Origin of the sequence: Cryobacterium sp. CAN_C2, assembly GCF_015751745.1 — a bacterium.
Taxonomy (GTDB): Bacteria; Actinomycetota; Actinomycetes; order Actinomycetales; family Microbacteriaceae; genus Cryobacterium.
On sequence record NZ_JADOUX010000019.1, the window covers coordinates 1 to 57,671 of the forward strand.

A 57,671-nucleotide genomic window follows, 5' to 3' on the forward strand; every position below is an offset into this window, starting at 1 on the left:
TCGGCCCCCTCCTCTGGGACCCCACCCAAACCTGGCGACCCGCCCACAGCCACCGCGCGAATACGCCCAGCCCAAAACCCCACTGGCGCACCTAGGCCAAAGTTGCCTGGAGTGGGTGGGATCGAACGCAGGGGTGCATCATCCGCTTACGGCATGGGCGCGACGCGCACACCCTGTCGCCAGACGGCGCCGGTCAGCGGAACCCCGACTCGGTAGGCCAAGTGCGAAATCGACGGAGCGTTCAGAACCTGCAAGTCGGCGCGGCCGCCGACAAACAGGGAGCCGATGGCATCCGTTCCCCGGTCGCGGCCGAGCGACCGGGCCGCACCGCGCGTGGCGGCCCAGACGGCCTCGCCGACGGTCAGGCCCATTTGCAACACGGCGGTGGCCACACAGTATGGCATCGAGGTCGTGTACGAGGTGCCCGGATTGCAATTGGTCGCCAGGGCGATGGTCACACCGGCGTCGAGCAGCCGTCGGGCGGGAGGAAACGGTTGTCGGGTCGACAGATCGCAGGCCGGCAGCAGAGTGACGACCGTCGCCCCGGCGGCCAGCGCGTCGATGTCGGCCGGTTCCAGATAATTGCAGTGGTCAACACTGAGGGCGCCGAGCTCGGCGGCCAGCCGCACGCCACCGCTGAAACCGAGCTGATTACCGTGCACGCGCAACCCCAGGCCGGCGGCACGGCCGGCCAACAGCACCTCACGGGTTTCCTCCACGTCGAACGCGCCCCGCTCACAGAACGCGTCGATGAACTGCACATACGGCAGCACGGCCTGCAGCATCGGCCCGGTGACGAGGTCGAGGTAAGTGCGACGACCCATGCCGGCGGGCACAATGTGGGCACCAAGAAAGGTCACGACATCGGCGACACTCGCGGCAGCGCGTGCCGAACGTGCTTCGCTCGCCACGTCGAGACCGTACCCGGTCTTCGTTTCGAGAAAAGTGGTGCCCTGCCCTTCCGCCTCGTGGCGCAGCCGCTGAGCCGTGGCCACGAGCTGGTCTTCGGTGGCGGCGCGGGTGGCGGCGACGGTCGTGTTGATGCCGCCGGCGGCGTAGGCCTGGCCAGCCATGCGGGCTTCGAACTCCGCTGAACGGTCCCCGCCGAACACGAGATGGGTGTGCGTGTCAACCCAGCCGGGCAGAACCGCGCGCCCGTCAACATCCGTTCGATGATCGGCCGCGGGTGCCCGGGCGGCCGGGCCGATCCACAGAATGCGGCCGTCGCCGACCACAAGGGCTGCGTCGTGCAGCCGCTCGCGAGGCGACGTAGATTCGACCTGCGTGGTCAGTTCGCCGATGCCCGTGATCAGTTCGGTGCTATTCATGCGCCGAGCCTAGCCAGAGCCTCTGTCATCAGCGCCGCCGGGTGGGCGCCGCCGGCCAGATCACCGCACTCGGCCACGAGGCGTCCGCCGACGATAACGCGCAGCACGTCAGACGCCGTCGCGGTCAACGGCAGCTGCCCGGGAACCGACCCGGCCGTGCGCACGCCCGTCGTGCTGATCTCGACGAGATCACAGGGGTCGCCGGGCTGCAGCCGATGTCGTCCGAGCCCGAGGGCGGCGTAGCCAGCAACAGTGGCGGCGCCCAGCAACGCGGCGGGGGCGAAACGTCCGCGCTTCAAGGACGCGAGCCGTTCACCCATTTCGAGACCGCGCATCTCCAGAAAAGGGTCGATGACCGCGTTCTGATCGGAGCCGAGAGCGATCGACGAGCCCGCCGCGGCCAGCGCGAGTGCCGGGCCGATGCCGTCGCCGAGGTCCGCCTCGGTGGTCGGACACATCACGACGCTCACTCCGGCGTCACCGAGCAGTTTTCGGTCATCGTCGCTCAGGTGCGTCGCGTGCACCACACTCAGCCGCGGTGCAAGAGCGCCCAGCGAATCGAGCAGGCCGGCCGGTGTCAGACCGTAAGCCGCCAGACAATCTGCGTTCTCCTGCGGCTGCTCCGACAGGTGAATGTGCAGGGGAATCTCCGGCGGCAGTCCGTCGAGCACCTCGCGCATCGCGTCGGGTGTCACAGCCCGAACCGAGTGCAGGGCCGCGCCGAGCGTCACGAGATCCTCGCCGGCGAGCTGCGAGCGCAGTGACTGCCACCGGGCCAGCCAACCGGCAGCACTCGAGTCGCCGAACGCGCGCTGCTCGGGCGCGAGCTCCCGCCCAATGCCGCCCTGCAAATACACCGTATCGAGCAGTACCAAACGGATGCCGACAGTTCGTGCCGCCGCGGCGAGAGCCAGTTCCATGGCATGCACAGGCTCATACGGCTCGCCATCACTGCGGTGGTGCAGGTAGTGGAACTCGCCGACGGCGGTGTAGCCGCTCACGAGCATTTCGGCGAATACCGCCGTCGCCAGTGACTGGTATGTCGAAGGGTCGAGCCGCGCGGCGACCCGGAACATGCGCTCGCGCCAGAGCCAGAAATCGCCGCCCTCCCCGTGCGTCTGGCCGCGCAACGCCCGGTGAAAAGCGTGCGAGTGCGCATTGCCAAAGCCCGGCATAACCGTTCCCAAACGGATGTCGGCGGCCTCGCACGCAGTTCGGGGCTGAACCCGCGCGATGTTCCCCGCCGCGTCCACCTCAAGCCGCACCCCCGCGACGGCGATCCCGTCAATCAGCAGTGATTCGCACCAGAACCCGGACGCCGCCGCCACCTCAGTCTTCCCACATGGGCACGCGCAGGCCGCGCTCGCGGGCCACCTCTTCGGCCCGCTCGTAGCCCGCATCGACGTGCCGCATGACTCCGGTGCCGGGGTCGTTGGTGAGCACGCGTTCGATCTTCTCGGCGGCCAACGCGGTGCCATCGGCGACGATGACCTGCCCGGCGTGGATGCTGCGGCCGATTCCAACGCCGCCGCCGTGGTGAATCGACACCCAGGTTGCGCCCGAGGCAGTATTCAGTAGGGCGTTCAGCAGTGGCCAGTCGGCGATGGCGTCGGAGCCGTCCAACATGTCCTCGGTCTCGCGGTAGGGCGAGGCGACCGAGCCGGAGTCGAGGTGGTCGCGGCCGATCACGATCGGCGCGCTGAGCTCGCCGGAGGCGACCATCTCGTTGAACTTGAGGCCGGCCAGATGACGTTCCTTGTAGCCCAGCCAGCAGATGCGGGCCGGTAGCCCTTCGAAGTGCACTTTCTCTTCGGCTTTGGTGATCCAGCGGTGCAACTGGGTGTCGTTTGGAAACAGCTCCAGTATGGCCTTGTCGGTGGCCAAAATGTCGGCCGGGTCACCAGAGAGGGCCACCCAACGGAACGGGCCTTTACCCTCGGCGAACAACGGGCGAATATAGGCCGGCACGAACCCGGGAAACTCGAAGGCTCGCTCGTAACCGCCGAGCTTCGCCTCGGCGCGAATGGAGTTGCCGTAGTCGAAAACCTCGGCTCCGGCATCCTGAAACTCGACCATGGCCTGCACCTGCTTGGCCATCGCGGCCCGAGCGCGCACGGTGAACTCTTCGGGGTTCTCGGCCGCGTAGGCGTGCCACTGCTCGATGGTGACGCCCTCCGGCAGATAGGAGAGCGGGTCGTGGGCGCTGGTCTGGTCGGTGACGATATCGATCGGCACCTCGCGAGCCAGCAACTCGCCGAACACGGTCGCGGCATTGCCGACCAGGCCCACCGACAGGGCCCGACGTTCGGTCTTCGCTGCGAGTACCCGGGCGATTGCCTCGTCGATGTCGTCTGTCATCTCATCGAGGTAGCCGTGGTCGACCCGGCGTTGTAGCCGCGCCGGGTCGACGTCGACGATGAGCACGACGCCGTCATTCATGGTCACGGCGAGCGGCTGTGCGCCGCCCATGCCTCCGGCGCCGCCGGTCAACGTCAGGGTGCCGGCGAGGGTGCCGTTGAACTTCTTGGTGGCGACGGCGCCGAAGGTTTCGTAGGTGCCCTGCAGAATGCCCTGGGTGCCGATATAGATCCATGATCCGGCGGTCATCTGCCCATACATGGTCAGTCCGAGATGCTCGAGGCGGCGAAACTCGGGCCAGGTGGCCCAGTCACCGACGAGGTTGGAGTTGGCGATGAGTACCCGCGGCGCCCACTCATGGGTGCGAAAGACGCCGACCGGTTTGCCCGATTGTACGAGGAGCGTTTCGTCTTTCTCCAGCGTTTCGAGGGTGCGCACGATCGCGTCGTAGCACTCCCAGTTGCGGGCGGCCTTGCCGGTGCCGCCGTAGACGACAAGATCGTCGGGTCGCTCGGCGACCTCGGGGTCGAGGTTGTTCATGAGCATGCGCAGCGGTCCCTCGGTCTGCCAGCTCTTCGCGGTCAGTTCGGTGCCGCGGGCGGCGCGAACGGGGCGTGCGGTGTGGGTCGCGGTGGTCGTCATGCGTATTCTCCTTCGAATGCGTTTCTAAACGGATGCTTCGTCGCGATACAGCGCGCGGCCTTCAGCGAGCAGAACCTGCGCCATCTGCTCGATGCTGTTCGGTGTGACTCGGTAGCTCGGAACGACCACGCTCAGGGCGCCGACCACGCGGTCTCCCACCCGGACCGGCACGGCGATGGCTGTGACGTCGTGCTCGACACCGTCGCTGACGACGCAGTATCCGCTCGCGTCGGTTGCGCCGTCGAGCACCCGGCCCGATGCACTGGACTCGGCGGGAAACCGGCGCCCGACCCAGTTGGCGTGCCGCACGGAATGGGTGCCTTCGACGATGGCAATATAGAGCCCTTGCCGACCGGGGGCCGGAACGCTCAGGTACGCGGATTCTCCGGTCTGCTCGACCACCCGGTTCATGGCTTCCTGGCACACGGCAACGAGCGATTCGTGGCTGAGTGCGAGCACGCCGAGCTGCACGATGGCCACCCCCGGCCGATATGCTCCCGCGCCGTCTCGACGCACGAACGACGTGGATTCGAGCGTGCGCAACAGCCGAAGGGCGGTGCTCGGTGACAGGTCGGTGGATTTGGCCGCATCGCCGAGGGTGACAAAGCCGCGCTCGCAGACCACTCTGAGCAGGGTCAGGGCGCGCTCGGCCGTGCGGGTGGTGCTGTCGGCCATCCGCTCACCTCTTATCGTGCACCCAGTAAAACACTGATTTCACTAGATGGCAATGGATTCGCCCATCCGTACTGTTGAGTGCAGCTCCGCGCTCCGAATGATGCGAGTAGCAGACCGTGGCGGGCGAAGATCTCGTCCGTCTGCTGGGCGTGGCGCTGCCTTCCTGTTTCGGTGAGCAAGCATCCGCTGGGAGAGAGCCGCTGGGACGCGGCCGGGGCTATTCGTCGCTGAACGTCGAGGCCGCCGCCGCCATGCCGCCTGATGTGGTGCGCGCAGGTGCCCTAGGACTCGGCTGAGATACGGTGCCTCGCCGGGCGGCTTTGCCGCTCCGCGTAGTGCACCATGACCGCCGCCACGACGCCGGCCGCCACGCCGAAGAACGCGCCGAAGGTGATGGTCACGCCGGCATACAGGCCGTCGTCCAACATCGACAGCACGATGCCGATGACGCCTGATAAGAGCACCACACCGCCCATCGCGCCGACTGCGGCGAGGATCGTTCGCGCGCGCGACGATTTAGTGAGGTGTCGATCAAAACCGGCCACGGCGGCGAGGCCACCGAGCAGCGCGGTGACCGCTATGACCAGGCCAATCACGCCGTAGTTCGCCATCGAGCGTACAACAAACCAGAACCGAAATTCGGTTTCTCCGCTGCCGCCGTTGGTCATCACAACGGCCACGGCCGAAGCGAGGAGAAACCCCACGATCGGTGCGAACACCGCGATGCGCCAGTACCGCCGAATTACCATAGGTCAACCCTACGTGGCATCCACCCTCAGTCCGTGTCGGGGTCGCTTACGGCCACCCAGCCGATCGGCACGACCGCCCCGTTGTGCAGCCGACTCTTGATGTGCACGACACCATTCACCGCACCGCGGCGCGTTTGCCGATCACCGAACCGGGAAACAGCGCCACACCGGTCGCGATGAAGGTATTCGCTCCTCTGGTCGATCCGTTCACGCGGGCATGCCGTCCGATCGTGACAGAGCTGCCCACGAGAGACGGATTCCCCGAGCGATCATGGTTTGAGGATATTCATCGACGCTGATTCCAACTGCCCTTGTCGGTCTCGGCGAACCGCACTACCTTGATGTCTACATCGTGGCCCGCACCGAAAGGACACGAAGATGAATTTTGTTCGTGCTCCGCAGCCGTCCCGCACTATTGGTCGCACCCTCGCCGCGCTCGCGTTGGGCGCCATGATCGCCACGTCGTTTTCGCTGCTGCCGACCAACGTTGCCGACGCATCCACGACGAGCGTCGTGCAAACCGCCCCGGACCTCGCCATGATCTGCGCCCGGCTCAAGGTCACGCTCGCCAAGACGGCGGTGTGCAGCCACGGACCTGACCCCGTGGGCGCGTTCGGCGGTGCGGCCAAGCTGAAGCAGACATCCGCTGCCGTGGAACAGGGCGTTGGCGCCGCACCGGCCTTGGAACTGACCGCACTGTGCGGCGTCGGCGGCGTCAGCAGTAAACGGATCGAGGTGATCTACGGGGTTCCGCAGGATCGCGCCAACCGGTACGCCAGCACCGTTGTCCCGCTGCGCGACACGATGCGGCAGGTCAACAACAATCTTGAGGCAGCGGATGCCGCCACCAGCCAGAATTACCGCTTTCTGTGCGAAAACGGCGCGGATGTCACCGTGCGCAACGTGACCCTGCTTCCGGTCGGCGCCGATGCCACCTTCACCTTTGATGACTATGTCGCCAGTCTGCAGAACCAGGTCACCTACGGTCTCGGGCCGGTCGACTACATCAGTAATGACCGTCTCTACATTGCCTATATCGATCAGGTGCAGGATTCCTATCCCTTCGGTGGCCAGGGTGAGCTGTCGATCGACGACCAACCGGATCCGGGTCTCAATGCCAATAATGACTCCCGCCCGCGCTACTCGATGTCGGCCTATCTGGACATGTCCGTGATCGCCCACGAGGTTGGGCACAACATCGGGGCGGTGCAATACACCGCGCCGCACTCGACCCAAGGTGGCCACTGCTACGACGATGCCGACCTCATGTGTTACCACGACGGAGGTCCGTACTTCGCCATGGGGGGCACGATGACCTTCACCTGCCCGGGCATTGACTGGGCCATCGACTGCCACGACGACGACTACTACTATCCGGGCGCCGCACCAGCGTCGAACTATCTGGCCACGCACTGGAATACCTCGAACAGCGGCTTCCTGACGCCCGTCGTGTCGACCGCCAAACCCGCCGCGCCGACCGCCGTCACGGCGATCGCGGGTGATGCCCGAGTATTCGTCTCGTGGGCTGGGCCCGCCGCAGGAACTCCGGTGGCAGACACCTACGTGGCGACGGTGAGCGTCGGCGGCACGGTCATGGCGTCGTCCACCGTCGACGGCGCGCTGCGCACCACCACGATTGACTCCCTGGCCAACGGAACCACCTATGTCGTCGCGGTCACGGCGGTCAACACCGCGGGGTCGAGCCCGGCAGCGAGCCCGGCAAACATCGTGACCCCGAGAGCTGCGACAATTCGCGAAACCTTCACCTCCTCGGCCGCGAACTTCACCGAAATCCGCGGCGGCACCTGGGCGGTGGCCTCTGGCCGGTATTCGCTCACCGCCCCGTCGACGGCGGCCCTGCCGAACGCCAACCTCGCCCTCCAGAAGACAGCCATGTCGGGGGACTTCTCTGTCATGGCCACCGGGGCGACCATTGCCACGTCGTCGCCCTGGAACGATTTCTCGATCGTCTTCGACTACCAAGACGCCTCCAACTACTACTTCGCGAACTTCAGCGAGGGTCAGGATGCTGTGAGCAACGGATTGTTCCGCGTTTCGAACGGCACCGCCTCACAGATCGCCGACATCGCCAGGACGATTGTGGCCGGCACCTACTACTCCATTCGCATCGAACGGCAGGGCTCGGTTATTCGCGTCTTTCGCGGGACCGCCCTTGTCGCCCAAGCCACCGACTCGACTCTCAACTTTGGCCGGGTCGGTTTTGGCAGTAAGAACGACGCGGCCAAGTTCGACGACCTCGTCGTCACTGGAACCGCCTCGGGCATCGATACGACCGCCCCCACGATCACGGCGAAGTCACCGGTGAGCCTCGCCACCCGGGTCACACAGACCGCCAACGCGACGGCAACGTTCAGTGAAGCCGTGCAGGGCGTGTCGACCGCCACGATGCGGCTGAAGAACCCGGCCGGCAGCGTTCTATCGGCCGCAGTCGCCTACGACACGACGACGCGGGTGGCAACACTGAACCCCGGTGCGAGCCTCGCGGCCGACACGAAATACAGCGTGAGCCTCACCGGGGGAGCCGCGGGTGTTCGCGATGCGGCGGGCAATCCGCTCGTGTCGACGGGGTGGAGCTTCACCACCGGACCGGCGCCCACCATCACCACCCGCGCCCCCGCGAGCGGGGTAACGGGCGCCAGTCGCACCGCGAGTGTCTCTGTCACCTTCAGTGAGGCGATGGCGGGGGTGGCGGCATCCACTTTCGGTCTGAAGAACACGGCAACCGGCGCCGCGATCGCCGCCGTCGTCTCGCGCAACGGCACCACCGATCAATGGATTCTGAACCCGGGCGGCACGCTCGCCGCGACCACCACCTTCACCGTCACCGTCACCGGCGGCACCACGGCCGTGCGTGACCTTGCCGGTAACCCCGTCGCAACGAGCACCTGGAAGTTCACCACCGGCAGCTAGTCTGAAACGATGAGTGATCTGCCCGATCTCGTCTGCTTCGAGTGCGACGCAATCTACCCGGTCGAGAGCCTGGTCTGGCGGTGCACCTGCGGCGGCGTTCTCGACGTCGCCGAGTTCGCTTTTAACGTGGATGCCGCGGCTCTGCCCGAGCGCACCCCGTCACTCTGGCGCTATGCCGAGGCGCTGCCGATCGAAGTCGACCCGACAATCACACTGGGGGAGGGACTGTCGCCGCTCGTACCGTCCCGCGCGCTCGCCCATGTACAGCTCAAACTCGACTTTCTGCTGCCGACGCTCTCGTTCAAAGACCGCGGAGCCGTGGTGCTCGCGACCCTCGCCAAACGGCTGGGCGTCACAAACGCCATGGTCGACAGCAGCGGAAATGCCGGAACGGCGATGGCCGCCTACTTCGGGCGGGCCGGCATCGGCTGCACGGTGTACGTTCCCGAATCCACGTCGCCCGGCAAGCTCGCGCAGATGCGCGCGCACCGTGCCACGGTTGAACTGGTGCCCGGCTCGCGAGCGGATACCTCCGCAGCGGCCCTTCAGGCGGCGGGGCAGGACGGCGTGCTGTACGCGAGCCACGTCTACCACCCGTACTTTCTGCACGGTGTGAAAACCTACGGCTACGAGATCTGGGAGCAGCGCGGGCGCTCGCTGCCAGAGACCGTCGTCGTTCCGGTCGGCAACGGCACGATGGTGCTCGGCTGTTACCTCGCCCTCAGCGAGCTGGTTGCCGCTGGGCTTGCTGAGCGGATGCCGCGGATCATCGCGGTGCAGGCTTCTGCTTGTTCACCGCTTGAACAGGCAATGGAGCTGGGACTCGACGCCCCTCTGGCCGTTGACGGCGGTGCCACGATCGCGGAGGGCATCGCCATTGCGGCGCCTCCCCGGGGAAAACAGATAGTACGGGCCGTGCGCGCCACCGGCGGCACCATCGTCTCCGTTACCGACCAACAGACCGCGGCCGCATGCCAGGAACTTGCCAACGAAGGACTCTTCGTGGAGCCGACCTCGGCGGTGTGTTTCGCCGCTGTGCGTGCCGCCGTCGACCAGGGCTTCGATGACGCCAGCCCCACCTGGGCGGTCGCCGCGAGCCTGCTCACGGCCCGATCGGTTGTCGTGCCCCTGTGCGGCGCCGGCCTGAAATCGCCCGGTGACACGAGCCGCATGCACGCATGAGTTTTCTGTGGCTCACCAAACTGGCCGGATGCTCGCCACCGACAATGCACTCACCTGCCCCGCGTGCGGCAGCGAGATGATCACGGACGGCGTCGATACCGCCGACGGCCTGGAATTCTGCCATCGGTGCCCGAAGTGCCGGCTGGTCATCGTGTGTCCGGCCGAAGGCCGGAATCGACCTATCTGCAGCGAATAACTTTCTAAAAACAGAAGAATCTATATTCTTCTGCACAGCTTCCCGGAGAAGACCGGTTGTTCTTGCGTCAATCTTGATTCAGCAGCCGATAGCGGCCCGTTGAGTCAGTAGTCCCGGCTCAGCCCACCACACACGTCGAAGGAAAGAACATGACTGTCTACCAGAAAGACATCGAGGCCATCGAAGCTCTCAAGCAGCAGGTTGGAAGCAGCTGGGACGCCATCAACCCCGAGTCCGTCGCGCGCATGCGTGCGCAGAACCGGTTCAAGACCGGCCTCGAGATCGCGCAGTACACCGCGGACATCATGCGTAAGGACATGGGGGAGTACGACGCTGATTCCTCCGTTTACACCCAGTCGCTGGGCGTCTGGCACGGTTTCATCGGCCAGCAGAAGATGATCTCAATCAAGAAGCACCTGAAGACGACCAACAAGCGCTACCTCTACCTCTCGGGTTGGATGGTTGCTGCACTTCGCAGCGCGTTCGGTCCGCTCCCCGACCAGTCCATGCACGAGAAGACGGCCGTCCCCGCACTGGTCGAGGAGCTGTACACCTTCCTTCGCCAGGCTGACGCCCGCGAACTCGACCTGCTGTTCACGGGCCTCGACAACGCACGCACCGTCGGCGACGACTTGACGGTCGCCGCGATCCAGACGCAGATCGACAACTTCGAGACCCACATTGTGCCGATCATCGCCGACATCGACGCTGGATTCGGTAACCCCGAGGCGACGTACCTGCTCGCCAAGAAAATGATCGAGGCCGGTGCCTGCGCCATCCAGATCGAGAACCAGGTCTCGGACGAGAAGCAGTGTGGTCACCAGGACGGCAAGGTCACGGTTCCTCACGAGGACTTCATCGCCAAGATCAACGCCGTTCGCTACGCTTTTCTCGAACTCGGCATTGAGAACGGCATCATCGTCTCGCGCACCGACTCGCTCGGTGCCGGCCTCACGCAGAAGCTCGCCGTGACCAACGAGCCCGGCGACCTGGGCGACCAGTACAACTCGTTCCTCGACGTTGATGAGATCACCGAGGCCGACCTCGGCAACGGCGATGTCGTCATCAAGCGGGACGGCAAGCTGCTGCGCCCGAAGCGCCTGGCCAGCAACCTGTTCCAGTTCCGTGCCGGAACCGGTGAGGCTCGCTGCGTGCTCGACAGCATCACGTCGCTGCAGAACGGTGCCGACCTGCTCTGGATCGAGACCGAGAAGCCGCATATCGGCCAGATCGCCGCGATGATGAACGAAGTTCGCAAAGAGATCCCGAACGCCAAGCTGGTCTACAACAACAGCCCGTCGTTCAACTGGACCCTCAACTTCCGTCAGCAGGCGTACGACGCACTCCTCGCCGAGGGCAGGGACGTGTCGGCTTACGACCGCGCCAAGCTCATGAGCGTCGACTATGACGAGACCGAACTGGCCCTGAACGCCGACGAGAAGATCCGCACCTTCCAGCGCGACAGCTCGGCCGAGGCCGGCATATTCCACCACCTCATCACCCTGCCGACGTACCACACGGCCGCACTCTCGACCGATGACCTGGCCAAGGGCTACTTCGCCGACCAGGGCATGCTCGCCTACGTCAAGGGCGTGCAGCGTCGCGAAATTCGTGAGGGAATTGCCACGGTCAAGCACCAGAACATGTCTGGATCTGACCTCGGTGACAACCACAAGGAGTACTTCGCCGGCGACGCCGCGCTCAAGGCTGGCGGCGTGAACAACACGAGCAACCAGTTCGACGAGCCGGCTCTCAGTAGCCACTGACAGCCACGCCACTGACAGCCACGCCACTGACTCCAACGGAATGAGTTACGAAGAAGCCCCGGTCAACTGACCGGGGCTTCTTCGTTGATGTGCCGGCGACGCCGGAACCTGATCTTTGGCCGTGTTCTTCGAAGTAGCCGCGCCGGAGAGGAGATCCCGCCGTGACGCGTCGTGCCAATGCCGGATCGTCGGCGGGCGCGGGTCAGCTCCGGCCCAATTCTTCTGGTTCGGCATCCGTCCATGGCCTCAGCGTCGGCCGTCGGACTCCAGGCGCAGCCGAATCAGCCGGTGCGGGCCATCCTCTTGAAGCTCGGCCAGGTCGCTGCGCGAGGCGAGAAAGTCGGTGAAGGAGCGGTAGCCGAGCGGCTTCTCATTGAAGGCCGGGTCCATCCTGCGCATCTGGTTCTTGACCGTGCCCGTGTTGAGCCACTCGTCGGCGTCGCCCTTCGCGTGACCGATCTGCAGTGCGCGCACGAGGAGCTCGGTGGCGACCGTCTGCGGATCGGTGTCGTCAGCTGGTTCCGACTCGTCGAACTGCGAGTCCTCGGTGTGGGAGAACATCGGGTTCGTTGTGGGCTTGCGGGCGGTGCTGGGCGCTACCGTGACCTCGACATCAGCGGGTTCGACAGCCCTCTTGCCCGATCTGCGTCTCTCGGCTGGCGCGGGGGCCGGGGAGGCGGCTGCGGTGACCGTGCCGATTCCGGGGAGCGAGTCGTAATCTTCGAATTCGTCGCAGGCCGCTGCGAGCGACGTGCTCGTCGACCCGGCGACGCCGATGCCGACGACAAACCGGCCGAGTCGTTTGGACTTCTGGGCGAGGGCGATGTAGTCGGAGTCGCCAGCGACGATGATCACGTGGGTGAGGTCGGGCAGGCGAAAGAGATCTTCGACCACGTCGACGGCGAGACGGATGTCGGCACCGTTCTTCGTTCCCCGCGTCGTGGCGGTGAACAGCTGGGTGAGGTCAACCGCGCGAGACATGAGCTGACGTTGGTAGTTCGCGTTCACGGGGACTGACCAGTCGGCGTAGGCCCGGTTGACGACCAGGGCTCCGAAAGATGCGGCGAAATCGATGATGGCGTTGAAGTCGACGGTCGCGGCGGCCAGTCTCGCGGCGATCTCGGGGTCGGCATCCGGGCTCGTTTTGTCAAAATCGCGGATGCCGTCGCGCTGAAAAGCATTTCGCCCGTGCAGCTGCTGGTAGCGCGAGATGACGATGTTATCGAAGTCAATGTAGAGGCCAACGCGTGCATCGTTCGGTTCGGTCATGTGAGCTCCTTAGCCGACAGCGGAAGACTCAGTTGCGATCCGATACCCCTAGTCTGAGGCCAGCAACGCGGCGAGAGCAACTCGCGTGCCGAGAGCGCCCGCGAGCTGGCGAGAGCACCGGTGGACGTGAACGAAAGAGACCAACATACTTGCATCGTGACTCTCGATTCAGCACTGGACGCGTTAGGAGACGAGCGCTTCGTCTCACTCACGACTTTTCGCAAGTCAGGTGAAGGGGTGTCGACCCCGGTTTGGATCGCCCGCGATGGTGATGCACTCGTCGTGACGACCCCGGAGGGCACAGGCAAGGTGAAGAGACTGCGCAATAGCGCTCGTGTCGAGCTTCGCCCCTGTGACCGGATGGGCAAGGTGAAAGAGGATGTGGCATCCGTCGCTGCACGGGCAGAGATCGTCACCGTGGCCGGCGTCACGGAACGCCTGAACGTCATCTTTCTCGGTAAGTACAAGCTTGAATATCGAATCATCATGCTGATCGAGCGTCTGGCCAAAAAAGGCAGGCGGGATCGCGTGATGCTCCGGATCACGTCGGCTTGACCAGGCTGATTCCCCCCATACATGAATGCCGAGACCCGGAACGCTGTCATTGTGTCGCTGTCGGGCGCTCCACATCTCGAAGGTGACGGGCATCGTGGCTGACTGGGGAGACAGAATGAGTGCGCACGATGTTGTTTCGGTCTGAGCCGGCCTTGCTGGGTGAGCGCTTCCCGCTCCCGACGTCGTCTGCTCCCGACCGTTGGGTCCGCTTCGGGACATGCGCAGAACTGGTGTCAGCGCCGAACACCTCGAATCGCTATACCGGGGGTCGCAGACTTCAGACCGGACGTCGTCAGCTGAGCAATCGTCGATGGGGCTAAGCTCTCATTCGACCAGTTAGGCGGGACACCCATTAACGATCTCGGTATGGCCGTGCTGCGCATCGACATCGTCAATGCCCCCCTGCTCTACATCGTTCTCGGACTTGCGACCATCGATCTCGGTTACCTGTTATCGCGGCCACCGACCAAGCGATGGATCGTGACGGTGCTGATCGCGGTAGTCGCCGGTCTCGGTGTCGCCGCGGCGGCGTGGTTCGTGGTGGTGACGGCTGTCGACCTGTTCGGTATGTCGCCCGGGCTGGTCTCCTTCTTGTGGCTTGTAGCAACGTGCGTGGCGATCGCTGTTGCCATCGCGAATCTCCTGCGGTCGCGCGTGCGCCGAAAGATCGCTGCCTCGGCATCCGTAGTGTTATTCCTCGTGGCGGGAACGCTGGCGATCAATGCGAGCTTCGGACTGAACCACACTGTGGGCTCGCTGTTCGGCGTCACAACGGAATCGGCGATCGCGCTCCCCTCTGCTGCAGGGTCGGGCGCAGGCGGCGCGCTATACCGAAGCTGGGTAGCTCCGGCCGACCAGCCCGCGAAAGGCACGACCGGGAGCCAGATCATTCCAAACACGGTATCGGGATTTACGTCGAGGCCGGCCGGAATCTATCTGCCGCCCGCAGCGCTGGTTGCGAAACCGCCAGCGTTGCCGCTGGTGATCCTTCTCATGGGGCAACCGGGAAACCCCGATCCGTCGTTCATCGCCGCGACGCTGGACCGCGATGCTGCCGCTCACGCCGGTCTGGCCCCAATCGTCATCGTCGCCGACCAACTCGGCGACCCTTCCGGTGACCCCCTGTGCCTGGACACTCCAAACTCTGGCAACGCCGAGACCTTTATCACCACGGATGTCGTCAATTGGGCACGGGCGAACCTCAACATCATCAACGACCCACGCTACTGGACCATCGCCGGCTATTCCAATGGCGGACAGTGCGCCATTTCACTGGCCGCCAAGCACCCGGACCTGTTCTCGAACGTCGTAGACATCTCCGGTGAGGAGTTCGCTGGATCGGAGATCCAAGCGGCGACACTCGCCGATGTCTTCCACGGTGACCAGGCCGCGTATGACGCGGTGAAGCCCATCAACCTGCTGGCCGCCAAGAGATTTCCCAACACTGTCGCGGTGTTCACTGTCGGGTCGGACGATGTGGGTTTCATCCCGGGTCAGAAACGCATGGCGGATGCGGCAGCGGCCGCGGGCATGACCGTCACGTATTGGGAATCACCTAACGGGGGGCATGTTCTACCCGCTCTTACGGATGGGCTCGACGAGGCATTCGTCATCATGTATCCGCGGCTCGGGCTGGCGCCGCCAGCCGGTTGATTCGGACCTGGATAGCGTGCCCTCGACAACGTCGCTGAGCGCACTGCGCGCTGGAGTATGCAGCAGGGATCACTTCCCTGAGGAGATTGCACACGCGGACTGAATATTGCTCACCCGCTCACCACGCGACTCTGACGAGGCCCTGGACTGATTGACAGGCCATCTCGGACGGGTCTACCGTTATTGTTGGGGGTTGATCACTTGCCTCACGACGCCTCCATCCAGCGGCGCACCTAGGGAGTGAATTTGCCAATTCAACTGACTCGACGCACCGTGCTGGGTAGTTTCGCGGCGGTGAGCGTTCTGACCGCAGCCGGCATGACGCCGGCCCAGGCCGCAGAGCGTGGGGGGCGACATCGCCCAGGAGACTCGGTCTCGCTGACAATCATGGGCACGACCGACCTGCACGGCTGCGTCTTCAATTGGAACTACTTCCAGAACGCGCAATACGACGACTCCGGGAGGAACGACATCGGCCTGGCCAAGGTGGCCACGCTCGTCGAGGCGGTCCGTCTGCAGCGCGGGCGCGAGAACACGCTGATGATCGACGCCGGCGACACGATTCAGGGAACTCCACTGGCCTACTATTTTGCGCGCATCGCGCCGATCACCGGCGGTCACCTGCACCCGATGGCCGCGGCCATGAACTACATCGGCTACGACGCCGCAGCCCTCGGCAACCACGAGTTCAACTACGGCATCCCGCTGCTTCGAACCTTCGCCGATCAGCTCGACTTTCCGCTACTCGGCGCGAACGCGCTGGACGCAGCGACCGGACTGCCTGCCTTCGCGCCGTACGTCATCAAGACGATCAAACCGGCCGGTGAGAAACCGATCAAGGTGGGCATCCTCGGCCTGACCAATCCCGGGATCGCTATCTGGGACAAGGCGAACGTCGAGGGTCAGCTGACGTTTCCCGGCCTGGTCGAGCAGGCCGGGGTCTGGGTGCCCCGCATGCGTGCCGCGGGGGCGGATGTCGTCGTCGTGGCCGCGCACTCCGGCGCCACGAACTCGTCGTCCTATGGCGACGCCCTCCCGTATCCCGAGAACGCGGCAACCCTGGTGGCCGAGCAGGTTCCCGGGATCGATGCGATCCTGGTCGGTCATGCCCACCAGGAAATCCCGGAGCGACGAGTCGTCAACTCACAGACCGGTCGCACCGTGATTCTGACCGAACCGCTCCGTTGGGGTATGCGTTTGTCTCTGATCGAGCTGTCGTTGGTCAAGCGCAACGGCCGATGGGCGGTCGAGAGCGTCGGATCCAGCGTGCTCAACAGCAACACCGTTCCCGAGGATCCTCAGGTAATCGACCTGCTCGGCGCCGACCACGACACGGTCATCGGTTACGTCAACTCAGTCATCGGCAGCTGCACCGAGGCGATGTCCTGCGCCACCGCGCGCTACGAGGACAGCGCGGCACTGGACTTCATCAACCTCGTGCAGGGTCAGGCGGTGCGCGCGGCGATTGCCGGGACACCACAGGCCGGCCTGCCGATCCTGTCAATCGCGGCCCCGTTCAATCGGGAGGCCGCGATCCCCGCCGGCGAGGTGACCGTTCGCGACGTCGCCGGGCTGTATATCTTCGACAACACCCTTCTCGGCATCACCCTCACCGGCGCAGAGGTCAAGGCCTACCTCGAGAAGTCTGCCCGGTACTTCACACAGGTCACCGGCACCGGGCCCTTCACGGCGGACCAGCTCACCAACGCGGTCACCGCCGTTGCGCCGACGGGCACGCCGGACTACAACTACGACGTGATGGGGGGACTCGACGCACCGCTCAGCTACAAGATCGACGTCGCCAGGGATCCCGGTTCAAGGATCATCGACCTCAACTACAACGGTGACCCAATCGACCCCACGGCGCAGTTCGTCGTCGCCATCAACAACTACAGGCAGTCCGGCGGCGGCGCTTTCCCCGGGGTCACGGCCGCGCCTGTGGTCCACAATGCCCAGCAGGAGATCCGCCAGCTCATCATCGACTGGGTCACCCGGGCCAAGGCGGTGGAGCCACCGTCGTTCGCACGCGTCGATTGGACACTCGTCTCAGGCGGTGCGCCGGTGCAGATCAGCGGTTAATGCCGGGGGAGCGGTCCGGGCTCTCCCGGGCGAGTCGCGGATGTGCCTCGGTCACGCCAGTTCGAGTCGGAGAGCGGCACCTCGATCACCCGGGACACGCCGTCGGTGGAGCCCCGTCCGGCGATGACCCGGTACGCCGCGGTCTTGACGTGCCGCGGTCTTGACGTCCGCGGTGATCGCCTCGAACTCGGCCTCGGAGAACTTCGCGCGCCCAGGCGTGACGGGAGAAATGTCATCTGCCGCCGATTCCTGTCGAGGAATCGCCAGCGACGGCGTTTCGCACGCTATGGATGGGACGATTCGATCCGCTGTTCCCGTCGGCCGCTCTCGCGGGCGTGGATCAGCCGGGAAATGCTGTGTCGTAGACGGCGCGGAGCTCGGCGCTGTCGGCCCCGGTGACGCCGCAGCCGGTAATCGTTCCGTCGAGTGCGCCGACGAGGTAGCTCTGGCCGACCGCGAAGGGCACGCCCGAGAAGTCGGAGGTCATCGCGTCGACCTGCGTCACCTCGACGCGGTCGGCGACGTCGCCGGTGAAGCGTTCCGTGACCTCCAGCACAACGGTGTCCCCCTGGATCTGCAGCACCGTCGCGGCGAACGCCTGCTCCTGCGCGGCGACGGTCGCCGGCTCGAGCGCGAGGCAGCTGCCGCTCGCGAGGCCTCCGCCCAGGGGCGGCTGCAGCGCCTCGACGGTGGGTTTCGGTCCGCCGAGGGTGAGGGGCACGACGATTGCGGCGGCGATGGCGAGGCCGACGGCGACGCCAACCACCGGCATCCACCGCCGGAAGAAGGGTCGCGGCGCCTCGGGGGTGACGGTCCCGGTGCTGGGGGTCTGGTCGGTCATGATCTGCTCCATTCTGTGGTCGAGCCACGTCGGCGAGGCAGGGGGCAGAGTGCGGGCCGGATCGGCGGCGCGCAGCTGATCTTGCAGCGCACGGTCATCGTCGTGCATTTGTGCTCCCTTCGTCATGGGATACATGTCCGGTCGGGCTATCAGATTTCAGTAGCTCCTGCTTGAGGCGCGCTTTCGCACGGTGCAGTCGGATCGCCGCGGCGTTCGCGCTGATACCGAGCACGAGGGCAATCTGCGGGCTCGTCAGCTCGTCCCACGCCCACAGGCACAGGATCTCGGCGTCGTGGCGACGCAGGCCGCCGAGGGCGGTGGTCACGCGGGCGTCGGCGGTGGTGCCGTCGACGGTGGATGCTGCGGTGCTGTCGTCCGCAGCGACCGGCGGTGGGTCGATGGCGATGATACGGCCGATGAGACGGGTGCGGCGACGCTCGGCCCGCCGTGCGTTGCTGAGGCACTGCCGAGCGACGACGATCGCCCAGGGGAGGGCGTCGTCGGGCACATCGTCGAGGCGGCGCCAGCACACCAGCAGGGTGTCGCCGAGCACGTCGTCGGCCGTCGCGGCGTCGGTGCGGCGGTGCAGGTAGCGGCGCACGGGGTCGGCGACGAGCACGACGAGGTTGCGCATCCGCTTGTCGCGCTCGGTGTCTGTCACAACTCTCATACTGAGGCATGTCCGGCACGGGCGCGGGGATTTCATGGCGCGGCGCGGCGGGGTGGTGTGGAGGCGTGGTCGAAGAGGTGGGTCCCGCCGGTTTTCTCAGGGACAGTTCTCGGGGGTGTGCAGGTCGAAGAGCGTGGCTCTGCGGACGAGTTAGGTCTTGTTCAGTTCCGCAACCGCCGCAAGCTGGGCGTGATGGATGCATATTCCGATCTGGGCATGCATCCTCGCGGCCACCGTGGGATTCTGCCCGGCTACGACCGCCTTTCGCTGACCTGCTTCCGCAACGCAGGCAAAGTTCTGGCGATACAGGGAGATTCCGAGAAGTTCGACTCGGTGTGCCGGCCCCAAAGCCAGGCCTCGAAGGATCGCTTTCGCCCTCGCCTTTTTGGAGCGCAAAAGATCTGCGCTCCGCGCGAATGGTCATGGCGCTTCGATCGAGCGGCCGCGACTTCGCGAGAGCCAGCGCAGCCTCAGTGCATTCTGAACCGCCACCTTTCGGGGTGAACGCCAAAACCCCACCCTGAAGCCGTTCGGCGCACTCCGTGACGAGGAGCTCATTCACCGCATCAAGCAGCACATCATCGGTCGGGAACAGGGCGCGGAATGCGTGCGGATGAAGCCCAATCTGCTCGCAGACACCGCTGATCAGCCGCTGGTTCACTCCACCACCGGTCGCGAGGGAGACTCTCGCCGCGACCGTGACCCTGCGCCTGGTGAATGAGCGCTACAGCGCGATCCTCGTCGCCGTACTCATATTAATGAACCGAAGCCGCTTCCTCTGCGATCGGCACCGATGCGCGCAGAAGATCAGCCGCCTTCTCGCCGATGATGATGGATGGAGCGTTCGTGTGCCCCCGGATGATCTCAGGCATGATAGACGCGTCGGCGATGCGAAGTCCCTGCACTCCGCGTACACGCAACTCCGGGTCGACCACCGATCCAGTATCCGATCCCATGCGAGCGGTGCTCGTCGGGTGGTAGAGGGTCTGCGAGAACTCATCGATAACCCTTGCATCTCGCTCGGCTGGCGCCTGTGCATCTGACCCGGCGGGTTGAATGAACTTGCCATCGCCCCGCGTGGACGCGAAGGCCGTGGCGGCAAGGATGCGCTCACACACGCCGAGGCCCGCGAGCAGTGTCGCGCGATCTTCCCCTTCCGGGTCTCCGAGATAGTTCGGATCGATCAGGGGCTTCGCGAGCGGATCGGCGGACGCGAGTCGCACGGTTCCGAGGCTCTTTGGCTGCAGCAGGATAGCGCCGACGCTGACGCCGTGCCTTGGGGCGGCCACAAGCCCCTCACCGATGTACGGCACGGCGGCGAAGAGCACCTCAATGTCAGGGAAGGCGAGGGACGGGTCGGTCTTGACGAACCCGTACGCCTCCGCAATGTTGGAGGTGAGCATACCGCGCTGCTGCGAGACGAAGTCGTTGAGCTGGTCTTCGGTCTCGGCGCCGAAGAGGGTGTCATCGTCGGTGTCGACAGCGAGTGCCGCGAACAGGTGATCGCGCATATTCGAACCGACCTCCGGTGCATCAACGAGAACGGTGATTCCGAGGGAGCAAAGGTGCGACGCATCGCCGATGCCCGACAGCATGAGAAGCTGCGGTGTGTTCACCGCCCCGCCGCTCAGCACGATCTCGCGGCGCGCGGAGACTGAGGTCGGGGTGCCCTCGCTGAGGTACTCGACACCGACCGCGCGGGTTCCCTCGAAGAGTACGCGAGTGACGTGGGCCCCGGTGCGAACAACCAGGTTGGAGCGCTCGGCTGCCGGCGCGAGGTAGGCGGCCGACGTGTTGTGGCGCATGCCGCCACGCTGGCTCACCATCGTCTGGCTGACCCCCTCAGGGTGTGCCGAATTCGGGGCGACGAGTGGCATGCCGGCCTCGACGGCAGCCTCGAGGAAGGTTGCGGTGTGCGACCGCGGACTGCGTTGGTGCGAAATCGAATTCGCTCCGTTCGTGCCCTGGTTGGGATCCGTGTTGCCCTCGACCGCCTCCGCCTTGAGGAAATACGGTAGGAGCGCCTCGTACGACCAGTCGGCACCGGCGAGCCTCGCCCAGTTGTCGTAATCGGCGGCGAATCCGCGCACCCACATCATGGCGTTGAGGGAGGATGAGCCGCCGAGCACCTTGCCACGTGGCCAGTAGACCGACCGCCCCTCGAGCTCGCCCTGCGGCTCGGTCTGGTAGTTCCAGTCGGCGTCGGACTTGAATAGCTTTGGGAATGCCGCCGGGATAGCGATCTCCTGCTTATCGTCGACACCGCCGGCTTCGAGCAACAAAACGGAGATGCTCGCATCTTCGGTGAGCCGAGCGGCGACAGCTGCTCCGGCCGATCCTGCGCCGACGACGACGTAGTCGAATTCTTCAGTGCTGCTACTCATACCAGCGCTCCTTTTGATCGCAGATCCTTGCGCAGGATCTTGCCCGACGCCGACTTCGGGATGAAGTCGATCATTTCCACCTGTCGAACCTTCTTATGCGGGGCCACTCGCTCGGCGACCCAAATCATGACGTCCTCCACCGTGATCGTTGCCTTCGGCTGCAGCCTCAGGAATGCTTTGGGCACCTCTTCACCATTGGCGTCGATCACGCCGATGACAGCGGCGTCGGCGATCTGGGGATGGCCCAGCAGCAACGCCTCGAGTTCCGCGGGTGCCACCTGGTACCCCTTGTACTTGATGAGCTCCTTCAGCCGGTCGACGACAGTCACGACCCCCTCGGCACTCACCGTCGCGATGTCGCCGGTGTGAAGGAATCCGTCGGCGTCGAGAGTCGCCCGGGTTGCCTCATCGTTGCCGAGGTAGCCCACCATGATGTTCGGGCCACGACACAGCAGTTCGCCGGGCTCACTCACACCCACCGTCGGGATCTCTATGTCGCCTCCGGTGAGCGGGTCGACGATGCGGCACTGCATGTTCGGCACCGTGAGACCGACCGAGTTCAGGGGGATGTCGGTTCGACCTCGAGGCATGGCGTGCGACACAGGGCTCATCTCGGTCATTCCGTAGCCCTGAAGAACCTCGCAGTTCAGTCGCTCGGCAACATCGCCACCGACGATGCCGTCCAGGGGCGCCGCCCCAGAGAACACCGTGCGAAGGCTCGACAGGTCAAATTCGGAGACCAGCGGATGCTTCGCCAGCGCGACCGCGATGGGAGGGGCGATGAAGACGTACGTGATGCGCTCGGACTGGATGAGGCCCAGGAAATCGGCCAGATCGAATCTCGCCATGGTCACCAGGGTCGTCCGTTGCGCGAGGGATATGTTGAGCAACACCGTCATGCCGTAGATGTGGAAGAACGGGAGCACAGCCAGAACGCGATCATCGGCCATCACCCCGACGAGGGGTGCCGACTGCGCGACATTCGCCACGAGGTTGCGGTGGGTGAGCATGACGCCCTTTGCTTTGCCCGTCGTTCCCGAACTGTAGGGCAGCACCGCCAAGTGCGTCGCCGGATCGAAACTGACATCGGGCGCGGGATGAGTCTCGCCGACCAGGTCGGCGAGACCCGTGCTCCCGTCGACCTCTCCGAGGCTGATGATGCTGTCAGCTGCCACACCGGCCAGTTTCCCGGCTTCCGCAGAGATGGGGAACAGGGTATCCGCTGCGATGATGGCCACCGCTTTCGAGTCGGTAAGCTGCGTCGCCATCTCGCCTGCCGTGGACAGCGCGTTGACCGTAGTCGCCGTCGCGCCAGCGCGAAGAATCCCGTGGAACGCCACGGCGAAAGCGGGTCGGTTCGGGGAATGCAACGCCACGACGCTGCCCACACCGATGCCACGAGCGGCGAGTGCTCCCGCTACGGCTTCGACCTGGCGCACCAGCGCGCCGTAGGTGGTGGTCTCACCGGTCGCCCCATCGGTGAGGGCGACGCGGTCGGCGGATGCGCGGTCGAGCGATCCGAAGAGGTAGTCAAATACGCTTAGATCTGGGATTTCGACGTCGGAAAAGGGACTGCTGAACACGGCGGCTCGCCTTCTTGCTCTGGATCATTGGTGGGAGAGCGTGCGGGATGACCTGGTGGTTAGGCCCGGAACGCCGCGAGGAAGATTGCGGGCATCTTCAGCCATGACGGCTTGGCCGCAAACCCGGCGAGACGACGTCCCGTAGTCGCGGCGGAACGCGCCTGCACGAACCATGGCGGCTTCGGGAAAAGAGTGAATTCTCCGTGCGCGAACGATCGCGGGAACGGCCGGAACGGGCCGCGGACGATCGTACGCTCGGGCCGATCGATGAGCAGGGCGTTGTGAACAGTTCCGATGCCGCTTTGCACATTGTCGATGGTGGCGCCGGGGAATGCACCCCACGATGCGGTTGCGGTGAGAAATCCGAGGCCGGTCCACGCGTTGATGGCGATCGTGCCGTAGCGCAGGCGTGCAATGGCGTCGAGGAACCCGGTCCCGAGCTGCCGGATGACCTTCGGTTCGACAATGAGGTTGGCGCCCAAGGTACCGACGAACTCGTCATTGGCGAGAGTGACAGCAGCGTCGAGGAAGGTCTGGCCTGTGCCAGGAACTTCGACAACACCCAGCACCGGGGAGAAATATTCCGTGGTGAGCACATTCGATGGGTCGTCTTCGGCTTGGACATCGATCAGCAGGCGGCAGCCGTCTTTACCCATGCGCTCGGCAGCCGGGTAGGCGGCTGATGCGGCGCTCATTCGACCATCGCTACCGGGATACCAGGCTGGGCGTTGAGCGGCCGCCGCAAATGCCCGTCGGAGTTCGGCGAGGAACGCTTTTTTCTGGGGCCAGTTGCTGCTGACCACAACCACCTGGCCGGCAATGCAGTTGTAACCACCATTGTGCAGGCGCTGGGTGACGACGTGCTCGGCCTGGTAGCGCAGATCACGCTTTGTCCATGCGCTCGGCACGATGATGATGGGCGACACTCCGCCGAGTTCGCTGGTGATGGGCTTCGCGAGCAACGGGCTGCCTGCTGCCTTGCGGCGCGCTGCATCCTCGCCCGTCCCCCAGACGATGGCATCGTGAGTTGCCGCACTCCCGGTGATGTGCACGTGAGCAATGCCATCGTGCTGCGTGAGATACGCCCCAACGTCTGCAGCGCCCTGTACGATGCGAAGCACCCCGAAGTCGATCAAGGGGGCGAGAGCCTTGTCGAAAACAGATTTCATTCCGGCCATGACCGGATTGAGCTTCAGCAGCACCGACCGGTTGTTTGCGACAATCTCGTAGATCACGTCGAGCGGCGGGATCGACGTGATGTTGCCGGCACCGAGAACGAGTCCCACTCCGCCCGACATCGTTGGCGTGAGCTCACCAAGTCCGGCGCTGGACCGCACCTCCCCGGCAGAGCGGCCCGGAGCCATCCAGACCTCAGCGCTGAATCCGTGCAGCAGCAACCACTCATGCCCGTTGGTAGGAAGCACCGGGATGGTGACGCGACCGCCGGGCGCCGTTCCGAACCGGCGTGTGGCGAGAGGGCTCGTCCCCGCAGCGAGTGCTGCGACGGAATGGGTGAGGGTACCTGCGCCCGAAAGGCACGCATAGGGGCCGGCGATCCATTCTTCCCCGACGAGCGGGGATGAAGGATCCAGTCCCTTGATAGCAGCGGCCGTCTCCGCCCATTCCTGGGCGGCCCCGGTCATTGCCGCGTGCACAGACCCAAGCAATCCGGCACGTTCGGAAAGTAAAGTCCTTGCCCAAAGCTTGGCACCCGAGGCCAACTCAATGATGGCCGCATCGAGAGCATCGCGCTGTTGCTGGTCGAGGGCCGGAATGGCCCGTGTCCTCGACGTCGGATCGGTGATGGTCATCAATCTCCCTTGATTGTTACCTGACAGCGCCTCGAATCCAGGGTTGCCGTGACCGCCCAGTCTGGACTCCGCTGTCGGCGATAGCGATAGGCCGCCGCCGCGACTTCGGCCGCCGGCGTTGTGCGGCTGCACAACCATTCGGCATAACCACCGGATTACACTGGGTGCATGAAAAGCAATGAAGCGCCGCAGAGTCTGCCGAGCCCGGATGCGATGGTGGAGGGCGCGCGGGAGATCTTCTCGGACATGATCGACTCGGTCGGCGAGTTGTCTGACAGCGTTGTTGCCCAGATTATCAACGGCGAGCACGATTACGCCGAGAGCGCCCTGGCCGCAGGTGTGCTCGAAGGTATTGTGCACGACAACCTTGAGGCGATCCTGCAATGCCTGCTCGGCATCAATGACTCGCTCGCCGCCCCACGGCACGCGGGCCGCGTGAAAGCCGAGCACGGTATCCCCATGGCGAGCCTGCTGCACGCATACCGGCTTGCCGGTCTGCACCTGTGGGACGCGATGATGGCGAAGGCGACGACACCCGAACACGCAACCGCGCTGCTCACCGCATCATCCGGAGTGTGGGGCATCATCGACCGGTACTCGAGCGCCGCCGCGGAGACGTACCGAGAGGTCGTCGACGAACGGGAGCGCAAAGACCAGCAGAGCAAGAACGTCATGCTGCTCACGATTCTGGAAGGCGAGTTCTCGGGCGACCCCGGTCGAGCGGTCCGCGCTCTTGGTCTTCCACACCAGGCAACCTTCGTCGTTCTTGCCGTCGAGATGCGGCACTCGGACGATGATCCGATTCCCGCTATCACCGACCGACTGCGAGGTATGGGCGTGAGCTCGGCATGGGCCCCATGGAAAGGTGAGTACCTGGGCCTGCTCGGAAGCGGGGCGGGTACGCACCCGTCCGCCGCAGCGCACGCACTTGCCGAATCCGTGAGTTCACGAATCGGGGTGAGCCTGCCGCTTGAATCTCTTCAGCACGCGCCTGCCGCGGTTCGGCAAGCGCTTCTCGCCATGCGCTGCATCGCCCCCGCCGCAGTGGGAGTGCATCTCTACGGCGCAGCCCCAATCGACACCATGCTCGTGTCTCAACCCGCATACGCTGCCGAACTCCGCGACGGCGTTCTCGGCGGACTGGCCGACCTTGAACCGGATGATGCCCGCGTGCTGCTCGACACGCTCGAAGGCTGGTTCGCCACCGACGGCTCGACCGCCGAGTGTGGCAAGCAACTTCATTGCCACCGAAATACAGTCCTGCACCGCTTGGGTCGGATAACCGAAATGACCGGCCGCTCCGTAGCGAAACCCGGCCAGGCCGCCGAACTCTTCATCGCACTTCGAGCGGTGCGACTGGCCGGCTTATGGGCAACCCCCGTGCGTGCGCCCCTGCGGGCAGCTCCGAGGAGCGCCTGAGGACGGCGACATTGGGTAGTCCCGAGAATACGGTTTAGTTCAGGTACGGTTTAGTTCAGGTGCCCTTAGATGGTTCCGCTTGTCCGAACTGGCGTGTCACGTGACAAGTGTGCCCCCAGGCAGATTCGAACTGCCGCCCCTGCCTCCGGAGGGCAGTGCTCTATCCCCTGAGCTATGGGGGCCAGGGTGTTTCAAGGTTAGCATCCTGGCCCGGCCGTCACGACCCACCGGCGGCATTCGCTACCCGAGGTGAGTGAGTACCGCCGACATGAGGCCTTCCGCGGCACCGGGCTCGTTGTAGAACGCCGGCGAACTCATGGTGACCCAGTACGTGCCGGTGAAGACCTGGGCCTGACCGCTGCCACCGGCGTAGGTGAAGAAACCGTCGACGGTCGGCGGGGTGCCGTAGGTCGGAACGGCTTGGCTGTCGGCATCCGCCTTCTGCTTGAGCGTGGTCATCAACACGTCGTTGGGTGCCACGACCGAGACCTCAATGAGTTCACCGCTCGACTGGTTCGACCAGCCGCAGGTCAGCCCGTTGTAGGTCTGTGCGGTCTCGGCCAGACCGCCGGCAGCTGGCGAGTAGTCGGGCGCGGTGCCGTAGTTCGGGTTGAAGTTGTAGACATCCTGCAGCGTGAGCAGCTGGTCACAGGTCTGCGCGATCGGCGCGCCGGTCGCTTCCGGCGTCGGCGACGGCGAGGGTGCAGCACTCTCGCTCGGGTCAGCGGATGCCCCGCTCGTCGCCGCTGCGGAATCCGACGGCGTTGGGGTGTCGCCACCACTGCACCCGGTCAACAGGAGGGCGAACAACGCGCCACCGGCGAGCACCAGGCCGGCTTGTCGGCGCGTGGTACGCGCGGCGGTAAGCGCGGCGGTACGAACAAAAGAGGGGTAGAGGCGTGTATCAGTCACGCGTTGACCTTACCAACAGGAGGGGGCCGGTACGATTGAGCAGTGACTCCTGCCGAACTCTCCCAGTCCCTTTTCGACCTCATCCGGGGCGTCAGCGAACGCCGACGCGAGGTTGACACGGTCGGGGTAGACCTCGGACTCACCCTCGCCGACGTCGCCGTCGAACGCCCGCGAAACCGCGACCACGGCGACTGGGCCTCGAGTATTGCGCTGAAGATCGCCAAACCCCTCGGTGCCAACCCGCGTGACATCGCGGCCGAACTGGCTGCTGGTCTCGAAGAGTTGACGGATGTCGCATCCGTTGAAATCGCCGGCCCCGGCTTCATCAATATTCGCCTCGAGGCGGCGGCGGCGGGCGCACTGGCCAAGACCATCGTCGACCAGGGCACAGTCTACGGCACCGGCCACCTGTATGACGGCCTCAACATTAACCTTGAATTCGTCTCGGCCAACCCCACCGGCCCGATTCACATGGGCGGCGTGCGCTGGGCCGCGGTCGGCGACAGCCTGGCCCGGGTGCTGCAGGCCGAGGGCGCCGATGTGACCCGCGAGTACTACTTCAACGACCACGGTTCGCAGATTGATCGTTTTGCCCGCAGCGTGCTCGCCAGCTACCTCGGTGACCCCACCCCCGAAGACGGTTACGGCGGAGGCTACATCGGCGATATCGCCGCCAACGTTCTCGCGACGTACCATGGCGACGTCGCCGCCCTCACGCGCGAGGAACAGCAAGAGGTGTTCCGTTCCATCGGCGTTGATCTCATGTTCACCGAGATCAAAGACAAGCTGCACGGCTTCGGCGTCGACTTCGACGTGTACTTTCACGAAGATTCCCTGCACGAATCCGGCGCCGTCGACCGCGCCATCGAGCGACTGCGCGAACAGGGCCACATCTTCGAAGCGGATGGCGCCATCTGGCTACGCACGACCACATTCGGTGATGATCGCGACCGGGTCATCATTCGCTCAAATGGTGAACCCGCTTACATCTCGGGCGACCTCGGTTACTACCTCGACAAGCGCGAGCGCGGATTCGACCAGTGCCTGATCATGCTCGGCGCCGACCACCATGGTTACGTCGGCCGCATGATGGCGATGGTTTCAGCCTTCGGCGATGAGCCCGGCGTGAACCTGCAGATTCTGATCGGCCAGATGGTCAACCTGCTCAAAGACGGCGAACCGGTGCGCATGTCCAAGCGGGCCGGCACCATTGTCACCCTCGATGACCTCGTCGACGCGGTCGGCGTCGACGCCGGCCGCTACGCCCTGGTGCGCTCGAACAGTGATTCGCAGCTCGACATCGACCTCGACCTGCTCGGCAAACGCACCAACGACAACCCCGTCTTCTACGTGCAGTACGCCCACGCCCGCACCTGCTCGGTTGCCCGCAACGCCGCCGCGAGCGGTGTCGAACGCACGGTCTTCGCCCCGGAATTGCTCGTGCACGACAGCGAATCCGCGCTCCTCGGCGTGCTGCAGGAGTTTCCCCGTGTCGTCGCCCAGGCTGCTGAACTACGCGAGCCGCACCGCGTGGCCCGCTACATCGAAGAGGTCGCCGGCTACTACCACCGCTGGTACGACAACTGTCGCGTCATTCCGCTCGGCGAGGAACCGGTCACCGACCTGCATCGCACCCGCCTGTGGCTCAACGACGCGACCGGCCAGGTGATCCGCAACGGCCTCGGCCTGCTCGGCGTCACTGCCCCGGAGCGCATGTAGCCATGGCGGGAACTAAACGTCGCGGCGTCGTTTCGCTGATCATCGTCGGCGTGATCGCAATTCTGCTCGTCGTCGCCTATTTTCTCGTCGACAACGGGGTGCGCGCGGTTGCGCAGGATCGCGCCGAAACCGAGATCAGCAACCGGATGCCCGCTTCCGTGACCGGCGACATCACCGTCACCATCGGCGGCACGTCCGTGATCGCACAGTTCATCGCCGGCAGCTTCGACCAGATCGAACTGACCGCGCCGAACCTGACGGTCGACGGCGTGCCGGCATCCGTTCACGTGATTGCCCACAACGTATCGACGAACACCGCAAAGGCCATCGGCTCACTCAACGCCACGCTCGACCTCGACCAGAACGCCCTCAACCAGCTCGTGCAGGCCTCTGGTACCGCCCCCGCTGACGCCGTAATGACCCTCGGAGACGGCACGGTGGCCTATACCGGCACGGTGCAGTTGTTCGATTTCAACGTCGGCTACAGCGCCACGGCCAGCGCCAGCGCCGCCGGCGATACGCTGAACTTCGCGCCCACCGAAGCCACCGTAACGAGCGGGGTCGGCGACATCGACGCAACCCCCCTCGTCGACCTGATCCTCCAGCGGGCGCCGATCGCAGTCTGCGTCGCGAGCTATCTTCCCAAGGGAGTTGAGCTGAGCGGCGTCGACATCTCGCCCACACGTGCACGCGTTAAGCTGGAGTCGAACAGTCTTATGCTCACCGCGCAGTCGCTGACCACCCTCGGCAGCTGCTCCCGCTAATTCGAACCTCGTGCGACAGTAGAATATGGCCAGGTACGCCCGGTCACCGGGTTGGCCTATTTTCCGGCTTCAGGGACCAATCCGGGTTCGCTCGCTGAGATTCCCCTTCGACTCTCGTGAGGTAGTTCCCGTGACACCTGATCCCCTTGAACGCACGCCCAATCCGCTGGCGCCCGCGTGGCTGCACCAGCCCGCCGACGCCAACGCGCTCGCGCCGGGTCTCTGGCCCACCTCGGCTGAGCGCACCAGCACCGGCGAACTCGTCTTCGGCGGGGTCAGCGCCGCGGCCCTCGCCGCCGAATTCGGCACGCCCCTCTATATTATCGACGAAGCGGATGCTCGCGCTCGGGCGGCAGAGCTGCTCGCCGAGTTCCAGGCCGAGTTCGCCCGCATCGGCACGAGCGCCAAGGTCTACTACGCCGGCAAGGCCTTTCTCTCGACCGAGGTCGTGCGCTGGATGATCGCCGCTGGCCTGAACATAGATGTGTGTAGCGGCGGAGAACTGGCCGTCGCGCTGGCCGGCGGCGCCGACCCGGCCCGGCTCGGTTTTCACGGCAACAACAAGTCCCTGGCCGAACTCGACCAGGCCACCCGGGTCGGTGTCGGCACGATCGTGATTGACAGCGAGGTCGAAATCGGCCGCGTCGCCGAAGCCGCTGCCCGCAACGGTCGGGTGCAGAACGTGCGCCTGCGCGTGAACAGCGGCGTGCACGCGCACACCCACGATTTTCTCGCCACCTCCCACGAAGACCAGAAATTCGGCATCGTACTCACGGACGCTCCGAGGCTGGTCGGGCTGATTCGCGCCGAAGCCGCACTCAACTTCGTCGGATTGCACTGCCACATTGGCTCGCAGATCTTCGGCGCCGAGGGATTCGCCGAGTCGGCCGCTCGGCTGTTGGACGTGCACGCCGAGCTGCTGGCCTCCGGCCCGGTACCCGAGCTGAACCTCGGCGGCGGCTTCGGCATCGCCTATACGAGTGCCGACGAGCCCACGCCGATACGCGAACTCGCCGTGGCCCTGGCAGACATCGTCGCCACCGAGTGCGCGCGACTGAACATTCCGCTGCCGGTCGTCGCGTTCGAACCCGGCCGCGTCATCATTGGTCCCGCCGGCGTGAGCCTGTACCGGGTCGGCACGACCAAGGCCGTCGACGTCTCGGGCGCCCCGCGGCTCTACGTCAGCGTCGATGGCGGAATGAGCGACAACGTGCGCCCGGCCCTCTACGGCGCCGACTATGCGGTGCGCCTCGCCGATCGCGCGTCGACCGCTCTTCCGGTGCTCGTGCGCATCGCCGGTAAACACTGTGAGAGCGGTGACATCGTCGTCGATTCCGACTACCTGCCCGGTGACGTGACTCCCGGCGATCTGCTCGCCGTACCCGCCACCGGCGCCTACTGCTGGGCGCTCTCCAACAACTACAACTATCAGGGCCGCGCGTCCGTCGTTGCCGTACTGAACGGATCAGCGCGCGTGCTCGTGCGCGGTGAAACGATCTTCGACCTGCTCGCGCGCGACACCGGGGCGGCGCCGTCTGGCCGCACCGACGTAGGAGAATCTTGAAGATCGAATACCGGAATCTGCGCGTCGCCCTCCTCGGTGGTGGATCCGTCGGTGCCCAGGTGGCCCGCCTACTACTGGAACAGGGCCCGGAGCTCGCCAACCGGGTCGGCGCCACCCTGGAACTGGTCGGCATCGCGGTTCGCGATGTGAACGCGGAACGCACCGTCGACCTGCCGCGCGAGCTGTTCACGACCGACGCCGCAGAACTCATTCTCGGCGCCGACATCGTCATTGAACTCATGGGAGGCATCGAGCCGGCCCGCAGCTACATTCTGCTCGCGATCAGTTCCGGAGCGGATGTCGTCACCGCGAACAAGGCGCTCCTGGCCCTGCACGGGCCTGAGCTGTTCGCGGCCGCCGACCAGGTCGGCGCTCAGCTCAACTACGAGGCCGCGGTTGCCGGGGCCATTCCCATCGTGCGCCCGCTGCGCGAAAGCTTCGCCGGCGACCAGATCAAGCGCATCCTGGGCATCGTCAACGGCACCACGAACTTCATCCTTGACCGCATGGATACGCAAGGGTCCAGTCTCGGCGACGCGTTGGCCGAGGCCACCGCGCTCGGTTACGCGGAGGCCGACCCAACCGCCGATATTGACGGCTATGACGCGGCGCAGAAGGCCGCCATTCTGGCCAGTCTGGCGTTTCACACGACGGTACCGCTGGCATCCGTTTATCGCGAGGGCATCACCTCTGTCACGCCGGCGCAGATCGAATCGGCCCGCAAGGCCGGCTATGTCGTGAAGCTGCTCGCGATCTGCGAACGCGTCACCGACGAGAACGGCGTCGACGGCGTCTCAGCGCGGGTCTACCCGGCGATGGTGCCGCGCAGTCATCCGCTCGCCGCCGTGCACGGCGCCAACAACGCCGTCTTCGTCGAGGCGGAATCCGCCGGCAGCCTCATGTTCTACGGAGCCGGAGCCGGAGGAGTCGAGACGGCCTCGGCCGTACTCGGCGACGTCGTCTCCATCGCGCGGCGTCACGTCGCCGGCGGGCCGGGAGTTGCTGCGTCCAGCCACGCCGCCCTGCCGGTCTTTGACATCGGCCGGGTCACCACCCGCTATGCGGTAACCCTCGAGGTCACCGACGAACCCGGCGTGCTCGCGACCATCGCGAGCGTGTTCGGCAAGCGCAAGGTGTCGCTCGCGCTCGTGGAACAGTCCATGACGCCGGCCGTGATCGGCACGGCGAGTCGTGCAGCCCGCTCGGCCACGGCTACCCTAGTGATCGGGACCCATGACGCAACGGAGGCCGCACTCGCCGCCACCGTGCAGGACCTGGCCACCAACAGTTTTGTCAGCGAAGTCGCATCCGTTTTGAGAGTTGAAGGAGTTTGATGTTTAGCCCAAGCGAGACCCGCACCAACCTGACCACGCCGGGCGCGATAGTCAGCCGCCAGTGGCGCGGGGTGTTGAACGAATACTCCGACCGACTGAACATCTCGGCCGCGACCCCGATCATCACCCTCGGTGAGGGTGGAACGCCGCTCATTCCGGCCGCCGCACTCTCCGCGCGCACCGGCGCCAAGGTCTGGATCAAGTTCGAGGGTATGAATCCCACCGGGTCGTTCAAGGACCGCGGCATGACCATGGCCGTCTCCAAGGCCGTGGAAGACGGAGCGAAAGTCGTCATCTGCGCCTCAACCGGCAACACCAGCGCCTCCGCTGCCGCGTACGCCGCCCACGCCGGCATCACCGCCGCCGTGCTGGTGCCCGAGGGCAAGATTGCCATGGGCAAGCTCAGCCAGGCCGTCGCCCACAACGCGCAGCTGCTGCAGGTGCAGGGTAACTTTGATGACTGCCTCGACATCGCGCGCGAACTCGCCACCAATTACCCGGTGCACCTGGTCAACTCGGTCAACCCCGACCGCATCGAAGGCCAGAAGACCGCGGCATTTGAAGTCGTCGAAGTGCTCGGCGACGCCCCCGACTTTCAGTTCGTTCCGGTCGGCAATGCCGGCAACTACACCGCCTACTTTCGCGGCTACAGCGAAGAGGTCGCCCGCGGCGCCACCTCGAAGCTGCCGCGCATGTTCGGCTTTCAGGCCTCCGGCAGCGCCCCGATTGTTCTCGGCCACCGTGTCGACCACCCCGACACCATCGCCAGCGCCATCCGCATCGGCAATCCGGCGTCGTGGGACCTCGCGCTGAACGCACGTGAGCAGAGCGACGGCTACTTCGGTGCCATCACCGACGCGAAGATTCTTGAAGCCCACCGTATTCTCTCGGCCGAGGTCGGTATTTTCGTGGAACCGACATCCGCTATCGGAGTCGCCGGCCTGTTCGAGCGTGCCGAGGCCGGGTTTATTCCGAAGGGCTCGACCGTGGTCATCACGGTCACCGGTCACGGTCTGAAGGACCCGCAGTGGGCGCTGCGTACCGCCGACGGTTCCGACGTTGTGCCCACCATTGTTCCGGTCGACACCGCTGAAATCGCGAGCGTGCTTGGCCTGGCCAAGGCATGACCAGGCCCGTTTCGCTGATCGGCCGCGCGGTATCGGTGCAGGTGCCGGCCACGACGGCCAACCTCGGTCCCGGCTTCGACACTCTCGGTCTGGCGCTGGCCAAGTACGACAAGCTTGAGGTGACCGTGCGCAGCGAACCCGGCGTGTTCGTCGAGGTGCACGGCGTCGGTGCCGGTCTGGTACCCACCGACGAGAGCAACCTCGTCGTGCGGGCGATCATTCACACCTTCAAAGCCGTCGGTCAGCCCATGCCCGGGCTCAACATCGTCGCGTACAACGTCATTCCGCACGGGCGCGGCCTCGGCTCCTCCGGCGCAGCCATAGTGTCGGGCATCATGGCGGCGAAGGGACTGCTCGAGGGAATCGTTGACATCGACGCCGAAATGCTGCTCGTGCTCGCCACCGAGATGGAAGGTCACCCCGATAATGTCGCCCCGGCGCTGTTTGGCGGCCTGACCATTGCCTGGACCACCCCGGAGGGCCCGCGCCACAAAAAACTCATGGTGCATCGCGGTGTCAAGCCGCTCGTGGTCGTGCCCGCGCAGGAGATGTCCACCGCTCTCGCACGCAGTCTGCAGCCGGCCTCGGTGCCACATGAAGACGCCGTCTTCAACCTGTCGCGATCCGCGCTGCTGATCGCCGCGCTCATCCAGAGCCCGGAACTGCTGCTCGCCGCGACCGAAGACAAACTGCACCAGAGCTACCGCGCCGCCGCCATGCCGGAGACGAACAAACTCATCACCCTGCTGCGCGCCGCCGGCTTCGCGGCCGTCGTGTCCGGTGCCGGGCCATCGATTCTCGTGCTCGCGAGCGACCCTGGACAGCGCCTGGTCGCTGCCGAACTCGTCGCGAGCCAATCCGAGACCCCCTGGCGTGCCCTCATGCTCGCCGTTGATGTACAGGGTGCGACCGTGCATCCGCTCACCCAGGAGAACGCCGCGTAGCGAGCGTTCCGATCGAGCCGACGTGCCGCACGCACGTCGGCTCGACTGGCGGGGGAGTGCTAGGGTAAGGGTGCACCCGATACCAACCGCCCACGGCGACACCCTCTCCGGTGCATTCCCTGTACCTCACTGCTATTGCGATTTCGTGCGTAGCTGTGCGTGTTTACACCAATCCCCTCCATTTGTCGGATTGGATCACCCGCAGCGCATTCGTCGCTGCACACATCTCTCCTGGCCTGAATTTTCGTTCGGCAGGGGAAAGGAACCCCCTTCGTGACTGATGTCAACCTCCGCGCCGCTGGCTCGGACCTTCCTCGCCTGAGTGCCCTTCGCGTGTCCGAGCTTCAGGCTCTGGCCCTTGAACTGGGAATCTCCGGCGCTTCCAAACTTCGTAAAGGAGAACTCGTGGACGCGATCACCACGGCTCGGTCCGGCACCGATCAGGCCAGTGCCGCTGCTCCGGTCGAGGCTGCTCCGGTCGAGGCTGCACCGGTCGAGGCTGCACCGGTCGAGGCTGCACCGATGGATAGCCTCGCCGAGGCGATCGATACCGCCCCGCGCAAGCGTGCACCGCGTCGTGCCAGCACCAACACCGCCGCTCCCGCCAAGTCCCACGTCAATGCCGACGCCAGCACCGGATTCGGCATCATCCTGCCCGACGCACCGGCCGCCGGCTCTCGTATCGCGCGCAACGCCCGCAATGTCGTGGCGGCACCAGTGGATGGCGCGGCATCCGCTTCAGAGAGCTCCGCACCCGATACCGACAAGCCGGTTCGCCAGGCGCGCAAGCGCGTGCAGGTCGCACCCGTGCACCTCGATGACGCCGCCGCAGTGGTTGCCGACTCCGCCGATGCTCCTGCTGAGACCCTCGCCGACTCACCGGCTCCGGACGCACCGGCCCCTCGCCGCGCGTCCCGTCGCGCTTCGTCGCAGCGCACCGCCGCTGTGACTCCCTCCGAGTCGCCCGCAGGGTTTGACGGAGTGGCTGTCGAGGTTGCAGCCACCGACGCGCTCGAGGTGTCGACCGACGCACCAGCTGATGCACAGGTCGAATCAACCGACGAGTCGATCGACACAGCGGCCCCCCGCCAGGGCCGCAGCCGCAGCCGCAGCCGCGGGGGCGCTGACCGCGCGCAGGCTGCTGACCGCAACCAGGGTGAGAACGCCCCGGCCACCGATCGCCAAAACAGCCAGAACAGCCAGAACAGTCAGAACAGTCAGAACAGCCAGAACAACCAGAACGACCGCGGTCAGAACGACCGTAACCAGAACGGCACCAACGACGAGGGCATGACGCGGGCGCAGAGCCAGCGTCAGGCTCGCAACGAGCGCAACCAGGAGCGCAATCAGGAGCGTGCCCAAGCGCAGGCCGACCGCAACCAGGGCCAGAACGACCGGGGCCAGGACCGGAACCAGGACCGTAATCAGGGTCAGAACGACCGTGGCCAGGACCGGAACCAGCTCGACGACGACCTGAACGGCCGCGGCAACCGCAACCGGTACCGTGACCGCAAGCGTCGCGGCCCGAACCAGGGCGATGACTTCGAACCCGAGGTCAACGACGACGACGTTCTCATTCCCGTCGCGGGCATCCTCGACGTGCTCGACAACTACGCCTTCGTCCGCACCTCCGGCTACTTGCCCGGTGCGAGCGACGTCTACGTCTCGCTGGGCCAGGTCAAGAAGTACAACCTGCGCAAGGGTGACGCCGTCGTCGGCTCCATTCGCCAGCCGCACGAGGGCGACCAGTCCGGGCGTCAGAAGTACAACGCCATCGTCAAGGTTGACTCGATCAACGGGCAGACCGTTGAGGAGGCCGCGACCCGCGTCGACTTCCACAAGCTCACGCCGTTGTACCCGACGGAACGCCTGCGCCTCGAAACCGAGCCCGGAAAGCTCACCCAGCGCATAATCGACCTTGTCGCCCCGATCGGCAAGGGGCAGCGCGGTCTGATCGTCGCACCCCCCAAGGCCGGCAAGACCATCGTCATGCAGCAGATCGCGAACGCCATCGCCACCAACAACCCCGAGGTGCACCTCATGGTCGTCCTGGTCGATGAGCGACCCGAAGAGGTCACCGACATGCAGCGCACGGTGAAGGGTGAGGTCATCGCCTCCACCTTCGACCGTCCCGCCGAAGACCACACCACGGTCGCCGAGCTCGCCATCGAGCGCGCCAAGCGTCTGGTCGAACTGGGCCACGACGTCGTCGTACTGCTCGACTCGATCACCCGCCTGGGCCGTGCCTACAACTTGGTGGCACCTGCCTCCGGTCGTATCCTCTCGGGCGGCGTCGACGCATCCGCTCTGTATCCGCCAAAGCGTTTCTTCGGTGCGGCTCGCAACATCGAGAACGGTGGCTCGCTCACCATCCTCGCCTCCGCGCTCGTGGAGACCGGCTCCAAAATGGACGAGGTCATCTTCGAGGAGTTCAAGGGCACCGGCAACATGGAACTGCGGCTGTCACGCCAGCTGGCCGACAAGCGCATCTTCCCCGCCGTTGACGTGAACGCATCGGGTACCCGGCGCGAAGAAATGCTGATGAGCGCCGATGAAGTCAAGGTCACCTGGAAGCTGCGTCGCGCCCTCGCCGGGCTTGAGCAGCAGCAGGCGCTCGAACTCATCCTCGGCCGTCTCAAGGAGACCTCCTCGAACGTAGAATTCCTCATGCAGGTTCAGAAGTCGATGCCGACCCTGAACGGGTCAGACAAGGACAAATAATGTTCGAATCCGTCCTCACGCTGCTGGCCGAGCACGACGACCTGCAGTCACAGTTGGCGGATCCGGAGCTGCACGCGAATCCGGCCCGTTCGAAGAAGGTCAACCGGCGCTACGCCGAGCTGAGCCGCATCATCGCGGCGTACCACGTGTGGAAAGAGGTCGACGATAATCTTGAAGCCGCTCGTGAACTCGCCGATGAAGATGCTGCCTTCGCCGAGGAGATCCCGGATCTCGTGGAACAGCAGGGCGTTGCGGCCGAGAAGCTGCGGCGCTTGCTGATTCCGCGCGACGAACTCGACGCCCGTGACGTCATCATGGAAATCAAGATGGGGGAGGGCGGTGCCGAATCGGCACTGTTCGCCGCTGATCTCCTGCGCATGTACCTGCACTACGCCGAGTCGAATCGCTGGAAGACCGAGATCATCGAGCAGACCTCGAGCGATCTCGGCGGAATCAAGGATATCCAGCTCGCGATCAAGGGATCGTCGAGCGACCCGGCCGAGGGCGTGTGGGCCCACCTGAAATACGAGGGCGGCGTGCACCGCGTACAGCGTGTTCCGGCGACCGAGTCGCAGGGACGCATTCACACCTCCGCAGCCGGCGTGCTCGTCTTCCCGGAGGTCGACGAACCCGAAGAGGTCGAGTTGCACCCGAACGACCTCAAAATCGATGTCTACCGGTCGAGCGGCCCGGGCGGCCAATCGGTCAACACGACCGACTCGGCTGTACGCATCACCCATCTTCCGACCGGAATCGTGGTCGCGATGCAGAACGAGAAGTCCCAGCTGCAGAACAAGGAAGCGGGCATGCGTGTGCTGCGTGCCCGGGTTCTGGCCCGCCAGCAGGAAGAGATCGACGCGGCGGCGAGCCTGGTGCGCAAGGGGCAGATCCGTACGATGGATCGCTCAGAACGCATCCGCACGTACAATTTTCCGGAGAACCGCATCGCCGATCACCGCACCGGCTACAAGGCGTACAACCTGGACGCCGTGATGAACGGAGCTCTCGGCCCCGTCATCGACTCCTGCATCCACGCCGATGAGGAAACCCGTCTGGCCGAGCTCGGCGACCCCGAGTAGCCGGCGAATTGGGTCAGAGGTAGTATTCGGGTTCGACGGTGCCTCCCCGGGCCGACTCCACCGTCGCGGGGGTTTGCGGGCGAATCGTCGCCGGTACGCCCACCAGCAGCGACCGCGGCGGGGCGTCCTTGGTCACGACCGCGTTCGAGCCGATCGTGCTCCACGCCCCGATCGTGATCGGGCCGAGCACCTTGGCTCCCGCACCCACCGTGACGCCATCGTCGAGAAACGGATGCCTCCGCACCCCACGCGCATGCCCGTGACGGCTCTTACCACCCAGCGTCACCCCGTGGTAGAGCATCACGTCCTTACCGAGCACGGCCGTTTCACCGATCACGACACCCATGCCGTGGTCGATGAACAGGCGGCGCCCGATCGTTGCGCCCGGATGAATCTCAATTCCGGTCAGAAACCGGGTCACCTGCGATACCAGGCGGGCTGGCAGGTGCTGCCCGGCCCGCCAGAGTCGATTCGCAACCCGATACGACCAGACTGCGTGCAGCCCGCTGTAGGCGAGAAAGACCTCGATGTTGCTCCGCGCAGCGGGGTCGTGGGCGCGCGCGGCCGCAATGTCTTCACGGATGCGTGAAAAAGGATTCATGTAGGCAGAGACAGCATTCTCGTAGTCCCGCAGGTCTTAGTCCAGCAGGTCTTCGTACAGCACGGTCGAAATGTACCGCTCGCCGAAGCCGGGAATGATGACGACGATGGTCTTGCCAGCGTTCTCGGGCAGTTTTGCCTGCTCGAGCGCGGCCCAGACGGCGGCGCCGCAGGAGATGCCGCCGAGGATGCCTTCCTCGGTGCCGAGTGCGCGTGCCGTGGCGAGGGAGTCGGCCAGCGTCACATCGGTGATCGAGTCGTAGACCTTGCGGTCCAGGACTTCCGGCACGAAGTTTGCGCCCAGACCCTGAATCTTGTGCGGACCGGGGGTACCGCCGGTCAGGATGGGGGAGTCGATGGGCTCAACACCGACGACCTTGAGGCCCGGCTTTTGCTCCTTGAGGTAGCCGCCGGCTCCGGAGATGGTGCCGCCGGTGCCGATGCCCGCGACAAGAATGTCAACGGCACCCTCGGTGTCATTCCAGATCTCCACGCCGGTAGTCGCGCGGTGGATGGCCGGGTTGGCCGGATTCGTGAACTGGCTGGCGAGTATGGCGCCCGGCGTGTTCGCGACGATCTCGGCGGCCTTTTCGACCGCGCCGCGCATGCCATCGGCTCCCGCGGTGAGCTCGATTTTGGCGCCGTAGGCGCGCATCATGACGCGGCGTTCCTTGCTCATGGTTTCGGGCATCGCCAGAATGACCGTGTAGCCGCGGGCGGCACCGACCATGGCGAGGGCGATGCCCGTGTTGCCGCTGGTCGCTTCGACGATGGTGCCGCCGGGCCCCAGCGAACCGTCCTTCTCGGCCGCATTGATCATCGCAACACCGATGCGGTCCTTCACGCTGCTGGAAGGATTATAGAACTCGAGCTTGGCGAGTACGGTCGCGCCGAGGCCTGTGGTCAAACGGTTCAGTTTGACGAGGGGGGTCCCACCAACGGCTTCGGTGATATCGGAATAGATCTTTGGCACGAGGGCAACTTTCGTTCGGTGGAAAAGGCCGAGTCCAGCCTATGTCCCCCGGCTGAATAGCGGTCGGTGAGTTACATTTCAGTACGTGCCTTCTTCAGATTCTGCCCTACCCCCCACCCTGCGCTCCTTACGAAACCGAGCGATCAGCCTGCTCACCGCGGCCGGCATCTCCGACCCCGAGGTCGATGCCGACCTGTTGATCGGCCACGTACTCGGGCAGAGCCGCGGCGAGGTGCAGGCCGGCAGCTTCCTGAATCGGACCATCAGCCACGCGGATGCCGCCACCATCGACACCCTGCTTGCCCGCCGCAGCACACGCGAACCCCTCCAGCACATCACCGGCCGCGCCCCGTTCCGCTCCCTCGCCCTGAACGTGGGGCCGGGGGTGTTCGTGCCGCGCCCCGAAACCGAGCAGGTCGCCCAGTTCGCCATCGACGCGCTGCGCTCCATGCCCGATCCAGAGCCGATCGGCGTCGACCTCGGCACCGGAAGCGGCGCAATCGCCCTGGTCCTGGCCACCGAGGTGCCGCACGCGCGCATTTTCGCGATTGAAAACTCGCCGGAGGCCTTCCCCTGGACCACTCGTAACTTCGAGGAGATCGGAGCGCGTAACGCCACCCTCGTCTTCGGCGACCTCGCCGACGCGTTCGTCGAACTCGACGGTACGGTCGCCGTCGTCATCTCGAATCCGCCCTACATTCCCGCGGATGCGATTCCCCGCGACCCCGAGGTGCGCCTGTTTGATCCCGCCCACGCCCTGTTCGGCGGTGTCGACGGCCTCGACGTGGTACGCAGCGTATCGGCAACCGGCCTGCGCCTGCTGCGCCCCGGCGGTGTGCTCGTGATCGAGCACGGCGAACTGCAGGGCGCCGCGATACGGGAGTTGCTCACGAACGATGGCTGGCGTGCACCAGCCACCCACCGCGATTACACCAGCCGCGACCGGGCCACCACCGCGCTGCGCCCTTAAACCGCCCGCATCCGCTCTTCACAACCGCGCTGAGTTAGAATTACCGGAAATGACACGTATCTACGATTGCACGAGCGACTCGGAAACGAGCGAGTCTGACTACGCGGCGCACATCACACTGGCGCGCGCGGCCATCGGCCGCGGGGCGCTCGTGGTCATCCCCACCGATACGGTTTACGGTGTGGCCGCTGACGCGTTCAACGCCGAGGCGGTGCAGCTGCTCCTCGATGCGAAGGGCCGCAGCCGTCAGTCGCCGCCGCCCGTTCTCATTCCCAGCATTCCCACCCTCGACGCTCTCGCCGTCGACGTGCCGCAGCCGGTGCGCGACCTGGTCGCGGCGTTCTGGCCGGGTGGATTGACGATCATCGTCAATGCCCAGCCCTCGCTGGTCTGGGATCTGGGTGAAACCCGCGGCACCGTGGCGCTGCGCATGCCGAGCAACCAAATCGCGCTCGACCTGCTCGCCGAAACCGGCCCGCTCGCCGTATCGAGCGCCAACCTCAGCGGAATGCCCGCAACCCGTGACGCGCAATCCGCCGAAGCGGCGCTCGGCGAGAGCATCGACGTCTACCTCGACGGCGGCACGGCCGGCGGCACCTATGAAAGCGCGTTCGGCCAATCGGGAGACGGCTCGTCGACGATTGTTGACGCCACCGGGTTCGAAACCAACGGCGGTTTCCTCCGTATCGTACGCAGCGGCGTCATCTCCCGAGACGCACTCCTGGCCGTCGTGGGCGACGTGCTGGCGGCCGCACCGGCTATTCCCGGAACACCGGCAGAACCGGTTGATGCGGATGCGACACCCACCATCGCCGCACCGTCCCAAGACGAATCTCAGGGCGAAACGGATGCCAGCCGGTAGACCATGACCCTTTTCATTCTGCTCGCGTTCGTTTCGGCGATCGTCACGTTCGTGCTGTCGATCGTGGTCTACAAACTCAGCCACAAGTACCATCTGTACCCCAAGATTCGCGAACGTGACGTGCACACCCGCCCCACCCCGCGCCTCGGCGGCATCGCCATGTTCCTCGGCATCCTGGTTGCTTTCGGAATCGCCTATCTCCTCGCGGGGGCCTTTGCGCCGCTCCGACTCGTATTCGCCGATCCGCAGCAGATTCTCGCCATTCTCGGTGCGGCCCTGCTCATCGTGCTCGTCGGCGTCGCCGACGACATCTGGGACCTCGACTGGATGACGAAACTCGCCGGTCAGTTCATCGCCGCCGGGCTCGTCGCCTGGCAGGGCGTGCAAATCTACTCCCTGCCGATCGGGGGCTTGACGGTCGGTAGCGGCTGGATGTCGATTGTGTTCACGGTCGTCGCCATCGTTGTGGTCATGAACATGATCAACTTCATCGACGGCCTCGACGGCCTTGTCACCGGCGTGGCCCTCATTGCCAACGGTGTGTTCTTTCTCTACAGCTATCTGCTCGTGCGCGACACCTCGCCGACCAACTACTTCAACCTCGCCTCGCTCATCGCCGCCATTCTGGTCGGCGCCTGTGTGGGTTTCCTCCCATTGAACTGGCACCCGGCCAAACTGTTCATGGGCGATGCCGGAGCGCTTCTCGTCGGCCTGCTCATGGCCACGAGCGCCATCGCCATCACCGGGCAGATCGACCCGACCGCCATCAACCGCTCGCAACTCTTTCCCGCGTTCATCCCCATCCTGTTGCCGGTGGCGATCATGATCATTCCGCTGCTCGACTTCGGGCTGGCGGTGTTCCGGCGGGTGCGGGCCGGCAAATCGCCCTTCAGCGCCGACCGAAAACACCTGCACCACCGGCTGCTCGATATGGGGCACTCCCACCTGCATGCCGTACTGATCTTCTACGGGTGGACAGCCGCAGCCTCCGTTGGATGCCTGCTCTATTACATCCTGCCGGTCTACTTCGCCCTGCCGACCTGGTACGCGACCATCTTCCTGGTGACGTCGCTGCTCACCTGCACCATCGTCACGCTCGCCCCACTCGGCCGCCGCAAGACCGGTGAATGGGTCAGTCAGTCGGCACCCGCACAAATCGCTGTGCTCGACCAGTACGACCCGCTCGACGAGGCCGCCATGCCAACACGATCAGTTCCAGCACCGTCAGTCACCACAACGACACGAGCGACCGTACCCGCTGCGGCGCCTGCCGAGGAGAACGCATGACCAGCGCCACCCCACCAGCCCAGCCGACGTCGATCCCCGTGCTGCGTCGCATCCTCGTCTACGGGGCGTACGTCGCCCTCGCCATCGCCGTGGTCGGTTGCGTCGTCGGCTACCTCGTCGACGGCGGCACCGGTGTGCTCAGCGCCCTGATCGGAACGGTCATGTCCGTCGCCTTCATGGGCATCACGGCCGGCAGCATTCTGCTCGCCAATCGTATCGCCGGAAACGAGTCCGCCATTGGCGGCTTCTTCGGCATCATCATGGGTGGCTGGCTGCTCAAATTTGTTGTCTTCCTGGTGTTGCTCGTGGTGCTGCAGGATCGCTTGTGGATCCAGCCGATGGTGCTGTTCCTCTGCATTATTGCGGGCGTTGTGGGGTCCCTTGTCGTGGACGCTGTCGTCGTGATGAAGAGCCGAATGCCCTACGCCAGCGACGTCACGTTGCCCACAGCCCCAGTGGACGAGTAACCCTTCTACTCATCCGCCCACGGATCCCGGTCTCGATTCGGCTCAGCGCCTGATCTTTGCTAGAGTAAAAAACGATCCCACCCCGGTTTGCACATGCTTTACAGCGTCGTAAACCCGCCCATATTCGTCGTTGCGCGAGCAGAGCTCACCGCCCCGAAACAGGAGAAAGCGCTGCTAGAAATCGCCGTAAACCTGATGGTCCCGTCTGCCACCGGCGACGGTGAATTCAACGGTCCCTCCATCAATGAGTTCTTCCCCGATGTCATTTTCTTCGAGGGTACCAACTTCGAGATCAACCGCATTATTCTGATTCGCTTTCTTGCGGTCGCGGTCCTGATGCTCGTCTTCTGGCTCGGCACCCGTCGCATGAAGATCATTCCGACCCGCGGCCAGAGCCTGGCCGAAATGGGACTCGACTTCGTTCGCGTCAATATCGCCGAAGACCTGCTCGGCAAGAAAGATGGCAGGCGGTTTCTGCCGCTTCTGACGACCATCTTTTTCATGGTGCTGTTCATGAACATCACGGGAATCATCCCGTTCCTCAATATTGCCGGCACCTCGGTGATCGGGGTTCCGCTGCTACTCGGTGTTATTTCCTACGGAACCTTCATTTACGCCGGCGTGAAGAAGAGCCCGGTTAAATTCTTCCGCAACTCGCTCTTCCCTCCCGGAGTTCCGCCGTTCCTGTACATCATCGTCACGCCGATCGAATTCATCTCGACGTTCCTGGTGCGCCCGGTCACCCTCACGCTTCGACTCATGATGAACATGATCGTCGGGCACCTTCTGCTCGTGCTGTTCTTCAGCGCCACCCAGTTCTTCTTCTTCACTGCGGATGGCGGGTTCAAGCTCTTCGGCGCTGGCACCCTCGTCTTCGGCTTCGCCTTCACGCTCTTCGAAGTGCTGATTGCCGTTCTCCAGGCTTACATTTTTGCCCTACTCACCGCCGTCTACATCCAGCTCGCGCTGGCTGAGGAACACTAGACACTTTAGGAATCCGGCACTCGCCGCATTCACCATCACGGAAGGAAACATACGTGGACGCAACAACCGTTCTCGCGGAAATCAACGGAAACATCGCGACCGTCGGTTATGGCCTCGCAGCCATCGGCCCGGCAATCGGTGTGGGTATCGTCGTTGGCAAGACCATCGAAGGTGTCGCACGTCAGCCTGAGCTGGCCGGCCGCCTGCAGGTGCTGATGTACATCGGTATCGCCTTCACCGAGGCGCTCGCCTTCATCGGCATCGCCACCTACTTCATCTTCACGAACTAGTCCTCTTCACTACTCAGTTAGGAGGCATGATGCTTCACGCAGTAATTGCAGCCGCGACGGAAGAAGCGACGAAAAACCCGCTCATCCCAGAGGTTTACGACATCATCTGGTCGGCGGTCTGCTTTGTCGTGATTTTGTTCTTCTTCTGGAAGCTCGTGCTCCCCAGAATGCAGAAGCTCCTTGACGACCGTGCAGAAGCCATCGAGGGCAACATCGCCAAGGCCGACGAGGCCCAGCGCAAGGCCGAAGCTGCACTCGTGCAGTACACGGCCCAGCTCGCTGATGCTCGCGCTGAAGCCGGTCAGATTCGTGACCAGGCCCGCACCGACGGCCAGCGCATCGTCGCTGAGCACAAGGAGCAGGCTGCGGCCGAAGCCGGTCGCATCGCGGCCAGTGCCAAGACGCAGATCGAAGCCGAACGTCAGGCCGCCGTCGTGTCACTCCGGAGCGAAGTGGGCGCCCTCGCCATTGACCTCGCCTCGGGTGTCATCGGTGAAAGTCTGTCCGACGACGCGAAAGCCAGCGCCATTGTCGATCGTTTCCTGGCGGAACTCGAAGCCAGCGAAGTACCGTCTCACGCAGCAGCTCCATCAGCAGGAAAGATCTAACAAATGGGAAGCGCCACCAGAGAAGCACTCGCCACATCGAGGGCGGCACTGTCCGTACCCGGCGGTACGACTGATCTGGCGACCGGCGAAAGCCTCTTCGGCGCCGGTCGAGTGATCGGGTCGACGTCTCAGCTATTGTCGGCACTCGGCGATGCATCAGCGGAGTCGTCCGCCAAAGTCACCCTCGTTCGTGCCGTATTCGGCACGAACGTGACGCCTCGGGCGCTTGACCTGCTCGCAGCCGCCGTGTCGGAACGCTGGTCCAGCCACGACGACCTGCTCGCCGGAATCGAAGAACTGGGCCTGCGGGCATCCGCTCTGTCGGCACCGGCCGGCACGTCGATTGAGGGCGAACTCTTCGCCTTCGGCAAGACGGTGTCCTCGGACGCTGAGCTGGAGCTGGCCCTGGCCAGCAAGCTCGGCAAGGTCGACGCCAAGGCAGCCCTCGTGCAGAAGCTTCTGGCCGGCAAAGTATCCGGTCAGACGCTGGCGATTGTTCGGCATCTGGTGCAGCAGCCTCGCGGCCGCCGCATCGGCGAACTGCTGCGGCACGCTGCATCCGTTGTCGCCGACCAATCGGGTACGTCGATTGCCACCATCACTTCGGCGAGCGTACTCACGCCCGCCCAGCTCGCCCGCTTGCAGACGACCCTCCAGGAACGCCACGGACGTGCACTCACCATCAACCAGGTCGTAGACCCGGCACTGGTCGGCGGAGTTCGCGTACAAATTGGCGATCTGGTCATCGACGGCAGCATCGCAACCCGCCTTGCAGATTTGAGACTCCAGCTCGCCAGCTGATTTCTTCGGCAGCACCACAAACCCCAGCAGTACCAGATGACTCAGGGCGGCAGCGTCCTCGAACAGACAGAACCTGTACAGCCGTACAGAAAAGGGAAGATGATGGCAGAACTAACGATCAGCCCCGATGAGATCCGTGGCGCTCTCCAGGACTTCGTGAAGTCCTACGAGCCGAACAAGACATCAACGACCGAGGTCGGCTACGTCACCACGGCCGGCGACGGTATCGCCCACGTTGAGGGCTTGCCCGGCGTGATGGCCAACGAACTCATCAAATTTGCCGACGGCACCCTGGGCCTCGCCCAGAACCTCGACGAAGACGAGATCGGCGTCGTTGTGCTCGGCGAGTTCGCCAGCATCGTTGAAGGCATGGAGGTGCACCGCACCGGCGAGGTTCTCTCCGTTCCCGTCGGCGACGGCTACCTCGGCCGTGTTGTGGACCCGCTCGGCGCTCCGATTGACGGACTGGGCGACATCGCGACCGAAGGTCGTCGTGCCCTCGAACTGCAGGCTCCCGGTGTTATGCACCGCAAGAGCGTGCACGAGCCGATGCAGACCGGCATCAAGGCCATTGACGCCATGATCCCGATCGGCCGTGGCCAGCGTCAACTCATCATTGGTGACCGCCAGACTGGCAAGACCGCGATCGCGATCGATACCATCATCAACCAGAAGGCGAACTGGGAGTCGGGCGACAGCAACAAGCAGGTTCGTTGCATCTACGTCGCTATCGGCCAAAAGGGCTCCACCATTGCTTCGGTCAAGGGAGCGCTCGAGGATGCCGGAGCGATGGAGTACACCACCATCGTCGCCGCTCCTGCCTCGGACCCCGCCGGCTTCAAATACCTCGCCCCGTACACGGGTTCGGCCATCGGCCAGCACTGGATGTACGCCGGCAAGCATGTTCTCATCGTCTTCGATGACCTCTCCAAGCAGGCTGAGGCCTACCGTGCAGTATCCCTGCTGCTTCGTCGCCCACCGGGACGCGAAGCGTACCCCGGAGACGTCTTCTACCTGCACTCCCGTCTGCTCGAGCGTTGTGCCAAGCTCTCGGACGAGCTCGGTGCCGGATCGATGACCGGCCTTCCGATCATCGAGACCAAGGCCAACGACGTTGCCGCCTACATTCCGACCAACGTGATCTCGATCACCGACGGCCAGATCTTTCTACAATCCGACCTGTTCAACGCCAACCAGCGTCCCGCTGTTGATGTGGGTATCTCGGTCTCCCGTGTCGGTGGCGATGCGCAGGTCAAGTCGATCAAGAAGGTCTCCGGCACGCTCAAGCTCGAGCTGGCCCAGTACCGTTCGCTCGAAGCCTTCGCGATGTTCGCCTCTGACCTCGACGCGGCCAGCCGTCGTCAGCTCGCCCGTGGCGCCCGCCTGACCGAGCTGCTGCGTCAGCCGCAGTACTCGCCGTACCCCGTTGAGGACCAGGTCGTATCGATCTGGTCCGGCATCAACGGCAAGCTCGACGAGGTTCCGGTTCCCGACGTATTGCGGTTCGAGCGCGAACTGCTCGACTTCCTCGGTCGCAACACCGAGATCCTGAAAAACCTGCGCGAGACCAACGTTCTCTCCGATGAGACCGTTGCCGCTCTGACCGCCGGAGTCGATAAGTTCAAGCTCGAATTCCAGACCGGTGAGGGCAAGCCGCTCGCCTCGGTTGGTAAGGAAAAGTTTGAGGCGATTGCCGCCGAAGACGTCAACCAGGAAAAGATCGTCAAGCACCGCCGCTAGTCCTCGCCGATTCTGACGACACAGTACGACCGACGACAACACTGAAAGACAAGGAAGCAGAAACATGGGAGCGCAACTTCGGGTCTACCGGCAGAAGATCAAGTCTGCCCAGACGACCAAGAAGATCACTCGGGCCATGGAGCTGATCTCCGCCTCGCGCATTCAGAAAGCTCAGGCGCGAGTCGCTGCGTCAACCCCGTATTCGCGCGCGGTGACGCGCGCCGTTTCAGCGGTGGCCACGTACTCAAACGTCGATCACGTGCTCACCACGGAGCCCGAGAAGATCGAGCGCGCAGCGGTCGTCATCTTCGCTTCCGACCGCGGCTTGGCTGGCGCGTTCAGCTCGCAGGTTCTGCGGGAGGCGGAGTCGCTCAGCGAGTTGCTCCGCGGCCAGGGCAAGGACATCGTCTACTTCCTGGTGGGCCGGAAGGCCATCGCCTACTTCAGTTTTCGTAACCGCACGTCGGAGCGAGTCTGGACCGGCGGAACCGATCAGCCGCAGTTTGAGACGGCCAAGGAGATCGGAGAGGCCCTGCTGGAGTCCTTCCTCACGGACTACTCCGATGGTGGCGTCGACGAGATCCACATCGTCTACAACCGCTTCGTCAGCATGGTCACCCAGGTGCCCGAGGTTGTTCGGCTGCTTCCCCTCGAGGTCGTTGAGGGTGTGGAAGAACCCGGCGATAACACGGTTCTCCCGCTCTACGAGTTCGAGCCCGACGTTGAAACGGTTCTGGACAGCCTCCTCCCGGTGTACATCGAGAGTCGTCTGTTCAACGCCATGCTGCAGTCGGCTGCGTCTGAGCATGCAAGCCGCCAGAAGGCAATGAAGTCGGCAAGCGATAATGCCGACAAGCTGATCACGGACTACACGCGCCTGTCGAACAACGCGCGTCAGTCTGAGATCACCCAGCAGATTTCCGAGATCGTGGGTGGAGCCGACGCGCTCTCATCCGCTAAGAAGTAGTTCACATGTCCCATGGGCAGAGAAGAGAGAGCAATGACTGACACCGCAATTGCGCCAGTCCGGGCGGAGGACACGGCCGGCTCTGTTGGCCGCATCGCGCGCGTCACGGGCCCCGTTGTCGACATCGAGTTTCCGCATGACTCGATCCCCGGCATCTACAACGCCCTGAAGACCACGATCACCATCGGTGACGACTCGAACGAGATCACGCTGGAGGTTGCACTGCACCTCGGTGACGACCTCGTTCGCGCCATCGCGCTCAACCCGACCGACGGACTCGTCCGCGGCCAGGAAGTGCGCGACACCGGCAGCCCCATCACGGTTCCGGTCGGAAACGTCACCAAGGGCAAGGTTTTCAACGTCATCGGTGATGTGCTCAACGCCAAGCCCGGTGAGAAGATTGAGATCACCGAGCGCTGGCCCATCCACCGCAAGCCGCCGGCCTTCGACCAGCTCGAGTCCAAGACCCAGCTGTTCGAAACTGGAATCAAGGTCATCGACCTTCTCACGCCGTATGTTCTCGGTGGAAAGATCGGCCTCTTCGGTGGTGCGGGAGTCGGTAAGACCGTCCTCATCCAGGAAATGATCCAGCGCGTTGCGCAGGACCACGGTGGAGTATCAGTGTTCGCCGGCGTCGGTGAGCGTACCCGTGAGGGCAACGACCTCATCGCCGAGATGGAGGAAGCCGGCGTCTTCGATAAGACCGCGCTAGTCTTCGGCCAGATGGACGAGCCGCCGGGAACTCGTCTGCGCGTCGCGCTCAGCGCCCTGACCATGGCTGAGTATTTCCGCGACGTCGAGAAGCAAGACGTCTTGCTCTTCATCGACAACATCTTCCGCTTCACCCAGGCCGGTTCGGAGGTGTCGACCCTGCTGGGCCGCATGCCTTCTGCGGTGGGCTACCAGCCCAACCTGGCCGACGAGATGGGAATCCTGCAGGAGCGCATCACGTCGACCCGTGGACACTCGATCACCTCCCTGCAGGCGATCTACGTGCCCGCCGACGACTACACCGACCCCGCACCGGCGACCACTTTCGCCCACCTGGACGCCACGACCGAGCTGTCGCGTGAAATCGCGTCCAAGGGCCTGTACCCGGCCGTTGATCCGCTCACCTCGACCAGCCGCATCCTCGACCCCCGCTACCTGGGTGCCGATCACTACAACACGGCTGTGCGCGTCAAGGCTATCCTGCAGAAGAACAAGGAACTCCAGGAGATCATCGCGATCCTGGGCGTTGACGAGCTCTCTGAAGAAGACAAGGTCACGGTGTCCCGTGCCCGCCGCATTCAGCAGTTCCTCTCCCAGAACACCTACATGGCGAAGAAGTTCACCGGTGTCGAAGGTTCCACTGTTCCGCTCAAGGACACCATCGAGTCGTTCACGGCAATCGCCAATGGTGACTTCGACCACGTGGCCGAGCAGGCCTTCTTCAACGTCGGTGGCATCAACGACGTCGAAGAGAAGTGGGCCCAGATCCAGAAGGAGAACGACTAAGTATGGCGAAGTCGCTTTCCGTCAGCGTTGTCTCGGCCGCGCGAGAGGTCTGGACCGGCGAGGTGACGATGGTTGTGGCCAAGACCGTCGAGGGCGAGATCGGTATTCTTGCCGGCCACGAGCCGATGTTGGCGATTCTGGCCGTGGGCGACGTTCGCCTCACCCTGGACGACGGGTCGAAGGTTGTTGCACGGGCCGAAGATGGTTTTCTTTCGGTCGATAACGACACGGTCACCATCGTGGCCCGCAAGGCTGAACTCGTTGGTTCATAACCCAGGTCACCCGTGTTGATACTGCTTCCGCCGTCGGAGACGAAACGTTCCGGCGGCGAAGCTGTACCCCTGGACTGGTCGACACTGTCCTATCCCAGTCTGACTGCGCAACGTCGCGCCCTGGCTCAGGCCCTCGTCAAACTCTCACGCAACGCGAAGACCGCGCAGGCGGCCCTGAAACTCGGGCGGACCCAACTGTGTGAAATCGACCGCAACCGTTTGTTGCTCACCTCGCCGACCATGCCGGTCATTGATCGCTACACCGGTGTGCTCTACGACGGACTGGATGCAGCATCCCTCTCTGAATCGGAGCGGGCATTCGCGCACACCCATGTCGCGGTGCACTCGGCGCTGTTGGGGCCGCTGCACGCTCTCGACCACATTCCCGCGTACCGTATGTCGCACGACTCTCGCATACCTGAGCTGGCATTGAAGAAGCATTGGGGAGCATCCGTCGCGGGCGTTCTGGCTCGGACCACCGGGCTGCTGCTCGATCTGCGTTCCGAGGCGTATGTTGCGCTCGGAGCCGCGCCCGTGCGCCCGGGCTCGGTGTACGTGCGCGTCGTCGCTGAGACCGTCGACGGCCGGAAGCGGGCACTCAACCATTTCAACAAGAAGTCCAAGGGTGAGTTCACCCGGGCGCTGGTGCAGAGTGGCGAGAACCTCGGGTCGGTTACCGAATTGATCGACTGGGCAACGGCGCAGGGCATTCGCCTCGCTGTGGGAGCTCCGGGGGAGATTGAGCTGCTCGCCGAGCAGCAGCTTGCCTCCCCGGGTGTTCCGGCCGCGTCGAGCATCTACACCACGAAGGAACGCGGGGATAGGCTGGGTGGGTGAACACCGGCGATACGACCTCAGACCTGAACTTGTCCGATGCAAACGTGCCGGTCCGGCGTCAGCCGGTCAACGTCACGGTCACCGGCGCCGGTGGTCAGATCGGCTATGCGCTGCTGTTTCGTATCGCCTCGGGCGCGCTCCTTGGCCCTACGACTCCGGTGAATCTGACCCTTCTCGAAATACCGCAGGGGATCAAGGCCGCCGAAGGATCCGCGCTCGAACTTGAGGACTGCGCTTTTGGGCTGCTGCGCACCGTGACCGTCACCGACGACCCGGCCGTCGCGTTCGACGGCGTCAACATTGCGCTGCTGGTCGGATCTCGTCCCCGGGGGCCCGGCATGGAACGGGCCGACCTGCTCGAAGCGAACGGTCGTATTTTCGGGCCGCAGGGCGCCGCAATAAATGCGGGTGCCGCCGACGATGTGCGCGTGCTCGTCGTGGGCAACCCTGCCAACACGAACGCCCTCATCGCCGCTGCGCACGCGCCCGACATTCCGCGGGAGCGTTTCACCGCCATGACCCGGCTTGACCACAACCGGGCCGTCGGGCAGCTCTCCAACCACCTCCAGGTACCCGTTGACGCGATTCACGGGCTGACGATTTGGGGAAACCACTCCTCCAGTCAGTATCCGGATGTTTTTCAGGCGACCGCAGAGGGCCGTGCGGTTCGCGAGCTCGTCGATGAGCAGTGGCTGGCGCAGACTTTCATTCCTCGAGTAGCCAAGCGCGGCTCGGAGATCATCGCTGTGCGAGGCGGCTCGTCGGTGGCTTCGGCGGCCAACGCCGCCATTGATCATATTTTTGACTGGGTGAACGGCCGCGGGGCCGACTGGACCAGCGCGGGCGTGGTCTCCGACGGCTCGTACGACGTTTCGCCGGGATTGATCTGTTCGTTTCCGGTGCGTTCCGTCGATGGGCAGTGGTGCATCGTGAATGGGCTCGAACTGAACGAGTTCTCGCGCAGCCGCATTCGGGCATCCGTGGCCGAACTGGTGGAAGAGCGTGACGCGGTGCGGGCGCTCGGCCTGCTACCGCTCGGTCGCCGGTGACCCCGCCAACTACCGGTGCGCGATGCCCTCATGGTCGAGCAGCCACACCTTGGTCGGGATGCCTTGGCCGGCGCTGTAGCCGGTGATCTGGCCGCTCGTCGCGAGCACGCGATGACAGCCGATGATGATCGGCACCGGGTTCGCGCCGACCGCCCCGCCGATGGCGCGGCCCGAACCGGACCGCCCGATCTCGCTGCCGAGCGCCCCGTACGAGATGACGTCGCCGAATGTGAGGGTCGCCAGCCGCGCCCAGACGCTGCGTTGAAACTCGGTACCGCGGGTCACATGCACGGGAAGATCAAAGGACTTGCGGGTGCCGACGAAGTACTCGTCGAGCTGTTCGGCCGCCCGCAGCAGCACGGGAGAGGGCGCCTCGGGGATGGCCTCGAGCGGCAGCTGGCCGTCGGTTTCGATGGACAGGGAGAGGATGCCCCTATCGTCGGCGGTAAGTTCCAGACGCCCGAGGGGGCTGGGAAGGCGAAGAAGCGCCTGCACCGAAAAGGAGCGCTGAGTGAGTGGTGTCGGGATGCTGTGCATGGTTCGACTGTAGCCGCCGCCTTCGCGGCGACCTCGCGGGTTTCGGACATCGGTGCAGAGCGATCGCGCAGCCGCGCCTGTGCAGGAGGCGGCTGCGCCCCTAGTCTGTAAGAATGGCTCAAATTGAATATCGCAGACTCGGCTCCTCCGGACTGACGGTGTCGACGATCGGACTCGGGTGCAATAATTTTGGTCGCACCGGAACCGCGTCGGAAAGTCAGGACGGCACGACGGCGGTGATTGACGCGGCTTTCGAGGCGGGGGTGACGCTGTTCGACACCGCCGACATTTACGGCGCCGAGCGCGGACTGAGCGAAACGCTCATGGGGCACTCCCTGCGCGGCAAGCGAGATCAGATCGTGCTCGCTTCCAAATTCGGCATGGACATGGGCGGGCTGAACGGTCCGGACTGGGGCGCGCGCGGTTCGCGCCGGTACATCCGCCTGGCCGTCGAGGCGTCCCTCAGACGGCTACAGACCGACTGGATCGACCTGTACCAGCTGCACGTTCCCGACCCGTCGACGCCGATCGAAGAAACCCTTGCCACACTTGACGACCTCATCACCGAGGGCAAGATTCGCTACATCGGTCACTCCAACCTGGCCGGGTGGCAGATCGCCGAGGCCGAGTTCACTGCCCGCATGAGCGGGCACCCCGCGTTCATCTCCAGCCAGAACGAATACAGCCTGCTCGCACGCGACGTCGAAGACGAGGTGTTGCCGGCCGTGAACGCTTACGGTCTGGGCTTTCTGCCGTTCTTCCCGCTCTACAACGGATTGTTCACCGGCAAATTCTCCCGCACCGGCGGACCGGCCGACAGCCGCATCATGATGATCCGGCGTCACCTCGCCGACGACGCCCCGTGGGACGTGATCGAGCAGTACCAGGAATGGTGCGACGCGCGCGGAGTGACCATGCTGGCGGCGACGTTCGCCTGGCTTCTGGCGCAACCGGGCCTGACCAGCGTCATCGCCGGGGCCACGAAGCCGGAGCAGATCATTCAAAACGCAGCGGCGGCGACATCGTGGCAGCCGTCCGCCGACGAGGTCGCCTACATTTCGAACCTCTTCGCCTGAACGCGCGATGTGAAGCTGATTTGAATACTCGGCGTTTCAGGTGCAGACCGCAACGTTTCGGTCGACGACGTCCCGCAAAGAGTGCACTATTACATCAGGGGTCTCTGCGCTAACCCTTCCGGTCGGGCAGGTCGCCGTTTCTTACTAGGAGAACTTCGTGCTGTGGTCCTTGCTCGTGCGTTACCTGCGTCCGTACCGGCAACTGCTTCTGGGGGTGATCGTCTTTCAACTGGCCCAATCGATCGCCTCACTTTTCCTGCCCACCCTCAACGCCGACATCATCGACGAGGGTGTCGCCACGGGCGACACCGGCTACATCCTGCGGGTCGGTGGCCTCATGCTGCTCATCACACTCGCCCAGATCATCTGCGCGATCGTGGCCGTCTACTTCGGTGCCAAGGTTGCCATGAAGGTCGGGCGTGACCTGCGGGGCGCCGTCTTCAGCCGGGTCGGCGAATTCTCCGAACAAGAAGTCACCCGGTTCGGGGCGCCGTCTCTGATAACCCGCTCCACCAACGACGTGCAACAGGTGCAGATGCTCGTGCTGACCACCTGCACCCTCCTGGTCTCGGCGCCCATCCTCAGCATCGGCGGCGTGATCATGGCGATTCGCCAAGACGTTCAACTCTCCTGGCTCATCGCGGTGAGTGTGCCGATCCTGCTCATCGCCGTCGGATTCATCATCGTGAAGATGGTGCCGCTCTTTCGCAAGATGCAGACCCGTATCGACACCGTCAACCGGGTACTGCGGGAACAGCTCACGGGCATCCGAGTGGTGCGCGCGTTCGTGCGCGAAGACGTCGAGATCGCCCGGTTCGCGAAGGCTAACCAGGACGTCACGGACGTTGCCCTGAGCTCGGGGCGCCTGATGGCGCTCATGTTCCCCATCGTCATGCTCGTGCTCAACGTCTCCAGCGTCGCCGTGATCTGGTTCGGCGCGTTCCGCATCGAAGACGGCTCGATGCAGGTGGGCACGCTCATCGCCTTCCTCAGCTATCTCATGCAGATTCTCATGGCCGTCATGATGGCCACATTCATGGCCGTCATGATTCCGCGCGCAGCCGTTTCGGCCGACCGTATCGGCGAGGTACTCGCCACCGAATCGAGCGTCGTGCCGCCGGCCAGCCCGGTGAACGTGACGGTCGGCCAGGGTGAACTCGAACTACTCGACGTCGGATTCGCCTATCCCGGCGCCGAACAGCCGGTGCTGCGCAACGTGAGCTTCATCGCCCGCCACGGCGAGACCACCGCGATCATCGGCAGTACCGGCAGCGGCAAGACCACCCTGGTCAACCTGCTGCCGCGCCTGTTCGACGCCACGAGCGGCTCCGTGCTCGTCGACGGCGTCAACGTGCGCGAGCTCAACCCCGACCTGCTCTGGGGCCATATCGGCCTCGTACCGCAAAAGCCCTACCTGTTCTCCGGCACCGTGCGTAGCAACCTGCTCTACGGCAAACCGGATGCGACCGAAAACGAACTCTGGCAGGCCCTCACGATCGCCCAGGCCCGAGACTTTGTCACGGAAATGGACGGCGGGCTCGACGCACCGATCACGCAGGGCGGCACTAACGTGTCGGGCGGCCAACGCCAGCGCCTCGCAATCGCCCGCGCCGTGGTGAAACGGCCAGAGCTGTATATCTTTGACGACTCGTTCTCGGCGCTTGACCTCGTCACGGACGCCCGACTGCGTCTCGCCCTCAAGCAAAGCACCGACGGCGCCACCATGATCATCATCGCCCAGCGGGTCTCGAGCATCATCGACGCCGACCAGATTCTGGTGCTCGAAAACGGCCGTATCGTCGGTCGGGGAACACACGGGTCCCTCCTCGAGTCGAACACCACCTACCAAGAAATTGTGTCATCCCAGCTCACCGCCGAGGAAGCAGCATGAGCGAGACCCACGCCGACGACAAGCCGGCGCCGCGCCCGCAGCGCGGCGGCGGGCCGTTCGGCGGCATGAACCTGCCGGCCGAGAAGTCGATGAACTTCACCGCCTCTGGAAAACGCCTGCTCGGCAAACTGCGCCCGGAACGCCTGTGGCTGGCTCTCGTACTCGCCCTCGCTGTGATCAGCGTGACGTTCTCGGTGCTCGGCCCACGCCTGCTCGGTGAAGGCACCAACCTGATCTTCTCCGGCGTCGTGTCCACAAGCCTGCCGAGCGGCAGCAGCCAGGCCGAGGTGATCGCGGGGCTGCGGGCAGCCGGCAACACCAACCAGGCCGACCTGCTCAGCGGTATGACGCTCACCCCGGGGGTCGGCATCGACTTCGCCATGCTCTCCACCGTGCTGTTCTGGGCGCTCGCCCTCTACGTGCTGTCGAGCGTGTTCAGCTGGCTGCAGGCCTATGTGCTCAACGGCGTCGTGCAGCGTACGGTGTACCGGCTACGGGAAGAGATCGAGGCGAAGATCAACCGCCTCCCGCTGAGCTACTTCGACAAGAAACCGCGCGGTGAGCTTCTCAGCCGCGTCACCAACGACGTCGACAACATCTCGCAGAGCCTGCAACAGTCGCTGAGCCAGGTGGTGACCAGCCTGCTCACGGTCATCGGTGTAATTGTGATGATGCTCATCCTCTCGCCGCTGCTGGCCCTGATCGCTCTCGTCACGGTGCCGCTGACCCTGGTGATAACGGCGCTCATCGCCAAACGTTCGCAGAAACTGTTCGTGGCGCAGTGGGCGAACACCGGCGAGCTGAACGGGCAGATCGAAGAAACCTTTACCGGTCACGCCCTGGTCAAGGTGTTCGGTCGGCAGAAAGAGGTCGACGCCCGGTTCAAGCAAAAGAACGACGAACTGTACGAGACGAGTTTCGGTGCCCAGTTCATCAGCGGCATGATCATGCCGGCCATGACCTTCGTCGGCAACCTCGTGTACGTTGCCATTGCGGTCGTCGGCGGCCTGCAGGTCGCTTCCGGCGCCATGCAACTCGGTGACGTGCAGGCCTTCATCCAATACTCCCGCCAGTTCACCCAGCCGCTTGCGCAGCTCGGGTCGATGGCGAATCTGCTGCAATCGGGTGTCGCATCCGCTGAACGCGTGTTCGACCTGCTCGACGCTGACGAACAGAGCGACGACCCCGATCCCGCCGAGACACCGATCGAGGTGCAGGGCCGGCTGGTCTTCGAGAACGTGTCGTTCCGGTACAGCGCCGACAAACCACTGATTGAGGAACTCAGCCTCGTGGCGGAGCCCGGGCAGACCATCGCCATCGTCGGTCCCACCGGCGCTGGCAAGACCACCCTGGTCAATCTCATGATGCGGTTCTATGAGATCGATTCCGGGCGCATCCTGCTCGATGGTATCAACGTCACCACCATGACCCGGCACGACCTGCGCCGACGCATGGGCATGGTGCTGCAGGACACCTGGCTGTTCGGCGGCACGATTCGCGACAACATCGCCTATGGCCGACCGGATGCCACGGAGGAGGATATTCTCGCCGCCGCCACCGCGACCTATGTGGACCGGTTCGTGCACTCGCTGCCTGACGGCTACGACACCGTGCTGGACGACCAGGGCAGCAACGTGAGCGCCGGCGAGATGCAGCTGCTCACCATTGCCCGCGCCTTCCTGGCACAGCCGAGCGTGCTCATTCTCGA

49 protein-coding genes and 1 tRNA gene (1 of these 50 running past the window's edge) are annotated in these 57,671 nt (G+C 64.6%); 34 read left to right on the forward strand and 16 right to left on the reverse strand.

Annotated features, from left to right (window positions below):
• Nucleotides 1–146: 146 nt before the first annotated feature.
• The 5 genes from hutI to IWX77_RS13865 form a co-directional block, all read right to left on the reverse strand.
• Complete coding sequence (hutI, locus tag IWX77_RS13845; RefSeq protein WP_196845099.1) at nucleotides 147–1,328, reverse strand: imidazolonepropionase; 1,182 nt, start codon at nucleotides 1,326–1,328, stop codon at nucleotides 147–149.
• A complete protein-coding gene (locus tag IWX77_RS13850) occupies nucleotides 1,325–2,656 on the reverse strand; it encodes a formimidoylglutamate deiminase (protein ID WP_327012197.1) in 1,332 nt (443 codons plus the stop codon). The genes hutI and IWX77_RS13850 overlap by 4 nt, the downstream gene beginning before the upstream one ends.
• 1 nt (nucleotide 2,657) lies before the next feature.
• Nucleotides 2,658–4,328: a urocanate hydratase gene (gene hutU / locus IWX77_RS13855; protein WP_196845101.1), complete on the reverse strand. Its 1,671-nt coding sequence runs from the start codon at nucleotides 4,326–4,328 to the stop codon at nucleotides 2,658–2,660.
• Between the two features lie 24 nt (nucleotides 4,329–4,352).
• Nucleotides 4,353–5,003, reverse strand: a complete 651-nt coding sequence (locus IWX77_RS13860; protein WP_196845102.1) for an IclR family transcriptional regulator — start codon at nucleotides 5,001–5,003, stop codon at nucleotides 4,353–4,355.
• Between the two features lie 281 nt (nucleotides 5,004–5,284).
• Nucleotides 5,285–5,752: a hypothetical protein gene (locus IWX77_RS13865; RefSeq protein ID WP_196845103.1), complete on the reverse strand. Its 468-nt coding sequence runs from the start codon at nucleotides 5,750–5,752 to the stop codon at nucleotides 5,285–5,287.
• 378 nt (nucleotides 5,753–6,130) lie between these two features.
• Between IWX77_RS13865 and IWX77_RS17230 the strand changes: the two genes are divergently transcribed.
• The 4 genes from IWX77_RS17230 to IWX77_RS13885 all read left to right on the forward strand — a co-directional run bounded on the left by IWX77_RS17230 (nucleotide 6,131) and on the right by IWX77_RS13885 (nucleotide 11,827).
• On the forward strand, nucleotides 6,131–8,683 hold the full coding sequence (locus IWX77_RS17230) for an Ig-like domain-containing protein (protein WP_327012196.1): 2,553 nt from the start codon (nucleotides 6,131–6,133) through the stop codon (nucleotides 8,681–8,683).
• Between the two features lie 9 nt (nucleotides 8,684–8,692).
• Nucleotides 8,693–9,865 carry a threonine synthase gene (locus IWX77_RS13875; protein ID WP_196845104.1) on the forward strand — a complete coding sequence of 391 codons (1,173 nt, stop codon included), beginning with the start codon at nucleotides 8,693–8,695 and terminating at the stop codon, nucleotides 9,863–9,865.
• Nucleotides 9,866–9,893: 28 nt separating this feature from the next.
• Nucleotides 9,894–10,061: a hypothetical protein gene (locus IWX77_RS13880; RefSeq protein ID WP_196845105.1), complete on the forward strand. Its 168-nt coding sequence runs from the start codon at nucleotides 9,894–9,896 to the stop codon at nucleotides 10,059–10,061.
• A 149-nt stretch (nucleotides 10,062–10,210) separates the two neighbouring features.
• Nucleotides 10,211–11,827 (forward strand): isocitrate lyase, encoded by a 1,617-nt coding sequence (locus IWX77_RS13885; RefSeq protein ID WP_196845106.1) that lies wholly within the window; start codon nucleotides 10,211–10,213, stop codon nucleotides 11,825–11,827.
• Between the two features lie 246 nt (nucleotides 11,828–12,073).
• Here the strand turns inward: IWX77_RS13885 and IWX77_RS13890 are convergent, their stop codons facing one another.
• On the reverse strand, nucleotides 12,074–13,096 hold the full coding sequence (locus tag IWX77_RS13890) for an NYN domain-containing protein (RefSeq protein ID WP_196845107.1): 1,023 nt from the start codon (nucleotides 13,094–13,096) through the stop codon (nucleotides 12,074–12,076).
• Between the two features lie 156 nt (nucleotides 13,097–13,252).
• Between IWX77_RS13890 and IWX77_RS13895 the strand changes: the two genes are divergently transcribed.
• From IWX77_RS13895 to IWX77_RS13905, 3 genes are all read left to right on the forward strand, one after another.
• Nucleotides 13,253–13,651 carry a PPOX class F420-dependent oxidoreductase gene (locus IWX77_RS13895; protein ID WP_297413999.1) on the forward strand — a complete coding sequence of 133 codons (399 nt, stop codon included), beginning with the start codon at nucleotides 13,253–13,255 and terminating at the stop codon, nucleotides 13,649–13,651.
• 366 nt (nucleotides 13,652–14,017) lie between these two features.
• Nucleotides 14,018–15,304 (forward strand): alpha/beta hydrolase, encoded by a 1,287-nt coding sequence (locus IWX77_RS13900; protein WP_327012195.1) that lies wholly within the window; start codon nucleotides 14,018–14,020, stop codon nucleotides 15,302–15,304.
• A gap of 240 nt (nucleotides 15,305–15,544) precedes the next feature.
• Entirely contained in the window at nucleotides 15,545–17,383 is a 1,839-nt protein-coding gene (locus IWX77_RS13905; protein ID WP_442784471.1) for a bifunctional metallophosphatase/5'-nucleotidase, read from the forward strand.
• Nucleotides 17,384–17,723: 340 nt separating this feature from the next.
• Here the strand turns inward: IWX77_RS13905 and IWX77_RS13910 are convergent, their stop codons facing one another.
• Complete coding sequence (locus IWX77_RS13910; protein WP_196845108.1) at nucleotides 17,724–18,332, reverse strand: hypothetical protein; 609 nt, start codon at nucleotides 18,330–18,332, stop codon at nucleotides 17,724–17,726.
• Complete coding sequence (locus tag IWX77_RS13915; RefSeq protein WP_196845109.1) at nucleotides 18,319–18,885, reverse strand: RNA polymerase sigma factor; 567 nt, start codon at nucleotides 18,883–18,885, stop codon at nucleotides 18,319–18,321. The genes IWX77_RS13910 and IWX77_RS13915 overlap by 14 nt, the downstream gene beginning before the upstream one ends.
• A 126-nt stretch (nucleotides 18,886–19,011) precedes the next feature.
• Between IWX77_RS13915 and IWX77_RS13920 the strand changes: the two genes are divergently transcribed.
• Entirely contained in the window at nucleotides 19,012–19,398 is a 387-nt protein-coding gene (locus tag IWX77_RS13920) for a hypothetical protein (RefSeq protein ID WP_196845110.1), read from the forward strand.
• 251 nt (nucleotides 19,399–19,649) lie between these two features.
• Here IWX77_RS13920 and IWX77_RS13925 read toward each other — a convergent pair whose 3' ends face one another.
• From IWX77_RS13925 to IWX77_RS13935, 3 genes are read right to left on the reverse strand one after another with little or no spacing between them, the layout of a single operon-like run.
• A complete protein-coding gene (locus tag IWX77_RS13925) occupies nucleotides 19,650–21,278 on the reverse strand; it encodes a GMC family oxidoreductase (RefSeq protein WP_196845111.1) in 1,629 nt (542 codons plus the stop codon).
• Nucleotides 21,275–22,861, reverse strand: coding sequence for an AMP-binding protein (locus IWX77_RS13930; protein ID WP_196845112.1), 1,587 nt, complete (start codon nucleotides 22,859–22,861; stop codon nucleotides 21,275–21,277). Before IWX77_RS13930 ends, IWX77_RS13925 begins: the two co-directional genes overlap by 4 nt.
• Nucleotides 22,862–22,920: 59 nt before the next feature.
• Entirely contained in the window at nucleotides 22,921–24,672 is a 1,752-nt protein-coding gene (locus IWX77_RS13935; protein WP_196845113.1) for an aldehyde dehydrogenase family protein, read from the reverse strand.
• A 168-nt stretch (nucleotides 24,673–24,840) separates the two neighbouring features.
• On the opposite strand from IWX77_RS13935, the gene IWX77_RS13940 reads away from it, so the two are divergent.
• Nucleotides 24,841–26,091 carry a PucR family transcriptional regulator gene (locus IWX77_RS13940; RefSeq protein ID WP_196845114.1) on the forward strand — a complete coding sequence of 417 codons (1,251 nt, stop codon included), beginning with the start codon at nucleotides 24,841–24,843 and terminating at the stop codon, nucleotides 26,089–26,091.
• Nucleotides 26,092–26,201: 110 nt separating this feature from the next.
• Here the strand turns inward: IWX77_RS13940 and IWX77_RS13945 are convergent.
• A tRNA-Arg gene (locus IWX77_RS13945) sits at nucleotides 26,202–26,273 on the reverse strand.
• Between the two features lie 58 nt (nucleotides 26,274–26,331).
• Nucleotides 26,332–27,003 (reverse strand): iron ABC transporter ATP-binding protein, encoded by a 672-nt coding sequence (locus IWX77_RS13950; protein WP_196845115.1) that lies wholly within the window; start codon nucleotides 27,001–27,003, stop codon nucleotides 26,332–26,334.
• Nucleotides 27,004–27,045: 42 nt separating this feature from the next.
• Here IWX77_RS13950 and argS point away from each other — a divergent pair, with 42 nt between their 5' ends.
• The 8 genes from argS to prfA all read left to right on the forward strand — a co-directional run bounded on the left by argS (nucleotide 27,046) and on the right by prfA (nucleotide 38,255).
• Entirely contained in the window at nucleotides 27,046–28,722 is a 1,677-nt protein-coding gene (argS, locus tag IWX77_RS13955; RefSeq protein ID WP_196845116.1) for an arginine--tRNA ligase, read from the forward strand.
• 2 nt (nucleotides 28,723–28,724) lie between these two features.
• The gene (locus tag IWX77_RS13960; protein WP_196845117.1) at nucleotides 28,725–29,486 is read left to right on the forward strand and encodes an LmeA family phospholipid-binding protein; all 762 of its coding nucleotides are present in this window, start codon (nucleotides 28,725–28,727) and stop codon (nucleotides 29,484–29,486) included.
• Nucleotides 29,487–29,616: 130 nt separating this feature from the next.
• A complete protein-coding gene (gene lysA, locus IWX77_RS13965) occupies nucleotides 29,617–31,050 on the forward strand; it encodes a diaminopimelate decarboxylase (protein WP_297414013.1) in 1,434 nt (477 codons plus the stop codon).
• The gene (locus IWX77_RS13970; protein ID WP_297414014.1) at nucleotides 31,047–32,384 is read left to right on the forward strand and encodes a homoserine dehydrogenase; all 1,338 of its coding nucleotides are present in this window, start codon (nucleotides 31,047–31,049) and stop codon (nucleotides 32,382–32,384) included. Before lysA ends, IWX77_RS13970 begins: the two co-directional genes overlap by 4 nt.
• Entirely contained in the window at nucleotides 32,384–33,511 is a 1,128-nt protein-coding gene (gene thrC / locus IWX77_RS13975; RefSeq protein WP_196845119.1) for a threonine synthase, read from the forward strand. Before IWX77_RS13970 ends, thrC begins: the two co-directional genes overlap by 1 nt.
• The gene (gene thrB, locus IWX77_RS13980; protein ID WP_196845120.1) at nucleotides 33,508–34,455 is read left to right on the forward strand and encodes a homoserine kinase; all 948 of its coding nucleotides are present in this window, start codon (nucleotides 33,508–33,510) and stop codon (nucleotides 34,453–34,455) included. Before thrC ends, thrB begins: the two co-directional genes overlap by 4 nt.
• Before the next feature lie 273 nt (nucleotides 34,456–34,728).
• Nucleotides 34,729–37,176 carry a transcription termination factor Rho gene (rho, locus tag IWX77_RS13985; protein WP_196845121.1) on the forward strand — a complete coding sequence of 816 codons (2,448 nt, stop codon included), beginning with the start codon at nucleotides 34,729–34,731 and terminating at the stop codon, nucleotides 37,174–37,176.
• A complete protein-coding gene (gene prfA / locus IWX77_RS13990; protein ID WP_196845122.1) occupies nucleotides 37,176–38,255 on the forward strand; it encodes a peptide chain release factor 1 in 1,080 nt (359 codons plus the stop codon). The genes rho and prfA overlap by 1 nt, the downstream gene beginning before the upstream one ends.
• 13 nt (nucleotides 38,256–38,268) lie before the next feature.
• Here prfA and epsC read toward each other — a convergent pair whose 3' ends face one another.
• Both epsC and cysK read right to left on the reverse strand, forming a co-directional pair.
• Nucleotides 38,269–38,889, reverse strand: a complete 621-nt coding sequence (gene epsC / locus IWX77_RS13995) for a serine O-acetyltransferase EpsC (RefSeq protein WP_327012198.1) — start codon at nucleotides 38,887–38,889, stop codon at nucleotides 38,269–38,271.
• Nucleotides 38,890–38,892: 3 nt separating this feature from the next.
• A complete protein-coding gene (gene cysK / locus IWX77_RS14000) occupies nucleotides 38,893–39,828 on the reverse strand; it encodes a cysteine synthase A (protein WP_196845124.1) in 936 nt (311 codons plus the stop codon).
• 85 nt (nucleotides 39,829–39,913) lie between these two features.
• On the opposite strand from cysK, the gene prmC reads away from it, so the two are divergent.
• The 14 genes from prmC to IWX77_RS14070 all read left to right on the forward strand — a co-directional run bounded on the left by prmC (nucleotide 39,914) and on the right by IWX77_RS14070 (nucleotide 52,459).
• Nucleotides 39,914–40,798, forward strand: a complete 885-nt coding sequence (gene prmC / locus IWX77_RS14005) for a peptide chain release factor N(5)-glutamine methyltransferase (protein ID WP_196845125.1) — start codon at nucleotides 39,914–39,916, stop codon at nucleotides 40,796–40,798.
• Between the two features lie 49 nt (nucleotides 40,799–40,847).
• A complete protein-coding gene (locus IWX77_RS14010; protein WP_196845126.1) occupies nucleotides 40,848–41,660 on the forward strand; it encodes an L-threonylcarbamoyladenylate synthase in 813 nt (270 codons plus the stop codon).
• A 3-nt stretch (nucleotides 41,661–41,663) separates the two neighbouring features.
• The gene (locus IWX77_RS14015) at nucleotides 41,664–42,947 is read left to right on the forward strand and encodes an MraY family glycosyltransferase (RefSeq protein ID WP_196845127.1); all 1,284 of its coding nucleotides are present in this window, start codon (nucleotides 41,664–41,666) and stop codon (nucleotides 42,945–42,947) included.
• The gene (locus tag IWX77_RS14020; protein WP_196845128.1) at nucleotides 42,944–43,414 is read left to right on the forward strand and encodes a hypothetical protein; all 471 of its coding nucleotides are present in this window, start codon (nucleotides 42,944–42,946) and stop codon (nucleotides 43,412–43,414) included. The genes IWX77_RS14015 and IWX77_RS14020 overlap by 4 nt, the downstream gene beginning before the upstream one ends.
• A gap of 195 nt (nucleotides 43,415–43,609) precedes the next feature.
• The gene (atpB, locus tag IWX77_RS14025; RefSeq protein ID WP_297414023.1) at nucleotides 43,610–44,398 is read left to right on the forward strand and encodes a F0F1 ATP synthase subunit A; all 789 of its coding nucleotides are present in this window, start codon (nucleotides 43,610–43,612) and stop codon (nucleotides 44,396–44,398) included.
• Between the two features lie 53 nt (nucleotides 44,399–44,451).
• Entirely contained in the window at nucleotides 44,452–44,688 is a 237-nt protein-coding gene (atpE, locus tag IWX77_RS14030) for an ATP synthase F0 subunit C (RefSeq protein ID WP_079728361.1), read from the forward strand.
• A gap of 29 nt (nucleotides 44,689–44,717) precedes the next feature.
• Nucleotides 44,718–45,296, forward strand: coding sequence for a F0F1 ATP synthase subunit B (locus IWX77_RS14035; protein ID WP_196845151.1), 579 nt, complete (start codon nucleotides 44,718–44,720; stop codon nucleotides 45,294–45,296).
• Between the two features lie 3 nt (nucleotides 45,297–45,299).
• The gene (locus IWX77_RS14040) at nucleotides 45,300–46,097 is read left to right on the forward strand and encodes a F0F1 ATP synthase subunit delta (RefSeq protein ID WP_196845130.1); all 798 of its coding nucleotides are present in this window, start codon (nucleotides 45,300–45,302) and stop codon (nucleotides 46,095–46,097) included.
• 102 nt (nucleotides 46,098–46,199) lie between these two features.
• The gene (gene atpA / locus IWX77_RS14045; RefSeq protein WP_196845152.1) at nucleotides 46,200–47,837 is read left to right on the forward strand and encodes a F0F1 ATP synthase subunit alpha; all 1,638 of its coding nucleotides are present in this window, start codon (nucleotides 46,200–46,202) and stop codon (nucleotides 47,835–47,837) included.
• 64 nt (nucleotides 47,838–47,901) lie between these two features.
• Complete coding sequence (locus IWX77_RS14050; RefSeq protein ID WP_196845131.1) at nucleotides 47,902–48,804, forward strand: F0F1 ATP synthase subunit gamma; 903 nt, start codon at nucleotides 47,902–47,904, stop codon at nucleotides 48,802–48,804.
• A 33-nt stretch (nucleotides 48,805–48,837) separates the two neighbouring features.
• Nucleotides 48,838–50,301 (forward strand): F0F1 ATP synthase subunit beta, encoded by a 1,464-nt coding sequence (gene atpD, locus IWX77_RS14055; RefSeq protein ID WP_196845132.1) that lies wholly within the window; start codon nucleotides 48,838–48,840, stop codon nucleotides 50,299–50,301.
• A 2-nt stretch (nucleotides 50,302–50,303) separates the two neighbouring features.
• Nucleotides 50,304–50,573: a F0F1 ATP synthase subunit epsilon gene (locus IWX77_RS14060; RefSeq protein ID WP_196845133.1), complete on the forward strand. Its 270-nt coding sequence runs from the start codon at nucleotides 50,304–50,306 to the stop codon at nucleotides 50,571–50,573.
• A gap of 12 nt (nucleotides 50,574–50,585) precedes the next feature.
• Nucleotides 50,586–51,410: a YaaA family protein gene (locus tag IWX77_RS14065; protein ID WP_196845134.1), complete on the forward strand. Its 825-nt coding sequence runs from the start codon at nucleotides 50,586–50,588 to the stop codon at nucleotides 51,408–51,410.
• 44 nt (nucleotides 51,411–51,454) lie between these two features.
• Nucleotides 51,455–52,459, forward strand: a complete 1,005-nt coding sequence (locus tag IWX77_RS14070; RefSeq protein ID WP_196845153.1) for a malate dehydrogenase — start codon at nucleotides 51,455–51,457, stop codon at nucleotides 52,457–52,459.
• Nucleotides 52,460–52,468: 9 nt separating this feature from the next.
• Here the strand turns inward: IWX77_RS14070 and IWX77_RS14075 are convergent, their stop codons facing one another.
• Entirely contained in the window at nucleotides 52,469–52,996 is a 528-nt protein-coding gene (locus tag IWX77_RS14075; RefSeq protein WP_196845135.1) for a methylated-DNA--[protein]-cysteine S-methyltransferase, read from the reverse strand.
• A 113-nt stretch (nucleotides 52,997–53,109) separates the two neighbouring features.
• Here IWX77_RS14075 and IWX77_RS14080 point away from each other — a divergent pair, with 113 nt between their 5' ends.
• The 3 genes from IWX77_RS14080 to IWX77_RS14090 form a co-directional block, all read left to right on the forward strand.
• Nucleotides 53,110–54,072, forward strand: coding sequence for an aldo/keto reductase (locus IWX77_RS14080; protein ID WP_196845136.1), 963 nt, complete (start codon nucleotides 53,110–53,112; stop codon nucleotides 54,070–54,072).
• A 157-nt stretch (nucleotides 54,073–54,229) separates the two neighbouring features.
• Nucleotides 54,230–55,963 (forward strand): ABC transporter ATP-binding protein, encoded by a 1,734-nt coding sequence (locus IWX77_RS14085; protein ID WP_196845137.1) that lies wholly within the window; start codon nucleotides 54,230–54,232, stop codon nucleotides 55,961–55,963.
• On the forward strand, nucleotides 55,960–57,671 hold the 5' portion of the coding sequence (locus IWX77_RS14090; RefSeq protein WP_196845138.1) for an ABC transporter ATP-binding protein. The gene runs 253 nt beyond the window's last position; 1,712 of the gene's 1,965 nt are visible here — the first part of the coding sequence; its start codon is at nucleotides 55,960–55,962; its stop codon lies off the right edge, out of view. Before IWX77_RS14085 ends, IWX77_RS14090 begins: the two co-directional genes overlap by 4 nt.

What these genes read in the sequence shown, in the direction of transcription:
- hutI (WP_196845099.1), bottom strand. Translation starts at nt 1,328, where the DNA reads ATGAATAGCACCGAACTGATCACGGGCATCGGCGAACTGACCACGCAG.
- hutU (WP_196845101.1), bottom strand. Translation starts at nt 4,328, where the DNA reads ATGACGACCACCGCGACCCACACCGCACGCCCCGTTCGCGCCGCCCGC.
- IWX77_RS13860 (WP_196845102.1), bottom strand. Translation starts at nt 5,003, where the DNA reads ATGGCCGACAGCACCACCCGCACGGCCGAGCGCGCCCTGACCCTGCTC.
- IWX77_RS13865 (WP_196845103.1), bottom strand. Translation starts at nt 5,752, where the DNA reads ATGGTAATTCGGCGGTACTGGCGCATCGCGGTGTTCGCACCGATCGTG.
- IWX77_RS17230 (WP_327012196.1), top strand. Translation starts at nt 6,131, where the DNA reads ATGAATTTTGTTCGTGCTCCGCAGCCGTCCCGCACTATTGGTCGCACC.
- IWX77_RS13875 (WP_196845104.1), top strand. Translation starts at nt 8,693, where the DNA reads ATGAGTGATCTGCCCGATCTCGTCTGCTTCGAGTGCGACGCAATCTAC.
- IWX77_RS13880 (WP_196845105.1), top strand. Translation starts at nt 9,894, where the DNA reads ATGCTCGCCACCGACAATGCACTCACCTGCCCCGCGTGCGGCAGCGAG.
- IWX77_RS13885 (WP_196845106.1), top strand. Translation starts at nt 10,211, where the DNA reads ATGACTGTCTACCAGAAAGACATCGAGGCCATCGAAGCTCTCAAGCAG.
- IWX77_RS13890 (WP_196845107.1), bottom strand. Translation starts at nt 13,096, where the DNA reads ATGACCGAACCGAACGATGCACGCGTTGGCCTCTACATTGACTTCGAT.
- IWX77_RS13900 (WP_327012195.1), top strand. Translation starts at nt 14,018, where the DNA reads ATGGCCGTGCTGCGCATCGACATCGTCAATGCCCCCCTGCTCTACATC.
- IWX77_RS13910 (WP_196845108.1), bottom strand. Translation starts at nt 18,332, where the DNA reads ATGCACGACGATGACCGTGCGCTGCAAGATCAGCTGCGCGCCGCCGAT.
- IWX77_RS13925 (WP_196845111.1), bottom strand. Translation starts at nt 21,278, where the DNA reads ATGAGTAGCAGCACTGAAGAATTCGACTACGTCGTCGTCGGCGCAGGA.
- IWX77_RS13935 (WP_196845113.1), bottom strand. Translation starts at nt 24,672, where the DNA reads ATGACCATCACCGATCCGACGTCGAGGACACGGGCCATTCCGGCCCTC.
- IWX77_RS13940 (WP_196845114.1), top strand. Translation starts at nt 24,841, where the DNA reads ATGAAAAGCAATGAAGCGCCGCAGAGTCTGCCGAGCCCGGATGCGATG.
- IWX77_RS13960 (WP_196845117.1), top strand. Translation starts at nt 28,725, where the DNA reads ATGGCGGGAACTAAACGTCGCGGCGTCGTTTCGCTGATCATCGTCGGC.
- thrC (WP_196845119.1), top strand. Translation starts at nt 32,384, where the DNA reads ATGTTTAGCCCAAGCGAGACCCGCACCAACCTGACCACGCCGGGCGCG.
- thrB (WP_196845120.1), top strand. Translation starts at nt 33,508, where the DNA reads ATGACCAGGCCCGTTTCGCTGATCGGCCGCGCGGTATCGGTGCAGGTG.
- prfA (WP_196845122.1), top strand. Translation starts at nt 37,176, where the DNA reads ATGTTCGAATCCGTCCTCACGCTGCTGGCCGAGCACGACGACCTGCAG.
- IWX77_RS14010 (WP_196845126.1), top strand. Translation starts at nt 40,848, where the DNA reads ATGACACGTATCTACGATTGCACGAGCGACTCGGAAACGAGCGAGTCT.
- IWX77_RS14015 (WP_196845127.1), top strand. Translation starts at nt 41,664, where the DNA reads ATGACCCTTTTCATTCTGCTCGCGTTCGTTTCGGCGATCGTCACGTTC.
- IWX77_RS14020 (WP_196845128.1), top strand. Translation starts at nt 42,944, where the DNA reads ATGACCAGCGCCACCCCACCAGCCCAGCCGACGTCGATCCCCGTGCTG.
- atpB (WP_297414023.1), top strand. Translation starts at nt 43,610, where the DNA reads ATGGTCCCGTCTGCCACCGGCGACGGTGAATTCAACGGTCCCTCCATC.
- IWX77_RS14035 (WP_196845151.1), top strand. Translation starts at nt 44,718, where the DNA reads ATGCTTCACGCAGTAATTGCAGCCGCGACGGAAGAAGCGACGAAAAAC.
- IWX77_RS14040 (WP_196845130.1), top strand. Translation starts at nt 45,300, where the DNA reads ATGGGAAGCGCCACCAGAGAAGCACTCGCCACATCGAGGGCGGCACTG.
- atpA (WP_196845152.1), top strand. Translation starts at nt 46,200, where the DNA reads ATGGCAGAACTAACGATCAGCCCCGATGAGATCCGTGGCGCTCTCCAG.
- IWX77_RS14050 (WP_196845131.1), top strand. Translation starts at nt 47,902, where the DNA reads ATGGGAGCGCAACTTCGGGTCTACCGGCAGAAGATCAAGTCTGCCCAG.
- atpD (WP_196845132.1), top strand. Translation starts at nt 48,838, where the DNA reads ATGACTGACACCGCAATTGCGCCAGTCCGGGCGGAGGACACGGCCGGC.
- IWX77_RS14060 (WP_196845133.1), top strand. Translation starts at nt 50,304, where the DNA reads ATGGCGAAGTCGCTTTCCGTCAGCGTTGTCTCGGCCGCGCGAGAGGTC.
- IWX77_RS14075 (WP_196845135.1), bottom strand. Translation starts at nt 52,996, where the DNA reads ATGCACAGCATCCCGACACCACTCACTCAGCGCTCCTTTTCGGTGCAG.
- IWX77_RS14080 (WP_196845136.1), top strand. Translation starts at nt 53,110, where the DNA reads ATGGCTCAAATTGAATATCGCAGACTCGGCTCCTCCGGACTGACGGTG.